The 57,671-nt window shown below is 61.0% G+C and carries 48 protein-coding genes (2 of these 48 running past the window's edge); 19 read left to right on the top strand and 29 right to left on the bottom strand.

All coding sequences use genetic code 11. The features are described from left to right. From ruvB to AB4O09_RS07575, 8 genes are all read right to left on the bottom strand, one after another. On the bottom strand, nucleotides 1-340 hold the beginning of the coding sequence (ruvB, locus tag AB4O09_RS07610) for a Holliday junction branch migration DNA helicase RuvB (RefSeq protein WP_003178599.1). It extends 722 nt beyond the left edge of the window; 340 of the gene's 1,062 nt are visible here — the first part of the coding sequence; its start codon is at nucleotides 338-340; the stop codon falls past the left edge of the window. Next, nucleotides 341-949, bottom strand: a complete 609-nt coding sequence (ruvA, locus tag AB4O09_RS07605; RefSeq protein ID WP_003205039.1) for a Holliday junction branch migration protein RuvA — start codon at nucleotides 947-949, stop codon at nucleotides 341-343. 115 nt (nucleotides 950-1,064) lie between these two features. Then, nucleotides 1,065-1,589 carry a crossover junction endodeoxyribonuclease RuvC gene (gene ruvC, locus AB4O09_RS07600; protein ID WP_003178595.1) on the bottom strand — a complete coding sequence of 175 codons (525 nt, stop codon included), beginning with the start codon at nucleotides 1,587-1,589 and terminating at the stop codon, nucleotides 1,065-1,067. 163 nt (nucleotides 1,590-1,752) lie between these two features. Next, nucleotides 1,753-2,499, bottom strand: a complete 747-nt coding sequence (locus tag AB4O09_RS07595) for a YebC/PmpR family DNA-binding transcriptional regulator (RefSeq protein WP_003205041.1) — start codon at nucleotides 2,497-2,499, stop codon at nucleotides 1,753-1,755. A gap of 120 nt (nucleotides 2,500-2,619) precedes the next feature. Next, nucleotides 2,620-4,395 (bottom strand): aspartate--tRNA ligase, encoded by a 1,776-nt coding sequence (gene aspS / locus AB4O09_RS07590; RefSeq protein WP_415239346.1) that lies wholly within the window; start codon nucleotides 4,393-4,395, stop codon nucleotides 2,620-2,622. A 75-nt stretch (nucleotides 4,396-4,470) separates the two neighbouring features. Beyond that, nucleotides 4,471-4,692: an FmdB family zinc ribbon protein gene (locus AB4O09_RS07585; protein ID WP_003178589.1), complete on the bottom strand. Its 222-nt coding sequence runs from the start codon at nucleotides 4,690-4,692 to the stop codon at nucleotides 4,471-4,473. A gap of 221 nt (nucleotides 4,693-4,913) precedes the next feature. Further along, nucleotides 4,914-5,255, bottom strand: a complete 342-nt coding sequence (locus tag AB4O09_RS07580) for a ribbon-helix-helix domain-containing protein (RefSeq protein ID WP_003205045.1) — start codon at nucleotides 5,253-5,255, stop codon at nucleotides 4,914-4,916. A 208-nt stretch (nucleotides 5,256-5,463) separates the two neighbouring features. After that, nucleotides 5,464-5,934, bottom strand: coding sequence for a Dps family protein (locus AB4O09_RS07575; protein WP_003205047.1), 471 nt, complete (start codon nucleotides 5,932-5,934; stop codon nucleotides 5,464-5,466). A gap of 394 nt (nucleotides 5,935-6,328) precedes the next feature. On the opposite strand from AB4O09_RS07575, the gene AB4O09_RS07570 reads away from it, so the two are divergent. Beyond that, nucleotides 6,329-6,934, top strand: a complete 606-nt coding sequence (locus AB4O09_RS07570; RefSeq protein ID WP_003205048.1) for a cold-shock protein — start codon at nucleotides 6,329-6,331, stop codon at nucleotides 6,932-6,934. Nucleotides 6,935-7,011: 77 nt separating this feature from the next. On the opposite strand, the gene AB4O09_RS07565 is transcribed toward AB4O09_RS07570, so the two are convergent. Together AB4O09_RS07565 and AB4O09_RS07560 are read right to left on the bottom strand one after the other, a co-directional pair. Next, nucleotides 7,012-7,218, bottom strand: a complete 207-nt coding sequence (locus AB4O09_RS07565; protein ID WP_003205050.1) for a SlyX family protein — start codon at nucleotides 7,216-7,218, stop codon at nucleotides 7,012-7,014. A 3-nt stretch (nucleotides 7,219-7,221) separates the two neighbouring features. Beyond that, nucleotides 7,222-7,647, bottom strand: a complete 426-nt coding sequence (locus tag AB4O09_RS07560) for an HIT family protein (RefSeq protein WP_415239345.1) — start codon at nucleotides 7,645-7,647, stop codon at nucleotides 7,222-7,224. A gap of 889 nt (nucleotides 7,648-8,536) precedes the next feature. Between AB4O09_RS07560 and AB4O09_RS07555 the strand changes: the two genes are divergently transcribed. Continuing rightward, nucleotides 8,537-9,862, top strand: coding sequence for an OprD family porin (locus AB4O09_RS07555; protein WP_053163185.1), 1,326 nt, complete (start codon nucleotides 8,537-8,539; stop codon nucleotides 9,860-9,862). A gap of 163 nt (nucleotides 9,863-10,025) precedes the next feature. On the opposite strand, the gene AB4O09_RS07550 is transcribed toward AB4O09_RS07555, so the two are convergent. Both AB4O09_RS07550 and AB4O09_RS07545 read right to left on the bottom strand, forming a co-directional pair. Continuing rightward, nucleotides 10,026-10,868 carry a mechanosensitive ion channel family protein gene (locus AB4O09_RS07550; protein ID WP_003205055.1) on the bottom strand — a complete coding sequence of 281 codons (843 nt, stop codon included), beginning with the start codon at nucleotides 10,866-10,868 and terminating at the stop codon, nucleotides 10,026-10,028. Nucleotides 10,869-10,951: 83 nt separating this feature from the next. Then, a complete protein-coding gene (locus AB4O09_RS07545; protein ID WP_003205057.1) occupies nucleotides 10,952-11,437 on the bottom strand; it encodes a YajQ family cyclic di-GMP-binding protein in 486 nt (161 codons plus the stop codon). Nucleotides 11,438-11,579: 142 nt separating this feature from the next. On the opposite strand from AB4O09_RS07545, the gene AB4O09_RS07540 reads away from it, so the two are divergent. The 3 genes from AB4O09_RS07540 to AB4O09_RS07530 are packed head-to-tail and all read left to right on the top strand — an operon-like array spanning nucleotide 11,580 to nucleotide 15,164. After that, the gene (locus tag AB4O09_RS07540) at nucleotides 11,580-12,497 is read left to right on the top strand and encodes a putative 2-dehydropantoate 2-reductase (protein ID WP_460094891.1); all 918 of its coding nucleotides are present in this window, start codon (nucleotides 11,580-11,582) and stop codon (nucleotides 12,495-12,497) included. Nucleotides 12,498-12,543: 46 nt separating this feature from the next. Continuing rightward, nucleotides 12,544-14,580 carry a sensor histidine kinase gene (locus tag AB4O09_RS07535; RefSeq protein WP_003205062.1) on the top strand — a complete coding sequence of 679 codons (2,037 nt, stop codon included), beginning with the start codon at nucleotides 12,544-12,546 and terminating at the stop codon, nucleotides 14,578-14,580. Between the two features lie 2 nt (nucleotides 14,581-14,582). Then, nucleotides 14,583-15,164 carry a cob(I)yrinic acid a,c-diamide adenosyltransferase gene (locus tag AB4O09_RS07530; RefSeq protein ID WP_013694113.1) on the top strand — a complete coding sequence of 194 codons (582 nt, stop codon included), beginning with the start codon at nucleotides 14,583-14,585 and terminating at the stop codon, nucleotides 15,162-15,164. 135 nt (nucleotides 15,165-15,299) lie between these two features. Here the strand turns inward: AB4O09_RS07530 and AB4O09_RS07525 are convergent, their stop codons facing one another. The 4 genes from AB4O09_RS07525 to secA form a co-directional block, all read right to left on the bottom strand. Next, on the bottom strand, nucleotides 15,300-16,244 hold the full coding sequence (locus tag AB4O09_RS07525) for a Nudix family hydrolase (protein ID WP_003205066.1): 945 nt from the start codon (nucleotides 16,242-16,244) through the stop codon (nucleotides 15,300-15,302). Further along, nucleotides 16,241-16,873, bottom strand: coding sequence for a glutathione S-transferase family protein (locus AB4O09_RS07520; RefSeq protein ID WP_003205067.1), 633 nt, complete (start codon nucleotides 16,871-16,873; stop codon nucleotides 16,241-16,243). The genes AB4O09_RS07525 and AB4O09_RS07520 overlap by 4 nt, the downstream gene beginning before the upstream one ends. Nucleotides 16,874-17,036: 163 nt before the next feature. Further along, nucleotides 17,037-18,254, bottom strand: coding sequence for a bifunctional glutamate N-acetyltransferase/amino-acid acetyltransferase ArgJ (gene argJ / locus AB4O09_RS07515; protein ID WP_003205069.1), 1,218 nt, complete (start codon nucleotides 18,252-18,254; stop codon nucleotides 17,037-17,039). Between the two features lie 123 nt (nucleotides 18,255-18,377). After that, on the bottom strand, nucleotides 18,378-21,113 hold the full coding sequence (secA, locus tag AB4O09_RS07510) for a preprotein translocase subunit SecA (RefSeq protein WP_003205071.1): 2,736 nt from the start codon (nucleotides 21,111-21,113) through the stop codon (nucleotides 18,378-18,380). A gap of 307 nt (nucleotides 21,114-21,420) precedes the next feature. On the opposite strand from secA, the gene AB4O09_RS07505 reads away from it, so the two are divergent. Continuing rightward, the gene (locus tag AB4O09_RS07505) at nucleotides 21,421-21,876 is read left to right on the top strand and encodes a DUF721 domain-containing protein (RefSeq protein WP_003205074.1); all 456 of its coding nucleotides are present in this window, start codon (nucleotides 21,421-21,423) and stop codon (nucleotides 21,874-21,876) included. 136 nt (nucleotides 21,877-22,012) lie between these two features. Here AB4O09_RS07505 and AB4O09_RS07500 read toward each other — a convergent pair whose 3' ends face one another. Continuing rightward, entirely contained in the window at nucleotides 22,013-23,500 is a 1,488-nt protein-coding gene (locus AB4O09_RS07500; RefSeq protein WP_003205079.1) for a helicase HerA-like domain-containing protein, read from the bottom strand. A 319-nt stretch (nucleotides 23,501-23,819) separates the two neighbouring features. Between AB4O09_RS07500 and AB4O09_RS07495 the strand changes: the two genes are divergently transcribed. The 3 genes from AB4O09_RS07495 to AB4O09_RS07485 all read left to right on the top strand — a co-directional run bounded on the left by AB4O09_RS07495 (nucleotide 23,820) and on the right by AB4O09_RS07485 (nucleotide 26,847). Next, entirely contained in the window at nucleotides 23,820-24,911 is a 1,092-nt protein-coding gene (locus tag AB4O09_RS07495) for a glycosyltransferase family 4 protein (protein WP_003205082.1), read from the top strand. 179 nt (nucleotides 24,912-25,090) lie between these two features. Further along, nucleotides 25,091-25,855, top strand: coding sequence for a DUF2334 domain-containing protein (locus AB4O09_RS07490; protein ID WP_460108410.1), 765 nt, complete (start codon nucleotides 25,091-25,093; stop codon nucleotides 25,853-25,855). Further along, on the top strand, nucleotides 25,852-26,847 hold the full coding sequence (locus AB4O09_RS07485) for a lysylphosphatidylglycerol synthase transmembrane domain-containing protein (RefSeq protein WP_003205085.1): 996 nt from the start codon (nucleotides 25,852-25,854) through the stop codon (nucleotides 26,845-26,847). Before AB4O09_RS07490 ends, AB4O09_RS07485 begins: the two co-directional genes overlap by 4 nt. A gap of 4 nt (nucleotides 26,848-26,851) precedes the next feature. Here the strand turns inward: AB4O09_RS07485 and AB4O09_RS07480 are convergent, their stop codons facing one another. Both AB4O09_RS07480 and purU read right to left on the bottom strand, forming a co-directional pair. Continuing rightward, the gene (locus AB4O09_RS07480; protein ID WP_003205087.1) at nucleotides 26,852-27,025 is read right to left on the bottom strand and encodes a hypothetical protein; all 174 of its coding nucleotides are present in this window, start codon (nucleotides 27,023-27,025) and stop codon (nucleotides 26,852-26,854) included. 58 nt (nucleotides 27,026-27,083) lie between these two features. After that, nucleotides 27,084-27,932: a formyltetrahydrofolate deformylase gene (purU, locus tag AB4O09_RS07475; RefSeq protein WP_003205089.1), complete on the bottom strand. Its 849-nt coding sequence runs from the start codon at nucleotides 27,930-27,932 to the stop codon at nucleotides 27,084-27,086. 305 nt (nucleotides 27,933-28,237) lie between these two features. On the opposite strand from purU, the gene mvaT reads away from it, so the two are divergent. Then, entirely contained in the window at nucleotides 28,238-28,615 is a 378-nt protein-coding gene (mvaT, locus tag AB4O09_RS07470; protein ID WP_003205091.1) for a histone-like nucleoid-structuring protein MvaT, read from the top strand. Nucleotides 28,616-28,699: 84 nt separating this feature from the next. On the opposite strand, the gene sbcB is transcribed toward mvaT, so the two are convergent. After that, complete coding sequence (sbcB, locus tag AB4O09_RS07465) at nucleotides 28,700-30,133, bottom strand: exodeoxyribonuclease I (protein ID WP_013694117.1); 1,434 nt, start codon at nucleotides 30,131-30,133, stop codon at nucleotides 28,700-28,702. Between the two features lie 331 nt (nucleotides 30,134-30,464). Between sbcB and AB4O09_RS07460 the strand changes: the two genes are divergently transcribed. The 6 genes from AB4O09_RS07460 to AB4O09_RS07435 all read left to right on the top strand — a co-directional run bounded on the left by AB4O09_RS07460 (nucleotide 30,465) and on the right by AB4O09_RS07435 (nucleotide 37,774). Then, nucleotides 30,465-31,190, top strand: coding sequence for an RDD family protein (locus AB4O09_RS07460; RefSeq protein ID WP_003205095.1), 726 nt, complete (start codon nucleotides 30,465-30,467; stop codon nucleotides 31,188-31,190). After that, a complete protein-coding gene (locus AB4O09_RS07455; protein WP_053163190.1) occupies nucleotides 31,187-32,161 on the top strand; it encodes a stage II sporulation protein M in 975 nt (324 codons plus the stop codon). Before AB4O09_RS07460 ends, AB4O09_RS07455 begins: the two co-directional genes overlap by 4 nt. Next, complete coding sequence (locus AB4O09_RS07450; protein ID WP_003205098.1) at nucleotides 32,148-33,692, top strand: DUF4129 domain-containing protein; 1,545 nt, start codon at nucleotides 32,148-32,150, stop codon at nucleotides 33,690-33,692. The genes AB4O09_RS07455 and AB4O09_RS07450 overlap by 14 nt, the downstream gene beginning before the upstream one ends. Beyond that, nucleotides 33,689-34,852, top strand: coding sequence for a DUF4350 domain-containing protein (locus AB4O09_RS07445; RefSeq protein ID WP_053163193.1), 1,164 nt, complete (start codon nucleotides 33,689-33,691; stop codon nucleotides 34,850-34,852). The genes AB4O09_RS07450 and AB4O09_RS07445 overlap by 4 nt, the downstream gene beginning before the upstream one ends. After that, on the top strand, nucleotides 34,849-35,853 hold the full coding sequence (locus tag AB4O09_RS07440) for an AAA family ATPase (protein ID WP_003205102.1): 1,005 nt from the start codon (nucleotides 34,849-34,851) through the stop codon (nucleotides 35,851-35,853). Before AB4O09_RS07445 ends, AB4O09_RS07440 begins: the two co-directional genes overlap by 4 nt. 589 nt (nucleotides 35,854-36,442) lie before the next feature. Further along, nucleotides 36,443-37,774 (top strand): DUF58 domain-containing protein, encoded by a 1,332-nt coding sequence (locus tag AB4O09_RS07435; protein WP_003205104.1) that lies wholly within the window; start codon nucleotides 36,443-36,445, stop codon nucleotides 37,772-37,774. Between the two features lie 9 nt (nucleotides 37,775-37,783). On the opposite strand, the gene AB4O09_RS07430 is transcribed toward AB4O09_RS07435, so the two are convergent. The 5 genes from AB4O09_RS07430 to AB4O09_RS07410 all read right to left on the bottom strand — a co-directional run bounded on the left by AB4O09_RS07430 (nucleotide 37,784) and on the right by AB4O09_RS07410 (nucleotide 52,131). Further along, nucleotides 37,784-42,250, bottom strand: a complete 4,467-nt coding sequence (locus tag AB4O09_RS07430; RefSeq protein WP_460108070.1) for an Ig-like domain-containing protein — start codon at nucleotides 42,248-42,250, stop codon at nucleotides 37,784-37,786. After that, nucleotides 42,243-46,364 (bottom strand): Tc toxin subunit A-related protein, encoded by a 4,122-nt coding sequence (locus tag AB4O09_RS07425; RefSeq protein WP_460108068.1) that lies wholly within the window; start codon nucleotides 46,362-46,364, stop codon nucleotides 42,243-42,245. The genes AB4O09_RS07430 and AB4O09_RS07425 overlap by 8 nt, the downstream gene beginning before the upstream one ends. After that, nucleotides 46,361-48,208, bottom strand: coding sequence for an Ig-like domain-containing protein (locus tag AB4O09_RS07420; protein WP_460108065.1), 1,848 nt, complete (start codon nucleotides 48,206-48,208; stop codon nucleotides 46,361-46,363). Before AB4O09_RS07420 ends, AB4O09_RS07425 begins: the two co-directional genes overlap by 4 nt. Beyond that, entirely contained in the window at nucleotides 48,199-49,971 is a 1,773-nt protein-coding gene (locus AB4O09_RS07415) for a Tc toxin subunit A (RefSeq protein WP_460108062.1), read from the bottom strand. The genes AB4O09_RS07420 and AB4O09_RS07415 overlap by 10 nt, the downstream gene beginning before the upstream one ends. A gap of 132 nt (nucleotides 49,972-50,103) precedes the next feature. Beyond that, entirely contained in the window at nucleotides 50,104-52,131 is a 2,028-nt protein-coding gene (locus AB4O09_RS07410) for a hypothetical protein (RefSeq protein WP_460108060.1), read from the bottom strand. A gap of 1,238 nt (nucleotides 52,132-53,369) precedes the next feature. Between AB4O09_RS07410 and AB4O09_RS07405 the strand changes: the two genes are divergently transcribed. After that, nucleotides 53,370-53,738, top strand: a complete 369-nt coding sequence (locus AB4O09_RS07405; RefSeq protein ID WP_013694123.1) for a DUF6124 family protein — start codon at nucleotides 53,370-53,372, stop codon at nucleotides 53,736-53,738. Nucleotides 53,739-53,876: 138 nt separating this feature from the next. On the opposite strand, the gene AB4O09_RS07400 is transcribed toward AB4O09_RS07405, so the two are convergent. Both AB4O09_RS07400 and AB4O09_RS07395 read right to left on the bottom strand, forming a co-directional pair. Beyond that, nucleotides 53,877-54,236: a PilZ domain-containing protein gene (locus tag AB4O09_RS07400; protein ID WP_003205114.1), complete on the bottom strand. Its 360-nt coding sequence runs from the start codon at nucleotides 54,234-54,236 to the stop codon at nucleotides 53,877-53,879. 290 nt (nucleotides 54,237-54,526) lie between these two features. Beyond that, a complete protein-coding gene (locus tag AB4O09_RS07395; RefSeq protein ID WP_003205116.1) occupies nucleotides 54,527-54,901 on the bottom strand; it encodes a tetratricopeptide repeat protein in 375 nt (124 codons plus the stop codon). Nucleotides 54,902-55,021: 120 nt separating this feature from the next. On the opposite strand from AB4O09_RS07395, the gene AB4O09_RS07390 reads away from it, so the two are divergent. Continuing rightward, nucleotides 55,022-55,156, top strand: a complete 135-nt coding sequence (locus AB4O09_RS07390) for a hypothetical protein (RefSeq protein ID WP_256212897.1) — start codon at nucleotides 55,022-55,024, stop codon at nucleotides 55,154-55,156. A 55-nt stretch (nucleotides 55,157-55,211) separates the two neighbouring features. Next, on the top strand, nucleotides 55,212-56,663 hold the full coding sequence (gene pyk / locus AB4O09_RS07385; protein WP_003205118.1) for a pyruvate kinase: 1,452 nt from the start codon (nucleotides 55,212-55,214) through the stop codon (nucleotides 56,661-56,663). A gap of 211 nt (nucleotides 56,664-56,874) precedes the next feature. Here pyk and AB4O09_RS07380 read toward each other — a convergent pair whose 3' ends face one another. Then, nucleotides 56,875-57,624, bottom strand: a complete 750-nt coding sequence (locus AB4O09_RS07380; RefSeq protein ID WP_003205119.1) for an enoyl-CoA hydratase — start codon at nucleotides 57,622-57,624, stop codon at nucleotides 56,875-56,877. A gap of 28 nt (nucleotides 57,625-57,652) precedes the next feature. Then, nucleotides 57,653-57,671, bottom strand: partial view of an iron-sulfur-binding ferredoxin reductase gene (locus AB4O09_RS07375; protein WP_003205121.1) — the 3' portion only. The gene runs 917 nt beyond the window's last position; 19 of the gene's 936 nt are visible here — the last part of the coding sequence; the start codon falls outside the window, past its right edge; its stop codon occupies nucleotides 57,653-57,655.

Below are 57,671 nucleotides of genomic sequence, written 5' to 3'. Positions count from 1 at the left end.
TGAACAGCACGTCATGGGGCTCAAGATTGGTCAGCAGCGCCGCCAGGTCACCCGGCCGCTCGAGGACCGGCCCGGACGTGCTCTTGATCGAGACGCCCATTTCCTGGGCAATGATGTTGGCCAGGGTAGTCTTGCCCAGGCCCGGCGGACCGAAGATCAAGGTGTGGTCCAGCGACTCGCTGCGCCCACGGGCGGCCTGGATGAACAACTCCATCTGCTCGCGCACGGTCGGTTGGCCGATGTAGTCGGCCAGGCTGACAGGACGAATCGCGCGGTCCTGGATTTCCTCGCGGTCACGGGGCGCGCCCGTGGCGGCGATCAGGCGGTCAGCTTCAATCACTTAAATCATTCCCTTCAGGGCACGGCGAATCATGTCTTCAGTGCTCAGGCCTTTTTCCTTGATGGCGGAAATCGCCTTGCTGGCTTCCTGCGGCTTGTAGCCCAGGGAGATCAGCGCGGTGACCGCATCGCTTTCGGCGCTGACCGCAGGCGCAGGCGCGTCCGGCTGGTTCGGCACCAGGGCGAACATAGCCGGCACCGCCTCCCAGGCCTTGAAGCGGTCCTTGAGTTCGACCAGCAGGCGCTCGGCGGTTTTCTTGCCCACACCCGGCACCTTGGTCAGGGCCGAGGTGTCCTGGGACTGCACGCAACGGACCAATTCATCGACTTCCAGGCTCGACATCAAGGCCAGGGCCAGTTTCGGGCCGACGCCATTGAGACGGATCAGCTCGCGGAAGAAGTCTCGCTCGCGCTTGCCGACGAAGCCATAGAGTAACTGCGCATCCTCGCGCACGACCAAATGGGTGTGCAGGGTCAGCGGCTCGCCGACCGACGGCAAGCGATACAGCGTGGTCATGGGCACTTCCAGCTCATAGCCCAGGCCATTTACATCCAGAATCAGGTGCGGCGGCTGTTTTTCAGCCAGGGTGCCGCGCAAGCGTCCAATCACGTTTCAGATCCTTGGGTGTTGGCCAGCCTGCTGGCTGGCGAGTAACAGCCCGGGCAGGAAGGCCGACGACACAGGCGCAAGATGCTCGGGCTCACGAAAGATTGCGCTGATGCTATCAGAGACGCAGGCGCCCGCCACGACTGCGTGCGGTTCCCAGGCCGTGAGGCAACAGGCTGGAACGGGTATGGGCATGGCAAATGGCAATGGCCAGGGCGTCGGAGGCATCGATCTGCGGCTTGCTGACCAGTTTCAACAGGTGCATCACCATCATTTGCACCTGCTCCTTGTTCGCCGCCCCGGTTCCGACGACCGCCTGCTTGACCTGGGTCGCGCTGTACTCGGCGATCTCCAGGTTTTCCTCGGCGCCAGCAACGATTGCCGCGCCCCGGGCCTGCCCCAGCTTCAGGGCCGAGTCGGCGTTGCGCGCCATGAAAACCTTTTCGATGCCCATGGTGACCGGGCCGTAGGTCTGGATGACCTCACGCACGCCGCGATAAACGATCTGCAAGCGCTCGTGCAGTTCACCCGCCCCGGTGCGGATGCAACCAGACGCGACGTACACGCAGCCGCGCCCGGTATCGCGAACCACACCGTAGCCGGTGATGCGCGAACCAGGGTCGATACCAAGGATTAAAGTCATAGCGCCTGCGGTTTGAAGGGGAGTTATCCAGACCTGTGGGAGCGAGCTTGCTCGCGATGGCGTCGGATCAGCAAGCACAGTGTTGACTGATGTATCACTATCGCGAGCAAGCTCGCTCCCACAGGTTGATCATTGGCAATCGTCAATATTTGAACTGGCTTTCTCAGCCCAGCTGTTCAGCCACCGACTCCGGAATGTCAGCGTTAGAGTAGACGTTCTGCACATCATCCAGGTCTTCAAGCATGTCGATCAGCTTGAGCACCTTCTCGGCGCCTTCGAGGTCCAGTTCGGCACTGGTGGTCGGCTGCATGACGATCTCTGCGTCGGCGGGCTTGAAACCGGCCGCCTCCAGGGCGTTGCGCACGGCATAGAAGCTGGCGAACGAAGTAAACACGTCGAACGAGCCGTCTTCGTGGCTGACCACGTCATCGGCGTCGGCCTCCAGGGCCGCTTCCGTCAGGGCATCTTCATCGAGGCCCGGCGCGAAGCTGATCTGCCCCTTGCGCTCGAACAGGTAAGCCACCGAACCATCGGTGCCCAGGTTGCCACCGCATTTGCTGAAGGCGTGACGCACGGCGGCGGCAGTACGGTTGCGGTTGTCGGTCATGCATTCGACCATCACCGCCACGCCGCCAGGGCCATAACCTTCGTAGGTCAGCTCTTCAACGTTGTCAGCCTCGGTCGCACCGGCGCCACGGGCGACGGCCCGATCGATGATATCGCGGCTCATGTTGGCACCCAGCGCCTTGTCCAGGGCCAGGCGCAAGCGCGGGTTGGAACCCGGGTCGCCGCCACCCTGGCGGGCCGCGACCGTCAGCTCACGGATCCACTTGGTGAAGATCTTGCCTCTCTTGGCATCCTGACGTTCTTTGCGGTGCTTGATGTTCGCCCACTTGGAATGACCTGCCATAACTCGCTCCGTTTCTCTTTGGAACATTGCCCGCCCTGCGCGTACACAGTGGCCGGCAATCAGAAATATCGACCCCAATGAAAAGGCGCATCCGAAGATGCGCCCTCTCAGGTGCCAGCCTTACTCAGCCTTTGGCTGTTCACGCAGACGAATGTGCAACTCGCGCAATGCCTTGGCATCCACCACACCCGGCGCCTGGGTCATGACATCGGCCGCGCTCTGGGTTTTCGGGAACGCGATCACTTCACGGATCGACTGGGCGCCGGTCATCAGCATCACCAGACGGTCCAGGCCGAAGGCCAGGCCACCGTGGGGCGGTGCACCGTACTTCAGGGCGTCGAGCAGGAAGCCGAACTTCTCTTCCTGCTCGGCTTCGTTGATGCCCAGCAGGCGGAACACTGCCTGTTGCATTTCCTTGCGGTGGATACGGATCGAACCGCCACCCAGTTCGGTGCCGTTCAGGACCATGTCGTAAGCGCGCGACAGAGCGGTGGCCGGGTTGGCCTCCAGCTCTTGCGGCGAGCACTTCGGCGCGGTGAACGGGTGGTGCAGCGCCGAGAAGCTGCCGTCGTCGTTTTCTTCGAACATCGGGAAGTCAACGACCCACATTGGCGCCCATTCGCAAGTCAGCAGCTTCAGGTCGTGACCCAGCTTGATACGCAGCGCGCCCAGGGCTTCGCTGACGATCTTGGCCTTGTCGGCACCGAAGAACACGATGTCGCCGTCAACCGCGCCCACGCGATCGAGGATCACATTGAGGTTGGCTTCAGGGATGTTTTTCACGATCGGCGATTGCAGGCCATCAACACCCGCGGCGCGCTCGTTGACCTTGATGTAGGCCAGGCCCTTGGCACCGTAGATGCCGACGAACTTGGTGTAGTCGTCGATCTGCTTGCGCGGCATGCTGGCGCCGCCAGGAACGCGCAAGGCCGCGATACGGCATTTCGGGTCGTTGGCCGGGCCGCTGAACACCTTGAACTCGACGTCCTTGAGCTGGTCAGCCACGTCCACCAGCTCCAGCGGGTTACGCAGGTCTGGCTTGTCGGAACCGTAGCGGCGCATGGCCTCTTCGAAGGTCATGTGCGGGAACTCGCCGAATTCCAGACCCAGCACTTCCTTGAACAGGTTGCGGATCATGCCTTCGGTCAGGCCCATGATGTCTTTTTCGTCGAGGAAGCTGGTCTCGATGTCGATCTGAGTGAACTCAGGCTGACGGTCGGCACGCAGGTCTTCGTCGCGGAAGCACTTGGCGATCTGATAGTAGCGATCGAACCCGGCCACCATCAGCAGTTGCTTGAACAACTGTGGCGATTGCGGCAAGGCGAAGAAGCTGCCGGGGTGGGTACGGCTCGGCACCAGGTAGTCGCGGGCGCCTTCCGGCGTGGCGCGGGTCAGGATCGGCGTCTCGACGTCGAGGAAGCCGTTCTCGTCCAGGTAACGACGGATGCTGGTGGTCATGCGCGAACGCAGGCGCAGCTTCTCGGCCATCTCCGGGCGACGCAGGTCGATGAAGCGGTAGCGCAGGCGGGTTTCTTCGCCCACGTCGGAGTATTCGTTGAGCGGGAACGGCGGGGTTTCCGATTCGTTGAGCACTTCCAGCTCGTAACCCAGCACTTCGATCATGCCGGACGCCATGTTGGCGTTGCCAGCACCGGCCGGACGCAGACGCACCTTGCCGGTGATCTTGACCACATATTCGCTGCGCACGCGGTCGGCGGCGGTGAAGGTGTCAGCGCGGTCCGGATCGAACACCACCTGGGCCAGGCCTTCACGATCACGGATATCGAGGAAAATCACCCCGCCATGGTCACGGCGACGATGGACCCATCCGCAAAGAGTAACTTCCTGACCTTCCAGGCTTTCGTTCAGTTGGCCGCAATAATGGCTGCGCATCATGGTAGTGGTTTCACTTCTCGTAATTCGAAATTCGGTTGGAGGACCTGCCCGTGCAAGCACTCGCGCGTGTTCAACTCAATCAGCTTTGTCGCCACCGGCCAAATTCTTCTTGGCGCCGGTCTTGAAGTCGGTTTCATACCAGCCTGTGCCGCCGAGGCGGAAACCAGGCATGGACAGCATCTTTTTCAGTTCTGGCGCCTGACAGGCAGGGCAGTCGACCAGCGGTGCCGCGCTGATCTTTTGAATGGCTTCCATCTGATGACCACAGGAAGCACATTGATAGTCGTACATCGGCATGGGGTTGTCTCGGCGATCAGGTTACTCGCGCAAAGGCTGGGCTTTGCGGCAAAGAGCGGGATTATATCCATTAAATGCGGCCTGTGCAGCCGTAAGACCGCACAGGCCATTTCCGGATGCTGTGTAGGAGCTGACGAGTGCAACGAGGCTGCGATCTTGCCCCAGACACTTGAGTCGCAAGCGCAAGATCAAGATCCAAAGATCGCAGCCTTCGGCAGCTCCTACGCCGCACCATGATCCATCCCGGTCTCCTTCAAACTGTGCACCACGCAGACCACACGCACCAGCGCGCTGAAATTGCGCACCCCGCCATGGCGCAGGTGCACCTCCCTGTCGACATGGGACAGCAACGTGCTGATGGAACAGCTGTTGAGCTGGGCCATGTCACCGAGGATATCCCAATAGACCTGTTCCAGCCGCAGACAGGTGGCGAACCCGTTCAGACGAATGGATCGGGCCAGGGGGCGCACCAGCTGCATATCGAACCCCCTGACGAACGGATCGACGCTGATGGACTGAAAGCGCCCACGCAAACCCTCCCCCGGTTCTTTTCCTTGAATCATACCGTTGACACTCCTTTGCCATACGAACCTCTCAGTTGGAACACTCCATCTGTGGCTCTATGGAAGCTCAACGGCATCGCCAGTTCCAGACGACTTTATGACCATGGACGTAGGACAAGCCAACAGCAGGCAGGCGATGAATTACGCCGTCCTACACGCCGCGCGCTGGGAATGCTGCCCGCGCCACGTCATCACCTGCCTGAGGTTACTAACCCTCCAGCAACGCCCGCAGCATCCACGCGGTCTTTTCGTGAACTTGCATGCGCTGGGTCAGCAGGTCGGCGGTGGGCTCATCACTGACCTTGTCCAATAAAGGAAAGATGCCCCGGGCCGTACGCGTCACCGCTTCCTGGCCCTCGACCAGTTGCCGGATCATGTCTTCGGCGCCAGGCACGCCTTCCTCTTCCTTAATAGAAGACAGGCGCGCGTACACCGAGTAGGCCCCCGGGGCCGGGAAACCCAGGGCGCGAATTCGCTCGGCAATCAGGTCCACCGCCAGGGCCAGCTCGTTGTATTGCTCCTCGAACATCAGGTGCAGGGTCCGAAACATCGGCCCCGTGACGTTCCAGTGGAAATTGTGGGTCTTGAGATACAGCACATAGGTGTCCGACAGCAGGCGCGAAAGCCCGTCGACGATGGACTTGCGGTCTTCTTCACTGATACCGATATCAATTGCCATGTTGGTTGATCTCCTGACGGTGATGAATTCGACAACGCCCCAAACTCTAGTGGTTTTGGCCGCCTATGGCCTGCGACAGATCGCCAGCCCTCCTGAACCGACAAGCCGGGACAGCGAGCGGTTCCGACGCCCCGAGGAATTCAACGCCGTTTGCCTGGCACCTTCAAGCACCGGCGGGTCTTTTCTGGCCGACGAACAGCGCGGTACGTGCCCGTAACGAGTTTGAGAAGGCCGGGGCTTTGCTGTTAAATAGGCAGTGTGTCGCTACGCTTATTTTCCCGGGTGTGGCGCATAGGCTGATTCGGGTACGTGTCCAACGCCTCTCATTGTTTCGAAGCGAACCGCCCCCGACCAGCTCTTCCTTGTGATCTGTCTTAACCGTGAGCCAATCAAAATGTTGAAAATCGTCCACTTGCTAATGGGCGCAGCTGCCCTGCTGCTGTCCTTCATCCCTAGCCTGGGTTCCGAAGCCACACCTTACCTGCAACACCCCGATGCACTGTACCTGGCCTTTTTCGGCCTGCTCAACCTGACCCTCGCACCTGTTATCCCTTACTGGAACAAAGGTCCACGTCACCAACTGCAAAACCTGGTCAGTGCCCTGCTGGTGCTGGCCGTTGCCCTGCAAACCCTGGCCCTGCTGGCGCCTATGCCGGAAATCGGCGGTCAACCGGCCATTCTGTTCAGCCTGGGTGCAGCACTGCTCGCCGTGGCACTGCACCTGGCCGTCAGCTTCTACAAGAAGTCGTCGCCGGCCGCCGCTGCGCAGAACTACGACATGTCCAACCGCGATACCGGCACGGTGAAGTGGTTCAATACGTCCAAAGGGTTCGGCTTCATCTCCCGCGACTCCGGCGATGACATTTTCGTGCATTTCCGGGCCATTCGTGGCGAAGGCCATCGCGTCCTGGTGGAAGGCCAGCGCGTGGAGTTCTCCGTGATGAACCGCGACAAGGGCCTGCAGGCCGAAGATGTGATCGCCGCGCTGCCGCGCCGCTGATCCCAGCATAAAAAAACCGCGATGCAGCCTGGCTGCTCGCGGTTTTTTATTGCCCGTCAAACGAGAGTCGGGCCTGGTCAGTAGTGAGGAGGCGGCGCCTCTTCTTCGAACGACTCGAACTGCCCGGCCATTTCTTCCTGGCGCTTGAGCAACGCCGCCATCTGCAGCTGCAGACGCTCGACGATCCGCTGCTGCTCCACAAGCACGTCGTTCAATGCCTGGATGGTGTCATCCTGAAACGCCAGACGGCTTTCCAGATCGGTTACGCGGTCTTCAAGGTTCATGGTTCAGCCCTCCAGAAACTTGAACTCATCGGTCAAGGCCACTCGCAACCGTTCACGAATGGCCGCGACCTGCCCTGCATTATAAGGCTGGGCTGGGTGTTTGCCCCAGACCGGCGCAGGCCAGGCGGCATCATCACGCTTGCGCACGATGACGTGCATGTGCAATTGACTGACGACGTTACCCAGGGTTGCAACGTTCATCTTGTCGGCATCGAACGAATCCTTGAGGGTTTCGGCCAGCGCCGTGGTTTCTTTCCACAGCTGTTGTTGATCAGCGTCATCCAATTGAAACAATTCGCTGATATCTTCCCGCCGCGGTACGAGGATGAACCACGGGTAGTTCGAATCGTTGGACAAGAGCAACCGGCACAACGGGAAATCACCGATGGGCAATGTGTCTTGTTGCAGTCGTGGATCTAAAGCGAACACCGCGTGTACTCCTCGCTCGTTATTGGTTCTGCCCGGTTTGGCGGCCCGCAGGCCTGCATAGGACTCAGATGCGCAGCATACCCGCGAACGCCGGATCGATCACTGCGTACCGTGCTGATGCCCGGCCTTCGAATGATTTTTTTCAACATACGGCATCAACCTGTGCAACCTGACGCACCAACACAGCGCAAGCGGCACGGTAAGGTCCTGACAGGACCATGCCAGAGCCCAGGCAAAGCCTCGACGCTGTAAGATTTTCGTACAACCTGAAATTTTTTTGCACCAAAACAGCACAGTGCGTCTACGCTCAGTGCACAAAGTATCCGTGATTTACTCACTGGGTAGGGTGAACCGGTAACGTTTTTGATTGTCTTGCCACGTTTGCTGGCGTCAAACACGAGAGCCGCACACGAGTCAACCCTATTTAAAACAAGGCCTTTGGAGCCCGGTTTCATGAGGTTTCACCGCGTCAATCGATAAAATGTGAAAAAAATGTAAACGAAAATCGGGTTTGAGCATGCTTGTTGCATTCATCCCCGCACTGTCCAAAGGTCCCGCCGGACGCGGGAACCTGCCGACATACAAAATTAAAGTGGCAAGGCTGCCCTCAGGAGCTTCAAGCGCAGTAATGACGGACTCTTTACACCGATGCCGGAAAAAGAAAACGACATTAAAGTTGTGAATACGGTTGCGTCGGGATAGCTGAAATACGACATGGATCGAGCCATTGGCGACATGGTCGTAAAGAAGCTGAAAGGTTGAATGGGCAAGTATCGCCAATAATGTCGTCGTGATATAAGTTTGCGCCGACACAAAAAGAAAGAGCCGCCCAGATAAAAAAACAGGTGGGACGGCAGTACTCTTCTAAAAACCAAAGGAGCAAATCACGATGCGCGTGATGAAGTGGAGCATGATCGCACTGGCTGTATCGGCCGGTACCTCGCAGTTCGCAATGGCGTCCTCCCAGGATGAATCCAAAGGTTTCCTTGAAGACCAGAGTCTGAAAGCCAAGACCCGTATGGAATACATGAACCGTGACTACAAGAATGGGGACAGCAACCCATCTTCTGGCACTAGCGGTTATCGTCAGGACACCGGTATCAGCGAGCTGATTACCTATGAATCCGGCTTTACCCAAGGCACCGTAGGCGTCGGCCTCGATGCAATGGTCATGGGTTCGGCCAAGCTGGACGGCGGTTCGGGTCGTCGTGGCAACGGTCTGTTTGCCAACGACAGCGACGGCAATCCGGAAAAAACCCAGTCCAAGGCAGGCGCAGCTATCAAGTTCCGTCTCTCCGACACCACTCTGAAATACGGCCAGCAATTCGTTGCCAGCCCTGTCTTTGCAACCGATGACAGCCGTCTGATCCCTGAAGTGGCTACCGGTACCCTGGTCACTTCCAAAGAGATCAAAGGCCTGGAGCTGAGCGCAGGTCGCTTCACGTCCCTGAGCAAACAAACCGGGATGGGCCGTGACAGCATCGGCGGTCTGCCTGATGAAAATGGTAACGGCGGTAAAGGCCTGACCAACATCAACATCTTCGGCGCCAGCTACGCCTTCACCGATAACTTTACCGGTGCTTTGGCTGCATCCGATGCTGACGACTACTTCAAGAAGTACTACGTCAACCTGAACTACACCCTGCCGATCAACGACGAACAGTCGCTGAACTTCGACTTCAACGGCTACAAAACCAAAGGCGAGAGCCGCGGCGATCTGGTTGATGCCATCGGCGACGGTACCCGAGGCGTTGATAACAACCTGTGGTCCCTGGCTGCTGCCTATAGCATCGGCGCTCACAAGTTCACCATCGCTCACCAGCGCTCCAGTGGCGACAACGCTTACTACTATGGCGTTGACGGCAACGGCACCATCTTCGTATCCAACTCCATTCAGATCTCCGACTTCGTGGGCCGCGACGAGCGTTCCTGGCAGGCTCGCTACGACCTGAACATGAAAACCTATGGTGTACCGGGCCTGAGCTTCATGACCCGTTACGTAATGGGTGACAACATCAGCACCAACGGTCTGGGCGAAGGCAAAGAAAACGAGTGGAACGTTGAATCCAAGTACGTTCTGCAAGAAGGCCCAGCCAAAGATCTGTCGTTCCGCGTGCGTTTCGCCAACTACCGTTCGAACGGCGCTTACAGCGGCTACTCGGGTGACGTGTATGACACTCGCGTAATCGTCGAATACCCACTGAGCATCTTGTAATTCAGTGCTAATTCGATAGCTGCACCCGCAACAAACAAAAACCGCTCACCTGATCCAGGTGAGCGGTTTTTTTATTTCGACTGCATTCAGTCTTTATACAACTTCTTAATTAGCAAGCTAACTAAACATAACCTGACCCCAGCGCCAGGTTATAGTCGAATCATTATTGCGCTGGCCCTTCCTGAACGACCCGAATCACTCGCTGTGGAAACGGAATATCAATACCCGCGTCCTTCAAGCGATCCCGCGCCTGTTCATTGAGCATGAACATCACGTTCCAATAATCCGCCGTCTTGACCCAAATGCGCAGCGACACCGTGATGGAACTGTCGCCCAAGGTGGAAATCACCGCTTCAGGCGCTGGATCAGCCAGCACGCGCTCATCCTTGGCCAACGCCAACAACACTTCCCGGGCTTTTTGCAGGTCAGCCTGATAATCCACGCCTACATCGAACACGACCTTGCGGGTCGGCTGGCGATTGGTATTGGTGATGATGCCGTTCGAAAGATTGCCGTTTGGCACGATGACAGTCTTGTTGTCACCGGTGCGAATCACGGTGTGGAAGATCTGGATGCTGTCGACCGTACCGGCCACACCCTGGGCTTCGATCCAGTCACCAATGCGGAACGGGCGGAACAGCAGGATCAGCACGCCACCGGCGAAGTTCGCCAGGCTGCCTTGCAAGGCCAGGCCAATCGCCAGGCCGGCGGCACCGATGGCGGCGACGAATGAGGTGGTTTCCACGCCGATCATCGAAGCGACGCTGACGATCAGCAATATCTTCAGGATGATGTTGGCCAGGGTACTGATAAACCCTTGCAGCGCCAGGTCGGCGTTACGCAAGGCCAGCAGCGCGCCGAGTTTCTGCGTCACTTTGTTGATCAACCACCAGCCGATGGCCAGGGTGATGACGGCCAGCAACACGCGGCTGCCGTATTCCATGATCATGGGGATCCAGGTCTGGGAAGCCTTGACCAGGTTGTCCACTTCAGCATTCAAATCCATCTTTCTCTCCTATTCCTGTTGCACGCAGCATTTTGTGGCGAGGGGATTTATCCCCTCGCCACAATGTTTAATACAACCCAGTATCAGTCGCGGAAGTTGTTGAATTGCAGCGGCATACCGAATTCCTTGCCGCGCAGTGCCGCAATGGCTTCTTGCAAGTCGTCACGTTTTTTGCCGGTGACCCGCACCTGCTCGCCCTGGATGGCGGCTTGCACCTTGAGCTTGGCGTCCTTGATATGAGCGACGATCTTCTTCGCCAGCTCCTTGTCGATGCCTTCCTTGAGCACGGCTTCCTGTTTCATCAGCTTGCCCGAGGCATAGGCGTCCTTGACCTCAAGGCACTGCACGTCGATCTTGCGCTTGACCAGCGCCAGCTTGAGGATCTCGATCATCGCCTCGAGCTGGAAATCGGCCTCGGCGGTCAGGTTCACGGTCAGGTCTTTTTCCTTGAACTCGAAACTGCCCTTGCCCTTGAGGTCATAACGACGGTCGAGTTCCTTGACGGCGTTTTCAACCGCGTTGGTGACTTCGTGTTTGTCCAGTTCGGATACCACGTCGAATGACGGCATGTAGTGTTCTCCAAATAAAAAGGCGCGCCAGTATCAACGGCGCGCGCTTGGCTTATGGTTAAAATCGGGCTCATTATAACGGCTCTTTTCCTGCCGACACGGCGAGCCCTCAGATGCTTGCGCCAATCCGAGTAAAAAACTGATGTCTACCACCTGGCATGTCCTAGGGGCCGGCAGTCTCGGCACATTGTGGGCCACGCGCCTGGCCCGGGCCGGGTTGCCGGTGCGGCTGGTGCAGCGCAACGAAGCCCGCCTGCAGGCCTACCGAAGCGCCGGCGGCCTGACGTTGGTGGAACAGGGACAGGCGCAGAGCTACCCGATACCTGGCGAAACGGCGGACAGCCCGGAACCGATCAGGCGCCTGCTATTGGCCTGCAAAGCCTACGACGCGGAAGCGGCCGTGGCCTCGGTGGCCCATCGCCTGGACGCCGAATCGGAACTGATCCTGTTGCAGAACGGCCTCGGCAGCCAGGACGCGGTGGCCAATTGCGTACCCCAAGCCCGTTGCATCAGCGCCTCCAGCACCGAAGGCGCGTTCCGCGACGGTGACTGGCGCGTGGTGTTCGCCGGCCACGGCTACACCTGGCTGGGCGATCCTGCTCACCCAGTGGCGCCGTTCTGGCTCGACGACCTGGCCGCCGCCGGCATTCCCCACGAATGGAGCGCCGACATCCTCACCCGGCTCTGGCGCAAGCTGGCGCTCAACTGCGCAATCAACCCGCTGACCGTGCTGCACCACTGCAAGAACGGCGGCTTGCAGGAACACCGCTGCGAAGTGGCGACCCTGTGCGCAGAGCTCACCGACCTGCTCGAACGTTGTGGCCAGCCCGCGGCGGCCGAAGATTTGCAACCGGAAGTTGAACGAGTGATCCAGGCCACGGCCGCCAATTACTCCTCGATGTACCAGGATGTCGCCAATCGGCGCCGCACCGAAATCAGCTACTTGCTCGGTTACGCCTGCAAGGTCGCCCAACGCCATGAACTGACCGTGCCGCACCTGGAACAACTGCGGCAGCGACTGATTGCCCACTTGCACAACCTCGGATTGCCCAGCGACTGAGCAGCGGCTACGCTGGCCCTCGTATTCCTTTTTAGCGACGAGTCTGATGCCATTGCGCCAGCGCCTTGAAAACCTCCCGGTCGGCCAGAAACTGCTGGCCGCCCTGTTGGTGTTGTTGACCACTGTCCTGCTGGTGGCCAACCTGACCTTTATCAGCGCCGCCTACTACATTTCCCAGGAAAGCATGGCACCCCAGGCCCTGCAGACCATTGGCCGGCTGGTGGCCAATCCAAGCCTGATCTCCGACGCCCTGCAGTCGCCACAAAGCGCCCAACGCTTGCTCGACGAGCTCAACAGCTACGCACCGCTGAGGGCGGCGGCACTGTACGACGGCCAGGGCGAACGCCTGGCGCAGCTGCAACATGCCGAAAAACTCAAGCTGCCGGACCATTACCGCAATATGCAGGCTTGGCAGGCCGGTGAATTCCGCAGCAACCAGGTCATTACCCTGCCCCGCCCCGGCACGCTGCCCGGTCATCTGTTGCTGGTAGCCAGCAGCGAATTGCCGACCGCGTTCTACACCGGCACCCTGACCGCCAGCCTCGGCATCCTGATTTTCAGCGTGTTGCTGTGGCTGATCATTGCCCAGCAGATCAAGCGCCTGATCACCCAGCCGATTCATCAACTCGAAGAACTGTCACGCCAGGTCACCCGCGAAGAGAACTACGCCCTGCGTGCCGCACGCGGCAACCACGATGAGATCGGCAGCCTGGCCGAGGCGTTCAACACCATGTTGTCGCGGATCGAAGCCCGGGAGCAGCAACTCAAGCGCGCGCGGGACGACTCCCAGGCCGCCTACGACCAGGCCCAGGGTTTGGCGGAAGAAACCCGTCATACCAATCGCAAGCTGGAGCTGGAAGTCCAGGTGCGCAGCAAGATCGAGAAAAAGCTCACCGGTTTCCAGAATTACCTCAACAGCATCATCGACTCGATGCCGTCGGCGCTGATCGCCCTCGACGAGCAACTCTACGTCACCCAATGGAACCAGGAAGCCAGCGCCCTCTCCGGCACACGGCTGGACGAGGCGCTGAACCAGCCGATTTTCCTCGCCTTCGAACCGCTCAAACCCTACCTGCCGCAGCTCAAGCAGACCGTCGAGCAACACACGGTGGCCAAGATCGAACGCGTCACCTGGACCAAGGACGACGAAGCCCGGCACTACGCCCTCACCTTCTACCCACTGATGGGTGGAGCCGGGCGTGGCGTGGTCATCCGGATCGATGACATCACCCAGCGCCTGTCGCTGGAAGAAATGATGGTGCAATCGGAGAAAATGCTCTCGGTCGGCGGCCTCGCGGCGGGCATGGCCCATGAAATCAACAACCCGTTGGGGGCGATCCTGCACAACGTGCAGAACATCCGCCGCCGCCTGTCGCCGGAGCTGCCCAAGAACCTCGAACAGGCCGAGCTGCTGGGTATCCCGTTAGAGGAGGTCAATCGTTATCTCCAGGGTCGGGAGATCCCGCAGTTGCTCGACGGTATCCAGCAAGCCGGCGCCCGGGCGGCAAAAATCGTCACCCACATGCTCAGTTTCAGTCGTCGCAGTACCCGGCAAATGGCGCCTTGCGACCTGCCCGCGCTGATCGACCAGGCAGTGGAAATCGCCGGCAACGACTTCGACCTGGCAATCGGTTTCGACTTCAAGGGCCAGGCGATCACCCGTCAGTTCGATCCGAACCTGGGCCCAGTGCCCGGCACGGCCAACGAGCTGGAACAGGTGCTGCTCAACCTGCTGAAAAACGCCGCCCAGGCGATCCATCAACGTCAGGACGACAGCGAACCGGGGCGCATCATCCTGCGCACGCGGTTGAATCCACCGTGGGCGGAAATCCAGGTCGAGGACAATGGCATCGGCATGAGCGAGAACGTGCGCAAACGTACCTTCGAACCTTTCTTCACCACCAAGGAGATCGGCCAGGGCACGGGCCTCGGGCTGTCGGTCTCGTATTTCATCATCACCAACAACCACAAGGGCCAGATGGAAGTGCAGTCGGCGCCGGGTCAAGGCACCTGCTTCACCTTGCGCCTGCCCCTGGCGGGCACTTCGATGGTGCCGCAGGAAAACAGACAACTGGAGCGCTGAGCATGGGTTTTCGCCTGTCGAAGATTTACACCCGCACCGGCGACAAAGGTGAAACCGGGTTGGGCGATGGTCGCCGCGTGGCAAAGGACCACCCACGGGTCGAGGCCATCGGCGAAGTGGATACACTGAATAGCCAGCTGGGGTTGTTGCTGGCCGGGCTCGCCACTGAAACGACCCGACATCCGGGGCTGAAGGAGGTCAGTGACGTGCTGGCGCCTTGTCAGCACCGTCTGTTCGACCTCGGCGGGGAACTGGCGATGCCGGCTTATCAGGCCTTGAACGTGGCGGAAATCGAGCGACTGGAAGCGGCGATCGATGGGTGGAACGAGGAATTGGGCCCCCTGGAAAACTTCATCCTGCCCGGTGGCTCGGCGCTGGTGGCTCAGGCCCACGTCTGCCGCAGCCTGGCCCGCAGCGCCGAGCGCCGTTGTCAGCAACTGAACGCGGTGGAACCGCTGGCCGGGCCGGGGCTGGCCTATATCAATCGGTTATCGGATCTGCTGTTCGTGGCCGCGCGGGTCATTGCCCGGCGGCAAGGGGTAGCGGAGGTGCTTTGGGTGGCGGCGGCCAAGCCTGAGGGCTGATCACCTGCATGATCGTTCCCCACGCTCTGCGTGGGAACGCAGCCCGGGACGCTCCGCGTCCCTCCAGAGCCGAACGCGGAGCGTCCGTTGAGGCATTCCCACGCGGAGCGTGGGAACGATCAGTTCACTGCAGCTTCAAGCCTCAGGCCAAAACGCCCGAATCCCCGCCACACCTTGCGCCCCGGCCTCCCAGGCTTTTTGCCGCTCGCCAGGCCCGACCCCACCCAACAGATAAACCGGCCTGTTGAAGCCCTCGATCAAGCGTGCGGCCTCGGCCCACCCCAACGGCTGTGCGTCAGGGTGGGTCTGGGTCGGCTGCACCGGCGAGAGCGTCACGAAGTCCACGTCCATCTGCTGCGCCAGGGACAATTCCTCGGCGCTATGGCAGGAGGCCGCCAGCCAGCGGTCCTTGCCAAACGGTCGACCGGCCGCTGCATGCTTGCGCAACTGCGCGGCGGTAATGTGCCAGCCGGCGGAAGGAAAATCTCCCAGCCATTCGAACGGCCCCTTGAGCATCAGCTGGGCCTTGCCGGCACACAGCCCCGCCGCATCCACCGCCAGATCGCGGTATTTCGGGTCGTAACCACCGGGGGCACGTAGCTGGACCAACTTGATCCCGCCGGCAATCGCCTTCTGCATGCCGCGCAGCAAGGCCGGCGTCTCAAGGCCGTCAGGCGTGATCAGGTACTGACCCGGCAAACGGGCCGCCGCGACGATCGGCTGATTGGCCGCCGGGAACTCATAGTTCGTCAGGTCGCGGGCCGTCACCCAGGCCAACGGCTGCCCTTCGGCGCCGTGGGGCTCGCCGGTGAACGCCGAGACTTCCCAGACATCCAGCAACACCTGTTTGTCCGGGTAGTCGTGACGCACCTTGATCAACGGCCGGGCGGCATCGACGACAATACCCAGCTCTTCATGAAGTTCGCGGGCCAGGGCGGTTTCGACGGATTCATCGGCCTCGACCTTGCCACCGGGGAACTCCCACAGGCCACCCTGGTGCTGGGTGTCGGCCCGTCGGGCGATCAGGATTTTACCGGCGGCATCGCGAATGACCGCTGCCGCCACATGGACTCGTTTCACCGCGCAGTGTCCTCCAGGCCAGCTTGTTGCCACGCCTTGAACGCCGGCCATTGATAAAGGGTTTCGACGTAGGCCTCATCGACCTCCGACAGTTTCACCTGATAAGTGCGCAAGCGCACGGCAACAGGGGCAAAAAACGCATCGACCAGGCTCACGCGGCCAAACAGGTAGGGACCGGTTTCGGTCGCCGCGGCACGGCATTCGGCCCACAGCGCCAGCACCCGCTCGATTTCCGCCTGGACGTCAGCCGGCATGGGCGACAGCGGTGCATCGTGCAGCAGGTCAAAGGGCATGTTGCTGCGGATGGCGAAGAAACCGCTGTGCATTTGTGCACAGGCCGACCGCGCCTGGGCCCGGGCGGCCACATCCTTTGGCCAGAGGCCGGCATCCGGGAACTGTTCAGCCAGGTATTCGGCAATCGCCAGGGAATCGGCGATCACGCCGAACTCGGTCTTGAGCAACGGGACCTTGGCCGTGGCCGAATACTTGAGCAGCTTCTCGCGGGTGTCGGGTTGGTCGAGCCTGACCAGCTCTTCGGTGTACTTTGCGCCGGTCAGCGCCAGGGCCAACGCGCCGCGCAGGGACCAGGAAGATAGATCTTTGTCGCCGATGATCAGGTGCAGGCTCATGTCTGGATTCCTTTCTTGTGGTTCTGAGGGTGTCTGTTCTGACGCCATCGCGAGCAAGCTCGCTCCCACAGTGGATTTGTGTTGAGACCACTATCGATGCCACTCAACAAATCCCTGTGGGAGCGAGCTTGCTCGCGATTGGAGCAGCTCGGTCCCGGGCCTGTTAAGTCCGGTACTCAGCGTTGATCTTGACGTACTCGTGGGACAGGTCGGTGGTCCAGATCGTTTCGCTGCAATCCCCACGTCCCAGCTCGATACGGATGGTGATTTCTTCCTGCTGCATCACAGCCGCGCCCTGGGCTTCGGTGTAGGTCGCAGCGCGAGCGCCTTGGCTGGCGATGCAGACTTCACCGAGGAACACGTCGATCTTGCTCACGTCCAGCTCAGGCACGCCGGCACGGCCAACGGCAGCGAGGATCCGGCCCCAGTTCGGGTCGGAGGCGAACAGCGCGGTCTTGATCAGCGGCGAGTGGGCCACGGTGTAGCCGACATCCAGGCATTCCTGATGATTGCCACCGCCATTGACCTGCACGGTCACGAACTTGGTCGCGCCTTCGCCGTCACGGACGATGGCCTGGGCCACTTCCATGCACACTTCGAACACCGCCTGCTTCAGGGCCGCGAACAGCGGGCCGCTGGCTTCGGTGATTTCCGGCAGGCTGGCCTTGCCGGTGGCGATCAGCATGCAGCAGTCGTTGGTGGAGGTATCACCGTCGATGGTGATGCGGTTGAACGATTTGTTGGCACCGTCAAGCATCAGGTCTTGCAGCACCTGGCGCGAGACTTTGGCGTCGGTGGCGATGTAGCCGAGCATGGTCGCCATGTTCGGGCGGATCATGCCGGCGCCTTTGCTGATACCGGTGACGGTGATGATCACGCCATCATGCTCGAACTGGCGGCTCGCGCCCTTGGGCAAGGTGTCGGTGGTCATGATGCCGGTGGCGGCTGCTGCCCAGTTGTTTTCCGACAGATCATCGAGAGCGGCTTGCAACGCGCCTTCGATCTTCTCGACCGGCAACGGCTCGCCGATCACGCCGGTGGAATACGGCAGCACCTGGCTGGCATCGACACCGGTCAGTTGCGCCAACTTGGCGCAGGTGCGCTCGGCAGCGGCCAGGCCTGGCGCGCCGGTGCCGGCGTTGGCGTTACCGGTGTTGGTCAGCAGGTAACGCACCGGCCCCTGCACGCGCTGCTTGGCCAGGATGACCGGCGCGGCGCAAAAGGCATTGAGGGTGAACACGCCAGCGACCGTCGAGCCTTCGGCGCAACGCATGACCACGACGTCCTTGCGCCCGGGGCGCTTGATGCCCGCCGAGGCAATACCGAGTTCAAAACCGGCAACCGGGTGCAACGTTGGCAACGGACCAAGACCAACAGCCATGAATGCGCTCCTTAAATGAGATGTATATCGGCACCGTCTCCATCGGGACGGTAGATCAAATGGCAAAACGCCGCGACGGCTGGAAGCCGGTCGCGGCGCGGGTCGTTCAGCGTTGAAACGGGATTATTGGATCTGCCCGTGGCAATGCTTGTATTTCTTGCCCGAACCGCAATAGCACAGTTCGTTACGACCCAGCTTCTGCTCGTTGCGCACCGGTGCGGTCGCCAAGGCGACATCCACATCGACGCCCTCTTCGGCGACCACTTCCAGGCCCGGGGCTTCGGCGTGTTCGAACTGCATGCGCGCAGCCAGGGCTTCGGCTTCCTGACGCAGGCGGGCTTCTTCTTCGGCCGGGTCTTCGCGGCGAACCTGAACGTGGGACAGCACACGGATCGAGTCGCGCTTGATCGAATCGAGCAACTCGGAGAACAGCGTGTAGGACTCGCGCTTGTACTCCTGCTTCGGGTTCTTCTGGGCGTAACCGCGCAAATGGATACCGTGACGCAGGTGGTCCATGGTCGACAGGTGGTCTTTCCACAAGTCGTCCAGTACCCGCAGCACAATCTGCTTCTCGAAGGAACGCAGCGCCTCGGCGCCCGCTTGGTCTTCCTTCTCGTTGTAGGCAGCGATCAGTTCGGCCAGCAGTTTCTCGCGCAGGGTTTCTTCATACAGGTGATCGTCTTCGTCGAGCCATTGCTGGATCGGCAATGCCACGCCGAAGTCGCTCTGCAGGGCGGCTTCCAGGCCGGCGACGTCCCACTGCTCCGGCAGCGACTGCGGCGGGATGTGGGCGCTGACGGTTGCGTTGAGCACGTCCTGGCGGAAATCGGCGATGGTTTCGCCAATGTTGTCGGCGGCCAACAAACTGTTACGCATGTGATAGATCACTTTACGCTGTTCGTTGTTGACGTCATCGAACTCGAGCAATTGCTTGCGGATATCGAAGTTGCGACCTTCGACCTTGCGCTGGGCCTTCTCGATGGCGTTGGTCACCATGCGGTGCTCGATCGCCTCGCCCGGTTGCATGCCCAGGGCCTTCATGAAGTTCTTCACCCGGTCAGAGGCGAAGATGCGCATCAGGCTGTCTTCCAGGGACAGGTAGAAACGGCTGGAACCGGCGTCACCCTGGCGACCGGCACGGCCACGCAGCTGGTTGTCGATACGACGCGACTCGTGACGCTCGGAAGCGATCACCTGCAAACCGCCGGACTCCAGCACCTGCTGGTGACGTTTCTGCCAGTCGGCCTTGATCTGCGCGATCTGCTCTGGGGTCGGGCTTTCCAGGCTGGCGACTTCCACTTCCCAGTTGCCGCCCAAGAGAATGTCGGTACCACGGCCAGCCATGTTGGTGGCGATGGTCAGCGCACCCGGGCGACCGGCCTGGGCGATGATCTCGGCTTCCTTCTCGTGGAACTTGGCGTTGAGGACCTTGTGCTCGATGCCTTCCTTGTTGAGCAGGGCGGACATGTGCTCGGAAGTCTCGATGGTGGCAGTACCCACCAGGATCGGACGGCCCTGGGCCATGCCGTCCTTGATGTCGTTGATGATCGCCGCATACTTCTCCTCGGCGGTCAGGAACACCAGGTCGTTGTAGTCTTTACGGGCCAGCGGCTTGTTCGGCGGAATCACCACCACTTGCAGGCCGTAGATCTGGTGGAACTCGAACGCTTCGGTATCAGCGGTACCGGTCATGCCGGACAGCTTGTTGTACAGGCGGAAGTAGTTCTGGAAGGTGGTCGAGGCCAGGGTCTGGCTCTCGGCCTGGATATTCAGGCCTTCCTTCGCTTCGATGGCCTGGTGCAGGCCTTCGGACAGGCGACGACCCGGCATGGTACGGCCGGTGTGTTCGTCCACCAGTACGACCTGGCCGTCCTGCACGATGTATTCGACGTTGCGATGGAACAGCTTGTGCGCACGCAGGCCAGCATAAACGTGGGTCAGCAGGCCCAGGTTGTGGGCCGAGTACAGGCTCTCGCCTTCGGCCAGCAAACCAACACGGGTGAGCATTTCCTCGACGAACTGGTGACCCGCTTCGTTGAGCTCGACCTGACGGGTCTTCTCGTCAACGGTGTAGTGCCCGGCCTGGGTCACTTCGCCTTCGACTTCCTCGACGTGCAACTTGAGCTGCGGGATCAGCTTGTTGATCTCGATGTACAGCTTGGAGCTGTCCTCGGCCTGACCGGAAATGATCAGCGGGGTACGGGCTTCGTCGATGAGGATGGAGTCGACTTCGTCGATCACGGCAAAGTTGAGTTCACGCTGGAATTTTTCTTCCATGCTGAACGCCATGTTGTCGCGCAGGTAGTCGAACCCGAATTCGTTGTTGGTGCCGTAGGTGATGTCGGCGGCGTAGGCGGCGCGCTTCTCTTCCGGCGGCTGGAACGGCGTGACGACGCCGACAGTCAGGCCGAGGAACTCGTAGAGCGGGCGCATCCAGTTGGCGTCGCGGCGGGCCAGGTAGTCGTTGACCGTCACTACGTGCACGCCCTTGCCGGACAGCGCGTTGAGGTACACACCCAAGGTCGCCACGAGGGTCTTGCCCTCACCGGTACGCATTTCGGCGATCTTGCCTTCGTGCAAGGTCATGCCGCCGATCAACTGAACGTCGAAGTGGCGCATGCCCATGATCCGCTTGCCGGCTTCACGGGCGACCGCAAAGGCTTCAGGCAGGAGCTGGTCGAGGGTTTCCCCCTTGGCGATGCGGTCCTTGAATTCGGCAGTCTTGGCGCGTAACTGATCGTCCGAAAGGGCCACCATTTGCTCTTCGAAGGCATTGACAGTCTGTACCGTCTTGAGCATGCGCTTGACTTCACGCTCGTTCTTGCTTCCAAAAAGTTTCTTTAACAAAGGCGCAAACATATCGGCAGGATCTTCCACACTAAAGGGATGGAGGGCGGCCCCGTGAGTCGCCCGTGCAGCCCTCATGGCCGCATGCGAACGAGCATTCTACCCGGAAACGATGGAGAGGAAAGTGGCGTTATTCCACGATGCTGGCACAGCGCTGTGACGGGGCTTGCATAAAATAAGGGCTTTTGCGCGAACTTCAACCCACCCAGCGCAGAAGTTAATCATTGATTGTGCAGCCAAAAGCCGCTGGGCGAGAGGGTCGAGGCGCATCCGGCGCTTTCTGCTACCATGGCGCCTCTGTCACTTGCGGTATTCATTCATGGCCTTTCGCCCTCTTCCAGCCAAGGCACCCGCCGTTCTGCTGCGCGAAGCCAAGCCGCTGAAAGCCATCTTTGGCCACGCCAAACGCCTGGGCCACTTGCAACGCCTGCTCGACAGCCAGTTGCAACCGGCCGCGCGCGAGCATTGCCACGTGGCCTCCTGGCGCGAAGGCAGCTTGCTGCTGATCGTCACCGACGGCCACTGGGCCACGCGCCTGCGCTACCAGCAAAAACGCCTGCTGCGCCAACTCCAGGCGTTCGAAGAATTCGCCAACCTGACGCGAATCCTGTTCAAGGTGCAACCGCCCACCGTCCAGGTCGGCGCCAAGGGGCACACGCTGGATTTGTCCACCGACGCCGCCGCGACCATTCAGGCCACGGCGGATGGCATCACCGATCCCAACCTGCGGGCGGCGCTGGAGCGGTTGGCGGCGCATGCGCGGCCAAAGGATTGAGACTTTCGGCGCCGGTTGGATAGCTATCGCGAGCAAGCTCGCTCCCACAGGGGATCTGCGGCGGACACCTATTTCGTGTACGACGCCAATCCTTGTGGGAGCGAGCCTGCTCGCGAAGGCGGCGACTCGGTCCTAACTACCGGCGCTTGCTGCCACCGAGCAACGACCCCATCAACCCACGCACCAATTGCCGGCCCAACTGATTGGCCGCCTGGCGCATGGCCGATTTCAATGCCTGGCCGGCCGCGGTGCCGAGAAACTCGCCGGCCTTTTCGGTGAAGCTCGGTTCTTCCGCCGTCGGCTTGCCCGGCGCCTCTTCGGCCTGCGGTTCCAGCCCTTTGCGGCCCATCAGCACTTCATAGGCCGATTCGCGATCTATGGGTTTGTCATAGCGCCCTTGCAACGGCGAACTGGCGATCAACCCGGCGCGCTCGGCTTCGCTCAGCGGCCCGATGCGCGATTGCGGTGGCGCCACCAACACCCGCTGGACCACTTCCGGCGTACCTTTTTCCTGCAAGGTGCCCACCAGGGCTTCACCGATGCCCAGTTCGGTCAGCACCGCCAGGGCATCGAACTGCGGGTTGGGCCGGAAGCCGTCGGCCACCGCCCGCAGGGATTTCTGCTCCTTGGCAGTGAAGGCCCGCAACCCGTGCTGGATGCGCAAGCCCAACTGCGCCAGCACGTCGTCCGGCAAGTCGCCCGGCGACTGGGTCACGAAATACACCCCCACACCCTTGGAACGGATCAGCCGCACCACTTGCTCCAGGCGTTCCTGCAAGGCCTTGGGAGTGCCGGCAAAAAGCAAATGCGCCTCGTCGAAGAACAGCGCCAACAGCGGTTTGTCCGCATCGCCGCGCTCGGGTAACTGCTCGAACAGCTCGGCCAGCAGCCACAACAGGAACGTCGCGTAGACCTTCGGCGCCTCATGGACCAGACGGCTGGCGTCGAGCAAGTGAATGCGACCACGGCCATCACTGGCCGGTTGCAGGATGTCTTCGAGCTGCAACGCCGGCTCGCCGAACAACGCGTCCGCGCCCTGCTGTTCCAGGGTGGACAAACGTCGCAACAACGCCTGGCTGGAGCCGGTGGTCATCAGGGCCGCGTCGTCCCCCAGCAACTCGGGGTTGTCCTTGAGATGGTTGAGCAGCGCCTTCAGGTCCTTGAGGTCCAGTAGCAACAGCCCTTCGCGGTCGGCCACCTTGAACGCGGCGTAGAGCGCCGACTGCTGGCTGTCCGTCAGTTCCAGCAGACTGCCGATCAACAACGGGCCCATTTCACTCAAGGTGGTGCGCAGCGGATGACCGGACTGGCCGTGGATATCCCACAAGGTCACCGGATAAGCCTGGGGCTTGTGATTGAGCCAAGGCATGCCGGCGATGCGCTCGGCGATCTTGCCCTGGGGGTTGCCCGCCGCGCCGAGGCCGCACAGGTCACCCTTGATGTCCGCCGCGAACACCGCCACGCCGGCGTCGCTGAACATTTCGGCCAGGCGCTGCAAGGTGACGGTCTTGCCGGTACCGGTGGCACCCGCCACCAGACCATGACGGTTCGCCAGGCGCATGGCCTGGGCGATGGGCTGGCCGCTAAGGTCGGCCCCGATAACGAGTTGCGATGAGTCAGGCATGTGGTCACCCGTGGTGTTTGCGATGTGACGCCATTTTGCACGCTTATATAAAAGCATGCCTGGCGCATTAAGCTCCTGGCGTCAGGAATAATAGCCTGCGAACCCGGACTGGCCCTATCGCGAGCAAGCTCGCTCCCACATGGGATCTGTGCCTCTCCTGTGGGAGCGAGCTTGCTCGCGATGAGGCCCTCTCAAACCCGGCAATACTCCACTGACACCCCAACCCCACAACCTCAACCGAACATCTATTCTTACTAAAGGTCAACACAGGAGAACACTGACCGGAGGGACGTTCATCGTGCATATAGCGGACATAACCATGTTCTACGCCCCCGCCAGCGGAGGCGTGCGCACTTATCTGGATGCCAAGCACCGGCGCCTGGGCGATCGGCCCGGTATTCGCCACAGTCTGTTGATCCCCGGCGCGCATTTGAGCGAGCACGATGGGATCTACAAGGTTCCGGCCCCTGCACTGCCGTTCGGCAAGGGCTATCGCTTCCCCCTTCGCCTGGCCCCCTGGCGCAATGTCCTGCGCGATCTACAGCCCGATCTGATTGAAGTCGGCGATCCCTACCTCACGGCCTGGGCCGCGCTGGATGCCCGTCGCCAGCTCGACGTGCCCGTCATCGGTTTCTATCACTCCGACCTGCCACTGCTGGTCAGCAACCGCATGGGCAACTGGTTCACCCCCAACATCGAAGCTTATGTCAGCAAGTTGTACGGCAATTTCGACCGGGTCCTGGCGCCGAGCCAGGTCATGGCCGACAAACTGACCGGGTTGGGGGTCAAGAACGTCTACGTGCAACCGTTGGGCGTCGACCTGCAAACCTTCAACCCGGCCGCCCGTGACCCGGAGTTGCGCGCAGAGCTGGGCATCGCCGAAGACGCGCGCCTGCTGATTTTCGCTGGTCGCGGCTCCAAGGAAAAAAACCTGCCGGTGCTGCTCAAGTGCATGAAACGCCTGGGCGAGCGCTACCACCTGCTGTTGGTGGGCTCGTCGATGCCCGCCTTGGTGCCGGACAACGTCACGGTGATCGATGAATTCTGCCCGGCGCCGCAAGTCGCCCGGCTCATGGCCAGCGCCGATGCCCTGCTGCACGCCGGTGACCAGGAAACCTTCGGCCTGGTGATCCTCGAAGCCATGGCCAGTGGCATTCCCGTGGTGGCGGTGGCGGCCGGGGCCTTCACCGAAATCGTCGACGAAGACTGCGGCCTGCTGTGCATGCCCAACAACCCACAGGCCATGGCCAACGCCGTGCGCCAACTGTTTTCCGAAGGCTGTCAGCGCCGGGGGGTATTGGCACGCCGGCACGTGGAGCGTCATTACGCCTGGGATACCGTGGTCAACAGCTTGCTGGGGCACTACTACGCCGTGCTCGGCGAGCAGATGCCACTGCTGGCCAATGGTTGAGGCGAGGTCCGTGTCGATGAATCAATCGTCCAGTGTCCTGTTTCGCAAATACGTTTCTTTCTTGGCGAGTGGCTGTTGTCGTCAGGCAAGGCGCCGCGACGAGTCATAGCCCGCTATGGCGAGGAGCGGCAACGCAGCATGACGACAACAGACACCGTCAAAAAGGAACAGTATTTGTGATACAGGACACTAGCGTCCTCCTGGTGCTACACGACGTGGCACCGCAAACCTGGCCCGACTACCAGCCCTTCGTCGAAGCCGTTGATGCCCTCGGCCAGGTACCGATGACCTGGTTGGTGGTGCCGGACTTTCATCGCCACAATGCCTTGGAGGCTCATCCTGGCTTTCGGCGCCTGCTCGACAGCCGGGTCGAGCGCGGCGACGAACTGGTGTTGCATGGCTACTACCATTGCGACGACGGTCCTGTTGCCCGTCACCCCAAGGACTGGTTCATGCGCCGGGTCTATACCCACGAAGGTGAGTTCTACAACCTGTCCGAGGCCGCCGCCCTCGCCCGCCTGCGCGCCGGGATCGACACCTTTGAACGCTACCACTGGCCGCTGGAGGGTTTCGTCGCCCCCGCCTGGTTGATGAGCGAAGGCACGCGCCAGGCCTTGCGCCAGTTGCCGCTAAGCTACACCAGTGACACCCAACACCTTTATCGCCTGCCCGACTTCACTGCCATCGACGCGCCGGGGCTGGTCTGGAGTGCCCGCAGCGCCTGGCGCCGTGGCCTGTCGAAAGTCATCAGCGACCAACGCGAACAGCGCTGGCACCAGGCCCCGGTGATTCGCCTGGGCCTGCACCCAGTGGACATGCGCCATACCTTTTCCCGGAACTATTGGCTGCGCACCCTCGAACGCCTGCTCAACGACGGTCGTGTCCCCATGACCAAAGTCGGCTGGCTGGCGACCCAGGGGCTGCGGGTCAGCAGCGCCGCATGAAACGGCTGATCTGGCTGGGCGCCGCCCTGCTCACGGCGCTACTGGTGCCGCTGCTGGTCGGCGGCGGGGAAATGTGGTCACGGGTGCAGCGCTTTCCGTTGTCGCTACTGCTGGCCATGCTCGGCATGATCGTGCTGTGCTGGGGCTTGAACTCCGTGCGCTTGCGCCTGCTGCTGGGGGAACACCGTGGGCGCATCGGCGGGCTGAAAAGCATCGGCGTGGTGATGTCCACCGAGTTCGCCATGTGCGCGACGCCCGGTGGCAGTGGCGGCCCACTGACGCTGATGGCCCTGCTGGCGCGCAACGGCGTGCGCCCGGCCCATGGCAGCGCGGTGTTTGCCATGGATCAATTGAGCGACTTGCTGTTCTTCCTCTGCGCCTTGGTCGGCATTCTGTTTTACGCGCTGTTCCAGAACCTCAGCCAGCGCATGGAATGGATGTTGGCGTTAAGTGCGATTTCATTGTTTGGCGGGCTGTTTGGCTGCGTGTTGGTGGCCCGCTATCACCGCAGATTGATTCTGCTGGGCGCTCGACTGCTTCGCCACCTGCGCGTAAAAGCCGTTACCCGTCGACGCTGGGCGCGCAAGATCCTGAGCTTCCTGGCGGCGTTCACCGACACCTTGAAACTGCCAAAACAGACACTGTTCCAGGTCTTCGGCCTGACCTGCCTGCATTGGGCGCTGCGCTACAGCGTGTTGTACCTGGCGTTGAAGGGGCTGGGAGCGGATCTGCAGTGGGCCTGGAGTTTCCTGATCCAGATGCTGTCCTTGAGTGCGGGACAGTTCAGCCTGCTGCCGGGCGGTGCCGGGGCGGCCGAATTGACTTCGGCGGCGCTGCTGGCCCCCATGGTGGGCAAATCCACCGCAGCGGCGGCGATTCTGATCTGGCGGGCGGTGACCTATTACTTTTATCTGGTGGCCGGCGGGCCGGTGTTCTTCCTGATGGTCGGGCGACCGTTGCTCAAGAAACTGGTCAGGCTCAGACAGGCCTGACGCATCACGGCTTCTGTTCGGGCTCGTCCTGGGGATGCAGTTGCTCCCACAATTGCGCGGCATCGGGAAACTCAGTGCCGTCCTCCGGGCCCAACGCATCTGGGTCATAGCGGCTGAGGCAGCCCTCGCCCAGGGTCGCCGGCGCCTTGGAGGTGGCTTTGTCCAATGGATCGGTCATGGCGAACCTCATGAAAAAAGGGCCTGGCGATCGCTCCTCCAGGCCCTTTGCAGTGTAGTCAGAACACCACGGTCTTGTTGCCGTGCACCAGCACCCGGTCTTCCAGGTGATAACGCAGGCCCCGGGCCAACACCATCTTCTCTACGTCACGGCCGAAACGCACCATGTCTTCGATGCTGTCGCTGTGGCTGACGCGCACCACGTCCTGCTCGATGATCGGGCCGGCATCCAGCTCTTCGGTCACGTAGTGACAGGTGGCGCCAATCAGCTTCACACCGCGCATCGACGCCTGGTGGTACGGCTTGGCACCGACGAACGATGGCAGGAAGCTGTGGTGGATGTTGATGACCTTATGGGCGTATTCGCGGCACAACGCCGGCGGCAGGATCTGCATGTAGCGGGCCAGCACCACCACCTCGGCATCATGCTGCTTGACCAGCCGCGAGACTTCGGCGAACGCCGGCTGCTTGTCCTGCGGGTTGACCGGCACATGGTAGTAAGGGATGCCGTGCCATTCCACCATGCTGCGCAAGTCGTCATGGTTGGAAATCACACAGGCGATGTCGCAATCGAGCTCATCGCTGTGCCAGCGGTGCAGCAGGTCAGCCAGGCAATGAGACTCGCGGCTGGCCATCAGCACCACGCGTTTTTTCTGCGCGGTGTCGGTGATACGCCAGTCCATCGAGAACTCTTCGGCAATGGGAGCGAATGCTTCACGAAAGGCTTCGATACCAAAGGGCAGCGAGTCGGCACGAATCTCGTGACGCATGAAAAACCAACCGCTTTGATTGTCCGAGTGATGGCTCGCTTCGGTGATCCAGCCGTTATGGGACGCCAGAAAGTTACTGACTTTAGCAACGATGCCGACGCGGTCCGGACAAGCAATCACCAGACGAAAAGTGCGCATTAGGGAAACTCCAGAACTTCGCAAAGGCGGCCATTCTAGCCATTGCGCGGCAAAACTGCAGTATCGATGACGCGCCGAATCATGGGCGACAGCCCAGGTCACAGCCTGCGAGGGTCGGGAAGGCGGATTATATGTGTGAACAGATGTGAAGACTCTGCCGCAGTATTTAACTGCAACAGGCGTTTTTGTGGCACAGCACTAATTAATTAAATAAAACACCGGTTAAATGTTTACTTGATGAAACTGTCTGATTACTATTGCCACACTGTCTCCTTGTCACCCGCGTCCTACATAAGGTAGTCCACATGTCCTTGATCAATGAATACCGTGCCACAGAAGAAGCCATCAAAGAACTGCAAGCTCGCCTGAAAAACCTGTCCCAAGACGACAAACTGCAAACCGAGCTTGAATTCGAAGGCAAACTGCGCACGCTGATGGGCGAATACTCCAAGTCGCTGCGCGACATCATTGCCCTGCTGGATCCAGAAGCCAAGTCGAGCAAAGCCCCACGTGGCGCCGTCAAAACTACCGGCACCAAACGCGCTCGCAAAGTTAAGCAATACAAGAACCCGCACAACGGCGAAGTCATCGAAACCAAAGGTGGCAACCACAAGACTCTGAAAGAGTGGAAAGCCAAGTGGGGCGGTGACGTGGTTGAAGGCTGGGCAACCCTGCTGGGTTAAGCCTCACCGGTTCGCACCGTTCTTAGCGAACAAAAAACGCCAGCGATTGCTGGCGTTTTTTTTGCCTGTCATCTTTTCACTTCATCACGGCTCAAGGCTTAAACGTTTGCGCAATTGCTGACTGTAACCCTGCCACTCCCTGAGTACTTCTTGCTGTACTGGTGTAGACAGGGCCATCCACTCCCTCATCGCCGCATCAAAACTTTCCAAGGTATTAGGCGCTCCCCATTCCGGGGATGACAGCCGTTGTTGACAGAAAAGTCTCCAACGCCCGTGCTCTTCGGGATTCAACGTGTCTGGAAAGTTGCGCGCGCGATATCGGAACAATAGTTCCGGCAAACGCTCATCATCAAAAGGCCAGCGTTCTTGGGTCAATTGCAGCGGATCCGCCATACGGACTTGTTCACATAAACGTCGATCGCGATCCCCCAGGAAGCCCGCGTATAACTGTTGCTCGGGATCCTCGCTGGCGGTGAAATCCTCCCGACCATAAATAGCCTGAAGTTTATCCTGCCAAACTTTCTGTGCGTCAGTTAGCCGCAATGCCCGTTGCTGATAGCCCTCCATGTCCAGTTCCAGTCGCTGCTGGTCCTCGGCACGCAGCACCGACAACGGCGCGATCACCGGGCATTTGTTGATATGGATAAGCTTGAGCGGCACCGGCAACTCACCTTCGAGCAGTTCTTCACGGCGGGTATACAAACGCTGGCGCAGGCTTTCGGCATCGTGGTCCAGCAGGCCCTGGGGGTCCAGGTGCAGGTCGCAGACGATCAGGGCGTTGCGGTTCTTCGGGTGCCAGGCCAGCGGCAAGACCACGCCGATGTAGTTGCGCGCCGCCGAGAAGCGACCGGAAATATGCACCATGGGCTGCAACAGGCGGATCTGGTCCATTACCTTCTGTTTGCTGCGCAACTGGAACAGCCAGTCGTAGAGCCGGGGTTGCTGCTGACGGATCAGCCGAGCCAGGGCAATGGTCGCGCGCACGTCCGACAACGCATCGTGGGCCTGGCCATGGTCGATGCCATTGGCGGCGGTCAGGCGCTCGAGCTTGAGGGTCACGCGACCGTCCTCTTGCGGCCAGACAATGCCTTGCGGGCGCAACGCATAGGCCGCGCGCACAAGGTCGATCAAATCCCAGCGACTATTGCCGCCCTGCCATTCCCGCGCGTACGGGTCGAAGAAATTTCGATAGAGGCTGTAGCGGGTCATTTCATCGTCGAAGCGCAGGGTGTTGTAGCCGGCGCCACAGGTACCGGGCGCGGCCAGTTGCCCGTGGACACGGGTCATGAAATCGGCTTCGCTCAAGCCTTTTTCGGCCAGGCATGTCGGGGTGATACCGGTAATCGCACAGGCCGCCGGATGAGGCAGGATGTCATCGCTGGGCCGGCAATACAGGTTCACCGGTTCGTCGATTTCATTGAGCTCGAAATCGGTACGGATACCCGCCACCTGCAAGGGTCGGTCGCAACGCGGGTTGATGCCGGTGGTTTCGTAGTCGTACCAGAAAATGGAAGTCACGGGCTGTTCCTGAACTGAAGACTGGCGAAGTCTAGGCGCTCGAACCCGCCTGCGACCAGCAGTCCTGTAACTTTTGAAGACTAATGCGCCGCTCCACCACCCACCCCATGTGGGAGCGAGCTCGCTCGCGATAGCGGTGGTTCAGCTTGCATCAATGTTGAATAGACTGATGTCATCGCGAGCAAGCTCGCTCCCACAGTTGATCTGCGGTACCCACGAATCTTGTTGCAAACCATGAAATGACCTGCACAGTTCTATCGTTTGCCCGCACGAAGACTGCTAGCATCTGGGCCGAGATTGAACATTCGGTCTGGCCCATCACAGGTTGCCCATGCTCGAGACACCAGCACTGCAAAGGAACGCGACGCTGCCCGCGCCCCTGGACACGCGCTATCAGGTTGAAACGCCCGAAGGCATCGACCTGCCGCTGCGCCCGGCGGGATTGATGTCGCGAGCCATCGCCTTCGCCATCGACCTGGGCATACGCGGGCTGGTCCTGGGGCTTTTCTTCCTGGTCCTGGCGTTTTTCGGCGAACTGGGGATCGGCCTGGGCTCCATCCTGCTGTTTGTCGTCAGTTGGTGGTACATGGTGCTGTTCGAGGTGCTCAACCAGGGGCGCTCTCCCGGCAAGCAGATCATGGGGCTGCGCGTGGTGCAGGACGATGGCCGGCCCATCGGCTGGTCGGCGTCGTTGATCCGCAACCTGCTGCGTTTCGTCGACATGCTGCCCTTCGGCTACACCTTCGGGGCCATCAGTTGCCTGCAACATCCGGCGTTCAAGCGCCTGGGCGACCTCGCGGCCGGCACGCTGGTGGTGTATCGCGAACAACCGGTCAAACGCCCCGCCTTGCCAATGGCAGCGCCGATACGAACACCTTTCACCCTCAGCCTGCATGAGCAACGCGCCGTGCTGGGCTTCGCCGAACGCCAGGCAGAACTTTCCCAAGCGCGGGTCAACGAACTGGCTGCCATCCTGGCCGCGCCACTGAACGTCCAGGTACCAAATGCCGCGGCCGAACTCAATGGCGTCGCCCGCGGCCTGCTGGGGCCAACATGAAGCAAAGCCTGTTCGAAAGCCGTCACCAAGGGGAATGGGAGCACCTGACCCGGCAACTGGACCAACTGGAGCGCAGCCGCAGCGCGCCCCAGAGCAGCGACTTCCCCGCTACCTACCGACGGCTTTGCCATCACCTGGCACTGGCCCAGGCCCGAGGCTACAGCAGCTTACTGGTCGATACGCTGCAACAACTGGCGCTGCGCGGTCACCAGCAACTCTACCGGGACCGCAGCCGACCCTCGGCCAGTCTCTCGGCGTTTATCCTCGCCGGCTTTCCCCGACTGGTGCGTGAACAATGGCGATTCGTGCTGGCCGCCAGCCTGATGTTCCTGGGCAGCCTGGTGGGCATCGGGCTGCTGGTCTATCTGTTCCCGGAGCTGGTCTACAGCGTGCTCGGCGCCGACGAAATCAGCCAGATCCGCAGCATGTATGACCCGGCGTCCGGGCACCTGGGGCGCTCGGTCGAACGGGCCGCCAGCGAGGACTGGGTCATGTTCGGTTACTACATCATGCACAACATCGGCATTGCCTTTCAGACCTTTGCCAGTGGCTTGATGTTTGGCCTGGGGAGCGCGTTTTTCCTGTTTTTCAATGGCCTGACCATTGGCGCGGTGGCCGGGCACCTGACCCAGATCGGCTCTGGCGGGACGTTCTGGTCGTTCGTGATCGGCCACGGCGCCTTCGAACTCACCGCCATCGCCCTGGCCGGGGCCGCAGGCCTGCAACTGGGCTGGGCGTTGATCGCGCCGGGGCGCCTGACCCGGGGCGAGGCCTTGCGGCTCGCGGCGGGCAAAAGCGTGCTGATGATCGGCGGTGTGATGCTGTTTTTGCTCATGGCCGCGTTCATCGAGGCCTACTGGTCTTCCAGCGCCGTGACACCGGCCACCAAATACATGGTGGGCGCCTTGTTGTGGTTGTTGGTGATCAGCTATCTGTCGTTTGCCGGACGGGTCCGCCATGCGCCTGAGTGACGCCACCGTCGTCATCCGCCCACGCACCACCTGGGAAGCCATGGACCTTGGGGTGTTGATGAGCCAGCAGCATCGACGCCTGCTGATGACCAGTTGGGCGATCATCACGCTGCCGGTATACCTGTTGCTGACCCTGCTGCTGTGGGACTCACCGTCACTGGTGGTGATGCTGTTCTGGTGGTTGAAGCCGGCCTTCGACCGGCTGCCGCTGTACATTCTGTCCAAGGCACTGTTTGGCGAAACCCCCACCTTGCGGCAGGCGTTGCGCCAGTGGCCTGCGCTGCTCAAGCCGCAGTTGCTGGCCAGCCTGACCTGGCGCCGGCTGAGCCTGAGCCGCAGCTTCGTGATGCCGGTTGTGCAACTCGAGGGCCTCGCCGGTGAGGCGCGAGCGCAGCGCTTGCGGATATTGCAACAACGCAACCGCGGCGCGGCGCAATGGTTGACCATCATCGGCATGCACCTGGAAACCGCCTTGTGGTTCGGCCTGACGGCCCTGTTCTATCTGTTCGTGCCGCAACAAGTCGAACTGCAATGGGATTGGGAAACGCTGGTGTCAGCGGCCGAGCACGACTGGTTGTGGTTCGAACACCTGGTCAACTTCCTCTATCCACTGCTACTGATCCTGTGGGAGCCGGTGTATGTCGCCTGCGGCTTCAGCCTCTACCTGAACCGGCGCACGATCCTCGAGGCGTGGGACATCGAACTGGTATTCCGGCGCCTGCGCCAGCGCCTGAGCGGCGTGGCCCCAGTGCTGATGCTGCTGGTGTTCATGCTGCTGCCGCTGGCGCCCCCGACGTTTGCCGCCGAAGACAGCGACGCCCCCGACAGCCCGCGGCTACTCAACCAGCCCCTCACCAGCGAGGCCTCCCGGGACGGTATCAAGGCAATCCTCGACGCCCCGCCGTTCAAGAACCCCGAGACCGTCATCCGTTATCGTTTCGGCGAAGAAACGGCCGAGTCCCCCGAGACCGAGACCGAGGCGAAATCGAACTGGCTCAAGACCCTGTTCAAATGGCTCGGCAGCCAACGTTTCGACATCGCCGCCGCACTGATCCAGGTGGTGCTGTGGGCCTGCCTGGTGGCGGCGATCGTCTGGCTGGCCTGGCGCTACCGTGAAAGACTCAAGGCCCTGGTCAATCGCCGACCGACGCAGCGCCTGCCGGTGGAACGCGCCGTACCTGCGCGCATGTTTGGCCTGGATATTCGCGAAGAGAGCCTGCCCGCCGACGTGGCCGCCAGCGTCGAACAACTGTGGGCCACGCAACCCCGTGAAGCCCTGGGCCTGCTGTACCGGGCGTTGCTCAGCCGATTGCATCATGACTTCAAGATCCCCTTGAAACCGGCCGACACCGAAGGCCAGGTGCTGGAACGTGTCGAACAGCTCAAGCAGGGCAACCTGCTGAGCTTCAGCAAAAACCTGACCCTGCATTGGCAGAACATTGCCTATGGGCATCGTCCACCGCCGCCACACCTGCAACAGGAACTGTGTGACGGCTGGCGCGAGCTGTTCGGTCCGGGAGCGTCTCGATGAGCCGGCACGCAGGGTGGCTGATCGGCGCCGTGCTGGCCGCGCTGGTGTGCGCATTCGGCTTCTACCTCTACACCAAGGCCGAGCCCTATGAAGAGGTCGTCGAGCACGGCCCCTCCCCTGAAGCCCAGGCCAATCCTTACCTGGCCGCCGAACTTTTCCTGCGCCAGCGGGGTATCAACGTCGAGCACGCCAACAGCCTGGACGTGCTGCCCACCCTGGAACCTCGCCAACACAGCCTGCTGTTGCTGGGCGAGCGAACCCACATGACGCCACGGGAAGTCGAACAACTGATGAACTGGACCCGGGCCGGCGGGCGCTTGCTCTTCGTTGCCGAAGCCTTGTGGGACGACAGCACCGGCAGCAGCGGCGATCTGCTGCTCGACCGCGTACGCCTGCGGCAACTTTTGAGCAAGGACCTCAAGGAGCCGGCCCCTGAATTGATCAAGGACCGTTACCCGGAACTGACCAAGCTCTACCTGGAAGACGAAGAGGCGCCGGCGTATATCGGCTTCGACACCGACTTCCACCTCGAAGACCCGCATAACCTGGCCCAGGCCTGGGCCAACAGCGCGCTGTCGACCCACATGATGCAGTTGAACCTCGGTCTGGGCTCGATCACCGTGATCACCGACGCCGAGCTGTGGAAGAACGACTCCATCGAGCAGTACGACAATGCCTGGCTGCTCTGGTACTTGAGCGCCGACACGGACGTCACGCTGTTGTTCAACAGCGACCACGACAACTTGCTGACCCTGCTGCTGCGTTATTTCCCTCAGGCACTGGTGGCGCTGCTGGCCTTGATTGCCCTGTGGTTCTGGCGTTCAGCGGTGCGCCATGGCCCACTGCAACAACCGGCCTCCAAGGCGCGGCGTCAGTTGGAAGAGCATGTGCAGGCCAGCGCCGGTTTCCACCTGCGGCACAACGGCCAGGAGTACCTGTTGCATGCCTTGCAACAAGACGTGCTGCGCCGGGCCCGTCATCTTCACCCAGGCTTCGAACAACTGGCCGTCGCCGAACAATGGCAGGTACTCGCCCGCCTGACCCGACAACCGACGCGAGCCATCAGCCAGGCTTTGAGCCCCCGGCCGAAACAGCGCCTCTCCCGCGCTGACTTCTGCCGCCAGGTCGCCCATTTGCAAACCCTCAGGAATGCCTTATGACTGAACAGAACGAACCTGTCGACGGCCAGGCCCACGCCGCCCAACAGCGCCAGCGCGCCAGTCAGTTGGCCCAAGCCATCCGCACGGAACTGCGTAAAGCGGTGGTCGGCCAGAGCGCGGTGATCGACGATGTGCTCACGGCACTGATCGCCGGCGGGCACGTGCTGCTCGAGGGTGTTCCCGGGCTGGGCAAGACTTTGCTGGTGCGAGCCCTGGCTCGCTGTTTCAACGGCGAGTTCGCGCGTATCCAGTTCACCCCCGACCTGATGCCCAGCGACGTCACCGGGCACGCGGTGTACGACTTGCAGACCGAGCAGTTCAAGCTGCGCAAGGGCCCGGTGTTCACCAACCTGCTGCTGGCCGACGAGATCAACCGCGCACCGGCCAAGACCCAGGCCGCGCTGCTCGAAGCCATGCAGGAACGCCAGGTCACCCTCGAAGGCCGTGCCCTGCCCATCAGCCAGCCGTTCATGGTCCTCGCCACCCAGAACCCCATCGAACAGGAAGGCACCTACCCGCTGCCGGAAGCCGAGCTCGACCGCTTCATGCTCAAGGTGCGCATGGACTACCCGGACGCCGACCAGGAGCTGGACATGGTGCGCCAGGTCAGCCGCTCGACCCGCGCCGACATGCTCGACGTGCAGCCGCTGCGCATAGTGTTGCAGGCCAAGGACGTGCAAGCGCTGCAACGCATTGCCAGTGACCTGCCGATGGACGACCAGGTACTCGACTACGCCGTGCGCCTGGCCCGTACTACCCGCAGTTGGCCGGGCTTGACCCTCGGCGCCGGCCCGCGCGCCTCGATTGCGCTGGTACGTTGCGCCCGGGCCCGGGCGTTGTTGCGCGGGGGCGAGTTCGTGGTGCCGGATGACATCAAGGGCTGCGCCCTGGCCGTGCTGCGCCATCGCGTACGCCTGGCGCCGGAACTGGACATCGAAGGGCTGTCGGTAGACCAGGTGCTGGGGCAACTGCTCGATCAAGTGCCGGCGCCGCGGTTGTGAGTAACACCAACATGGCGAGGGGATTTATGTGGGAGCAAGGCTTGCCCGCGATGAAAGCGACGCGGTCTCGCAGAAATCGAGATGCCCGTTTCGCGAGCAAGCTTTGCTCCCACAAGCACCATCCCGCTTGTCTGTGGGAGCAAGGCTTGCCCGCGATGAAAGCGACGCGGTCTCGCAGAAATCGAAGCGCCTGTTTCGCGAGCAAGCTTTGCTCCCAACAGCACCATCCCGCTTGTCTGTGGGAGCAAGGCTTGCCCGCGATGAAAGCGACTCGGTCTCGCAGAAATCGAGACGCCTGTTTCGCGAGCAAGCTTTGCTCCCACCAGCACCATCCCGCTTGTCTGTGGGAGCAAGGCTTGCCCGCGATGGAAGCGACGCGGTCTCGCAGAAATCGAGATGCCCGTTTCGCGAGCAAGCTTTGCTCCCACCAGCACCATCCCGCTTGTCTGTGGGAGCAAGGCTTGCCCGCGATGAAAGCGACGCGGTCTCGCAGAAATCGAGATGCCCGTTTCGCGAGCAAGCTTTGCTCCCACATGAGCCCCCTCTCCACAAAAGCTCGCTCTGCATTTCTCCCAAAGGGTATGTGTCAATGAAACCCTCGCGCCTGCTATTGACCTGGCTTGCGCTTCTGCTGGCCCTCGGCATCGTGTTGGGCACACTGCGGGCGCTGGGCATCGCACTGCCATCGACACTGCTGTCGATCAACTGGGGGCTGCTGTTGGCCTTGCTGGCCCTGGCGCTGCTCGACGCGGTGCGCGTCAGGCGCCTGCCTTCGCCCCGGGTGCAACGGCAAATGCCTGGAAGCCTGGCCCTCGGTCGCTGGGGTGAAGTCCGCCTGGAGATCAGCCATGACTTTGCCCAAGCGCTGCACGTGCAGGTCTTCGATCACGTACCCGACGGCCTGGACTTCGAAAACCTGCCACTGTCCGTCGAGCTGCAACCCGACCAACGCAGCCAGGTCGGCTACCGCCTGCGCCCGCTCAAGCGCGGGCACTTCGCCTTCGAACATTGCGAAATCAACCTGCCGAGCCCGTTGGGCCTGTGGACCGACAAGCGTCTGCTGGATGCGCTCGATGAGACTCGGGTCTACCCGGATTTCGCCAGGCTCTACGACGGTCAACTGCTGGCGGTGGACAACTGGCTGAGCCAGCTCGGCATCCGCCAGCGGCAACGGCGCGGCCAGGGCCAGGAATTCCATCAACTGCGCGAATTCCGCGAGGGCGACAGCCTGCGCCAGATCGACTGGAAGGCCACGGCCCGCCATCGCACGCCGATTGCCCGGGAATACGAAGACGAACGCGACCAACAGATCATCTTCATGCTCGACTGCGGCCGGCGCATGCGCAGCCAGGACGGCGAGCTGTCGCACTTCGACCACGCCCTCAACGCCTGCCTGCTGCTCAGTTACACCGCGCTGCGCCAGGGCGATGCCGTGGGCCTGAGTACTTTCGCCAGCGAACAGTCGCGCTACCTCGCGCCGGTCAAAGGCACGGGGCAGCTCAATGTGTTGCTCAACACCGTCTACGACCTCGACAGCAGCCAGCACCCCGCCGACTACCAGGCCGCTGTCACCCAACTGCTGGCCCGGCAGAAACGCCGGGCCTTGGTGGTGTTGGTGACCAACCTGCGGGACGAAGACGATGAAGAACTGCTGACCGCCGTCAAACGGCTGGGCCAACGGCATCGGGTATTGGTGGCGAGCCTGCGGGAAGAGGCGCTGGACCGGCTGCGCCAGGCGCCGGTGCAAACTCTGCCCGAGGCGCTGGCGTATTGCGGGGCGGTGGAATATCTGAATGCCCGGGCGACGCTGCATGAACGGCTGAGCGCCCATGGGATCGCTGTGCTGCAAGCCCGGCCCGGGGAATTGGGGGCCGAGCTGGTGACGTTGTATTTGGGGTGGAAGAAAGCGGGGGATTTGTAGGCGATGTTGTCAGGTCCCATGAACATTCACCTCGGCGTCGATTGACCGCGTGGGCAGGTGCGGACTTCTTAACTCCAACGTGAAAGAACCCCAATGTGATGCTTTGGTCAGAATCGACCAACTCAAGGGGGCTGTGGTCACGGGCTGTGGTTGAAACAACGGCGGATCGAAAACCAACTGAAGCGCGTCTCCTCCCGACATCCACAAAGCGACACTCGTGGCGTTTATCAGGGCGCTATCTTCCTTGGCTCGCAACTCCCAGGTGTTATTGGTTCCATCTTTCAGGCTGAGCTTTCTATGGGCCAGATCGAATTCCTGACTGTTCAGGTAGAAGGTGAACTCCTCCAGCCAGCTATCTTCATCGCGAGTAATCCCTGGCAAAGGAGGCGACGGTGGCATTTCGGTTATCAAGGGAATATCGAATTCCAGAACAAAAGGCCTGTTTTGCGCCTGGTCGGTAAAAATAGTCCAACTCAAGGAAGTACTGCCCTGCTCCATCGCAACCAATTGCCCCAAAGGCGGATCGAACACCAGACCCTGCACCTCTTCGCCCGGCTTGAATTGCAGACAAATCTGGGCATCCGGCTCGCCAATCAGCCAACTGCCCCCATAATCCAACTTCAGCGTGCAAACCTGTCCTGCGAATACATTCAACTTGACTTCAGACCACTCTACGGGCCTGCCATCAACGTAAGGTCTGAAGTCCTGCAACCATGTCATGTCATTGGGCAGCAGCTCAAAGCTGAGAGCTGCCATCTCCCATCCCGCATACCCCCCCGTGACAATGGCGTATAGAACCCCCTTCCTGACTCCGGGCAGCCTGAATTGCACCTCGGCTTGCCCATCGACATTTGTTCTGGTCGCTGCAATCGTGATCTGGGGATACTCCCATCGCACCTCGACGTCCTCCAGAGGTTCGCCAGTCATGGCCGACACCACGGTCACGACCGCTGAAACCAGCTCCCCTAGGTGACCGTTGGGTTTGTCGCTGGTGAGCGACTGGATTTCCCGGGGCTCGTGTAAAAAGTACGACAGCGCCACCGATGACGCGTACTGCCCTTGCCCCACCGTCGCAGTCAACTGCGCGGCGCCGGGCGTGGTGGGAACATAGCGCACGCGCGCCACCCCGTAATAATCGGTCACGGTGGTCACTTCCCCCAGGTCATCACCACGCCAGATCACGGTCACCCCGGCAATCGGCTTGCCGCTGATGGAAGAGACCACGGTGACCTGTTCGACCAGTTCCTGCTCCCAGTCCAGTGTCTGGTGAACACCGCTGTCCCAGCGGATCTCCAGCACTTGCTCGCCCTCGCCCAACGACATCGCGTTCGCCGGGGAGAGGCTGGCCAGCCGCTGGGACGCCAGGCGCAAAGCAAAGCCCCCGTCCTTCAGATCGCCGGCCTTTAGCGTGAAACGCAGGCCATCGCTGGGAAACTCGCGAGGCATTCCCAGGGGGTCAGGCAAAAAGCTGATGCCCAGTTCGCTCGGCCCGGTTCCGGTCATGCCAAGCGTCAGCTCGCGCTCAAACAGAGGACTGTTCTCGGGAGCCATCAGCTCAAAAACATGTTCGCCCTTGCGGCGTGGGAAGTAGGTTTTTTCGCCCCAGGGCTGTGCCGCGGCGCCATCAAAGCTGACCGTCAGCCCGGCCCAGGGATCACTTGCCAGCGCCGTGACTTCAAAGGGGCGCTCCTCTTCGTAGCCGTCGTAACGACTGCTCACGGAGGCCTTCACTGCCTGGGTTCCGGCGGCGGCCGGGGCCACGGGAAAACCGGACCAGCCTTCGGCGTCGGTGGGTTGCGCGCTTGACCTGCCCGCTGTCCAGGTCACCGGAACCTGATTCACGGCAAGCCCTGTGAAATGAGAAACCACTTGGACCCACAGCCACGCAGGATCCTGCCCGACCACCGGGTCGACCGGCGATTCGCGCCAGCCCTGGATCCTGACTTTGTTATGCGCCAGCGTCATCGGCTTGGCGGTGGCGACGAAGTCCAGCGCAGGCACTGCCCACGCCAGGGCAAACTCGCCCGGTTGCTCACTGGCGGTAAAATCCAGCATCCAGATCGCGCCGCCGTCGTTGATCGGTTGCGCAAGATTCAACACCGGACGAACCGTTGCCCCCAACTCCTCGGCGGATGTCCCGGACCATGCCAGCGTTGATTCCAACCCCACCAGCGGGCTCAGCGCATTGGGCAAAACGCTAAACCGATGAAGCGCCCCCAGGCACGGATAAAGCGCCTGGGCGTCCAGTGCTGCGGCAATCTGGTCGAGTCTCAGGCTGACTTCTTCCGCCAGGTCCTCGGACACCAATCGCCCCGTCAGCTCGCGAACGACTGAAACGCTCTCAAGACGCAACTCCAGCTCAAACAGGCTGCTGGTACTGCTATTGACCTGTGAGGCGAGCGTCCATTGGGCGCCAGCCGCCTCCAACCGCTTGGGCGTTCCAAGGTCACTGGGCAACAGCCCAATATCCGGCGCGGCCCCTCGCCAATGCAAACTGATGTTTTTATCGATCCACAGGCTGCCGGCGTTGGGCACGACTTTCAGTGTGTGGGTCTGCCCGCGTCGACAGAGCACACCGAGCGTATTGCGCTGGACCACCTCGCCATCGAGCAGAATACTGACTTCGCTTTTCCAGGGGCTGGTCGCAATCGCCGTCACATCGAAAGGCTGCTCCACCGCAACGGCTTGCTCGTGGGCCTTGATGCTGGCGATGACCACCTTGTCCCCCGCGCTCTGCGGCGTGTACAACACACTGGCCCAACCACCGGCGCCCGTGGTGACGGTGGAAATCGACTCGGCGCCAGCCTTCCATTCGACCTGGGCATTGATGACCGGATCGCCGTCGCCGCTGGCCACGAAGTGCACCACCTGCACCCGCAACAGCACGCTTTCGTTTTCGTCCACCACGGGAAATTTGTTGGCCTCTCGGACGTCTCCCACCCGGACCAGATTGCGCGCCAGCGACATGGTTTTTTTCGGTGAAGGCAGTAACAGTTTCGAGCAGGCCAGTTGCAGCTCGAAGCGACCGTCATAACGATCTTCGCTGGTCAGGGTCCAGGCCAGCTCGGCACCGGTGACCGGCACCGCCGCTTCAAGGGCCGGATTGACGACAACCCCCAGTTGCTCGTGGGAATCACCGCTCCAGTGCAACGACAGCTGCGTCCCCTGCAAGGGACTGGCGGCGGGCAGTTTCACGTCGAGGGGATAATCCGAGCCGCGGTTGGGGTAACCGGTTTTTTCCTCCCAAGGCGACTCAACCCCCTCGACCACCGTTCGCACATCCTTCCACGGATCCGTCGCCAACACCCGCACCATCAAGGTTTGAGTCAACACGCCAGAGGCGTAGTAAAGGCTCTCGACCGACGCCTGGATCTCGACATCACCGGCCTGCGCCGGCTGAAAATCAAAGTAGGCCCAGCCGTCAGTTCGGGTGATGGCAACGCTGGCGACCTGCCCGGTCGTGGAAGTCCAGTTCACGGTGCGGTCGCTCAAGGGTTGCCCGGTGTAATAAGAAGTGACCTGCACCCCCAAGCGCACACTTTGGTCGTATTCCAGCACCGGGTAATACGCCGCCTCGAGCACTTCACGAAAAGCCAATCGATGATGACCCAGGGACACCTGCACCGGATAGACCTCAGCGGCGTACTGGTTGACCAGGTCCATGGAGAACGAATACGGCCCGTCTTCACCGATTGCCGGGCAGTCCAGGGCCCAGGCCGAATCCAATGGGTGATCCACGCCCCAGGCCGGGGTCGCCATCAGCGCCTCCTGGGGATTGTCGTCGCTGGTCAACGCCGCTTGGGTGCCGACCCAGGCATTGCCCGGGTCGGGAACGAACTCTAGCTGGTGGGCCAAGTCACCCGAGGCCCCCAGGCACACGTACAAGCGCCCGGCTGCCGGCCGTGTTTGCTCATCAAGCTTGAGTGCTTGCATCAGCGCTGGCTCAAGGTGCAACTGGAGGTTGATACGCGTGATGCGGACATCCGAGAAAACGTCACCGGGAACGTTTCGCGGGCTATGAATACTCACCGTGAGGATGTCTTGAGCGTTGAACGGCAGGTCCAACGGGACGTTGTAGGGAATGGGTCTGTACTCCCGCGGCTGACCGTTCCTGCGTCGCGCCTGATCCTCCTGCGCATCCCGGGCCGGACCCGGCGGCAACAGGATTTCCTGCTCCTGCGGCTGTTTATCGCTGCTAATGAGCAGCCTGCCCGGTTCGGTGTGCCTCGTCTCGCACAGGAACGTGAGGACGTAGCGAGCTTGAGCGCCTGGATCCTTGGGAGCCGTCAGCGCCTGATTGACCGAAGCCCCATTGCCGGCGGTCAGAAAACGAACGTGCTGGCCCTCCTCTTCATACCAATCGCTCGCAGTCCCCAAGTAACCCGAAGCCGGTTCCTGTATCCAGTGATCGATCCACTGTTCGAAGTCGCCATTGAGCACCAGATTTTCATTGGCCAGGATAATCGGTTTATTCATGGCGACCTGCTCCTTCGACGGTTGAGAAGGGGGACAGTTTGCTTTCGGTCTTGGTGATCTGATCTTCGACGGCTCGCACGAACGGCGGCTCGCCGGCCCTGGCCATGTAACGGATACGCACGATGATGTCCGTCAAGGACAGCAGCATGCTCTTCTGCGGTTCCTTTTCCGGCCTTGGGAAGCTCAACAGCCAGCGTGAAACCACCCCGGTGTTTTCGAAGGGATTGAGCAGGCTGTCATCGAATTTCATCGCCACCATGCCGTGGTCGCCAAGCCCCATCGACAAGGCGATCTGCTGACCGCTGCGCAGGTTGATCTGCACATCGGAAGGCGCCACGCGACCCGCGGGATCATGCAAGTACTCCACCGCCGGAATGGTGGCCTTGGTAGCCGTCATGCTGCTGATCTGCAGCAAGGTGGCACGTACATGTTCATAAGGCCCGATCAGCACAGGCAGGTCGACCTCGACCGAGCTGATTTGCCGACAGTAATGCCCCGGATGGTCGCGGTCGAACAGCAATTGCGAGAGTTTGAACTCCAGCGTTCCTTTGGTACGCAACTGATCCAGTGCGTTGGCCCAACTGCTGTTGGTGCCCGCCTGCGGGTCGCTCGCGTCATCGAACAACTGGCGCAAGGAAAGGGTCTTGACCAGCTCCAGCCGCCGTTCATAGCGTTGCAGGTACTCGCGCTCCATGCGCAGCAAATGCCCGCGCAGGTGTTCGCCTGCCGTCAGGCCGTGGCGATTGTCCAGCCAGACCTGGGGCAAGGGGATCTGCGAATCATAATCACCGGTTTCGGCACTCAGCGAGGCCTGGGCGCTGAGGCACAGACTGACGACGGCATCGTAGGCCTGGTAGTGCAACGCCTTGAACTGGCCCAGCAGCCAGCCGTACAGCTCGGCGTTGGTTGCGCGCTTTTTGATGAAGTTGTACACCGTCAAGGCCTGGTTGTTGACCAGTAGGGTTTGATCCAGTGTGGTTTGAGCGGCGCTCACCGCATGGGTCTGGGCGGTGATTTGTGCATCGAGCGCACGCACCTCCGCCAGTGCCTGATTACGCTGCAGTAGCCACTCTTCGCGGCGGCGACGGTAACTTTCGGTGGTGGCCTGTTTGTCCGCGTCTATCTGCATCGTCGACGACGCTATATCCAGGCCGAAACAAACCGCGTCGACCATTTTGTCGATACGATGCCCACCGTTGGCCAAACCAAAAATAGTGGGGAGCGAGGCAATCACGGCGCCCGCAGGTTTGATGCTTGCCGAGGTCAGCGCCAGGATTTTGGAGATCTGCAAGCTCTCCATGACCTCGTACTCAACCTTCGACACATTCTCGTCATAGAGAAGCGCATAAGCGATTGCCCGCTCCTCTGCCACGGCCCGGCTTTGCTCCAGCGCGCTCTTGCTCGCCTGTAGCTGAGTGATGTTCTGTTCCTGCACAGTCCGGGCGTAGATACCCAGTTCCACCAAATGGTTCTGCTGCAGTTCCTGCTGTTCGATCAGGTCCCGTTGTTCGAGTAATCGCAGCACCTGGGTGCCGTGTTCCTGGAGCGCCTGCACGGCGCGCAATGCCACCTCGAACGTCGTGCGCCAGCGGAAAGCCCCCACCACCAACCGCCCGCCCATGGGTCTTGGCGCACCGGAACCACCGGCCGCCAGGTCGCTCAGCAACGCGTTGGGATCGGTGGGCGGGCTGAACAGCGCGAGCTCCAGTGGCTTGCCGTCCAGGGTGAGGTTGTTGCGCAGGTTATGCAGGCGCTGGCCAGGCAAATCGTACAGCGCGAGCAACTGTTCATTGATCGGTGCCTTGAAGGGCTCGTTGGCCAACAGCCCCAGCAGCGGCGGCGCCTCGGCGGCGGCAGGAAAGTCCGCCAGGCTGAACGCAAGGTTTTGTTCAAATTGTTCAAGGGCCGGTCGCGACATGCTTTTGTTCATCAAGCTGTCCACCGTGTCGGTTTCCCAACGGTTGACCGTTCGCACCGCCGGCGCCTTGCCCATCAGGAATTCGGCCTGCACGTAACACAGCTTGGCCGCTACCAGGCTGTCACGGGTGAGTTGGCGGTAATACCAGTCGCCCCAGGCCATCAGGTTCTTGACGTACTCCGAGAACACCAGAATCTGGAAGTGCCGGGGCGCCGAATAGCCGATGGCGTCGGGGTCGGTGGGCGCCCGGGTTTCACAGCCCAGGTTGCCGGCGCTACTCAAGGGGCGGCAGCGCCAATACGCCGGTTTTGGATTGAGGTACTGGCCGTTGTCGGGGTCGGCCGGCGCTTGCGGGTCGAACAGGTAATGCAACCAGTTCTGCGCTTCCAGGAAGCGGTCCTCGGTGCGCAAACGTGTGGCCACCAGGTGTGGCAGGTGGAAAAACAGCTCCCAGAAGAACAGACCGTTAGCACCGTCGAAGGCCCCGTTGGGCTCACTGATCGTTTTCGATTCCGGGGGCGGCTCCGGCAGAAACTGCGTGTCCCAATCCAGCACCGCATCGACGGAGATATTGGAACGCTGTACCAACTCTGGGCCGAACAGCGAATTCAGCCGGGCGTATTCAAGGGTGAGCTCGGCCTGGTTGAGGGAGAGGAACTGCGCCGCATCGAAGCTGTTCTTGAGCAGTGAGACGGGGGGGAAATCCGTCACATTGATAATGGTCAGTTGAAACTGATTTTGGCCCTGGGGGCCCACACCCAAGGAGCCACCCAACGTAAACGTGGTCGGCTGCGGCCACGAACCGCTCGCCCGTCTATAAACCTTCCATGGGGTACTCCAGCCACCGACAATGGGAAAAGAAGCCCCCAAGAGATCCTCTGGGTCTCCGTCGGCGCGACCGACCAACCTCAAGTCCATGAGGACAGGGAGTCCGGTCAAACCCGTTGGCCGGCAGTAGCCGCAGACCACCAGTTCATCGAAGCCATCGACGCGAAACACCGCAGCCTGCAGACCCAGGTAGGGTGTCATCGTGCCCGGCCTGTCCACGACAGTGACCATGGCCGGCTGATTCATCAGCGGGTGTTGAACCGTCTCAGCCGTGACAAAACGCTTGAGCGCCGCCTGCTCCAACCAGCCACCATCGTCCCAGGCCAGGGGGCGGAACAGCACATCGCGCACCGCAAACACCTTGAGGGAAGCCTCGTCGTTGGTTAAAAAAACGCCCAGCTTACCCTTGGGGTTGTAAGGGTCGGCCCACACAGTCGCAATCAACCGGGCGCCTTGGGAAAGGTCGCTGTCATGCACGCTGCTGTGCAGGCTCAGCGGCGCCGACCACCGGCCGTTCTGGGCCTTGAACGCCACTTTGACGTCCAGCCGGTGCGGCAGGCTTACGTTGGCCTCCTCGTCCTCTTCCTCGTCCTCGTCTTCGCTTCCGACCTTATACTGCCACTCGGCCCACACCAGGCACAGTCGCCCACTCCAGAACACCGGCCGGATGTCCATCACCGTCACGCCCGTGGGCGTATCCACCGGCAGCCATTCACTCCAGGCCGCCGGGTTAATGGCGGTGCTACTGGGGGAAAGCTCGACCTCGGCCTTGCGCCAGAAATACTGGTAAGGCGGCACCCGCTGGCGTCCGACAAAGTAGTAGTCGGCCCGGGCCGGCGAGACGCTGTCCATGTAGCTGCTGAGCACGTCCAGGTTGCAGGTTTGCTCGAACGTTTGCAGGTACTCCTGCAAGGCAACCTGAACCGAATCGCTGTTCAAGTGTGCCTGGTTGAGGTTGTTTTCAAGGGTCTTGAACAGGCTGGTCTTGCGCTGCCGCACGAAGGGGTTGATGAAGTTTTCCGGGTAAAGGCCGATCATTTGCAGCGCCGACCAATCCGGGTAGTTGTTGTAGAGTTCCCAGGTGGCCAGGTCCCGCTTGTCGAACTCGGTGTCGGCATAGCCGGGTTCCAGTTTGCGGTAGGCGGCGTGGATGAACTGCTGGGCGCAGCTGGTCGCTTCAGCGACCCAGGAGCTCTGCACCGGGTAACTGTCCAGAGGATCCAGACGCAGCAGTTCAAACAGATCCGCTGGGGTACGCAGGAATTTGTAGGGTGGATTCTCGCCACTTTTACCAACGTGCCCGAGACTGTATTCGATCAGGGCGGTCCGGCGTTTTTCGAGCAAGTCACCCATCGTGTTCCCTGTCATGATGCTTGCTCCTCGCTTTCAAAGCTGATGGGCGGGAAATCAGCGAACGCGTCACCGTCGGGAGTGATGGTGATCTTGAGCCTTCCGCCGGTAGGGCTGGAAGCAAATGTCCGGGCCAGACCCTCCTGGTTGGTGTAGGACTGGTCCGGTCGATAAACCACCCGGCCTTCCCCCCCTCCCATATCCGTGGTTAGCCAGCGTGTCGGATGGTTTGTCGCAAGGTTTCCATGACGGTCCATAATGGTGGCGTAGAGTTCGACTTCCTGACCGAAGGGCACCGTTCCCAGAGGTACTGGCGACATGTACGCTCTTGGGACGTCCAGGTTGAGCTTATCGAAAATGACCTCGACGGTAGGGGCATACTCGCGCTCAAACAGATCGAGCCAGAATTGCGGCGTGTCCCGCCCCAACACCTTGCCCGGTATGTACTCGGCCTCAACTACCCCGTCTGTATTCGTCGCCTGGGTTTCAATGGTTCCCAGCTCGGCGCTCCAGTAAACGTTGACTCCGCTCAACGGTTCCCCATTGCTGTCCATAAGGGTGACGGTGAAGGTGATTTTTTTCCCAGGCGCCGCCACCACCACGGTATTGTCCGGGACGCATGTCACGGTAACGAGCTGTTTCAGATCCCCGGTGAAGGTCGCCGGCGGCCTATCGGATTCGGACAGGCTCAGCAAGGCATGCTCGGCGGCTTCCTTGTAGGCGGCTTTGTCGATCTCTTCCGGCAACCCGCCCAGCAGGAAAATCGTCAAGGCATCCATGCCGGTGTGCGCCGCCAGCACCCGAACCCGCATCAACAGATCCAGTTGGGGCAGGTTTTTCAGGATCTTGTGCTCGGATTCGATGCGGCTGACGCACTCGCGCACCTCTTGCACGCTCCAGTCAAAAAAACCGGCCAGCCGAATGGACGCCGCTTGTTCGGCCAAATGCACTGCGTGCCCCCCTATAGGAGAAGGCAGCGCATTGACCTCGCGCAGGTAGTCGAGCAACGTCTGCGCCGGCTGGTCGCTCAGCTCAAACGCACGGGTGAGGGTGCTCAGGTAGTAAAGCGTGCGCACCGTGAACGCGTGCTTGTCGTCCTGGTCCAGCCAGGCTTTATGGCCGTAATCCAGATAGTCGCGCAACACCTCGGCGCCCAGCTCCAGTTTCGCCACCACCGCACTGCGACGGCGCACATCGGCCAACAGCGCAATCAATGGGTCAGTCAATGCGTTGCGGCCCTTCACCAGGCCTTCAAGACTCGAAAGGTCGCGTTCGAGCACCTGGCGCAGCAGCCGGCTCACCGTTGAATTGGCCCACGCCAGCACCTCGAGCGCTTGCTCGGTACCGATACCCGTGTAAACCGCCAGGCATTCCTTGACCACCGACACCTGGGCGTCCCTGGCTTCCAACACCACGGTGAGCATTCTCTCGACAATGGCGGGGCGCTCCAGCTCATATTGTTCCCCGAGGCCGATTTCCACGGCGTGCTCAAGCTGTTCTCGCGCAAAGGCCAGGTATTGAGCCTCGGTTCCCGTGCGCGACATCACCAGCCCATCGAACTCGACCAGTGTCGTTTGCATCCCCAGCAGCTCCAGCCAACTGGCCCCCGCCATCGCTGGCACACCCGCCATCAGGATCGCCGAGTGGGTGAGCAGTGCGCCGGGCAACAGGTTGAGCACCTGTTCAAAAAACCGCCCTTCGGCGTCCAGGGAGGTGTCCAACACCGAGGGCTGGGAGACCTGCTGCACCATCCAGAGCACCGGCAGGTCGCGATCGGCGCACCAGTCCACACACAATTGCATGGCCTGGATGAGGTTCAGCGCATCCGGGCTATCGCTTGCGGTGGAATTGATCAGGGGCACACCCGCCAGGCCGTCGAGCCAAAGCTCCCCCCCAGCATCGTCAGCATCAACACGCCTTCGACCGGGGTGATGCCCAACAGCCGGGGCAGCTTCACCATGCGGTAGAAACTGGACATGATCGCCAGGTTACGCGGCAGGCTGTCGCCGGTGATTTCATGGGCATTGGCAATCGCCAGGGCCAGGTAGTTGTAGGTCTGCAGGTCGATGCCCAACGCGCTGCACAGTTGGCTGACGGTCAGATCGGGCACCTCAGGTGCCGGTACGATCGGAAACGGTCCGTTGTCGAGCTTCAAGGGCTCACGATAATCGCCCTGGTTATTGAAGACCTGATCGAATTGGGAGAGTGCTTCACCGCGACCGTAAATCGACAACTCGTCGATAAACACGGCAAAGTCGTTCACGGGACATTCATAGCGCTCGCGCAACGACTGAAACAGCCCCAGTGCATGCACGACCTGTTCGGTGATCCACCAGGCACTGGTGGCTGCATCACCGCGCACTTCAGCCTTGATGGCTGCCACCAGCAGCGCATCCACCTGTTCACTCGGCAGTGCCAGCCATTGATCCAGGCGCAACTTGCGATTCATTCGGTCGTAACGCGCAAGTCCTGCGGCGTCGCCAGGGCTTACTGACAGCCTGTGGAGGAACGCAGGGCCATCTGCGCTACCCACAATACTGACACCCGGGTGGTCGTTGGCGTTGAGATAAACCGACCCCGAGCGCCCGCTTTCCGGCACGTCGGACTCCGTTTGCGACGAGTAGGTCACATTGGCCGAACGCACTGGCGCAAAGCCGCGTACCGACAGCAAGACCTCGAGCCCCCGGGTGTCGAGTTTGGTCCGTTCGCCGAAGAATGGCATCTCTTCGAGGTCCTGCCATGTCAAGTCATCGGTGCCAAAGTTGTGCGCATAAAATACGTCGCGGTCGGCGAGCTTGGCAGCCTCCTCCGTGAGCAACCGCCGCTGATAAGGTCCCAATCTCGACGCATGGGCCAGGGCCGGTCCCGCATCGTTGTACCAGGCCTGAGCCTGAAAAAAATACGGAAAGGACGGGCTCACGCTTTGGACAAAACTGCCCACCGACAGGCCATGGTGACGGGCGACCGTATCCACCGTGACCCAATGCTGGAAGTAAGGCAGCCCATTGGGATAGCGCGCCTCGATCATGGCTTGCTCAAGGGCCTCTGGCGCCATATCGATAAACCTTTCCAGCACCGGGACGATGATGTCCACCGATGACACGGATCGATGCACCGCGTTGAAATCGACGCTCAGCGGCTTCAGGTCTTTGCGCCGATCATGCAATGGCAGCTTGAACATATCGTTGGAAGCCGCTTCGATGCGTTGCTCGATCCACCTCATCAACTCAATCAAATACGCCACGGGTGACGCAACAGATTCCAGGGCCTGGGGTGGACACAAACTGTCGAACCGGGGATTAAACAGCAGCTCAAAACTGGGGCCTCGAACCATCGACAGCAAGCCACTGCTTGCTCGCCGCTGCTCTTTTGCAGAATCGTACAGGCTGTGCTCGATGAACTGACGCCGCAGGTAAATGGCCATGCTGTTGAGGCGCCGTGACAGCTGACGGGCGTCATCGGGGCTCACGCCAAAGTCTCTCACCAATCCCTGTACGCCCTTTTCCACCAGCGTAAAGATCGAACCGCCCTCTTCAAGGTACGTTTGCAGCGTCGCGTAGGCTGTGAGTTGCTGGTCACTGAACACCTGAGTCAGCAGCTGTAAAGCAGGGCGGGAGTCAGCCATGGACGAGACCTCGAGTTCGATAACGGCCCGCAGCGGTCCGACGAAGCCGTCAGGCCGAGCGTCTGGTAAACGTGATTTGGCGCTTAAGGGCCCAAGCCGTCTACTGTCAGAACCGACAGGTTTTATGACCGTCTATCGGGAGTTGGGCACCTGGGTCGGGCGGATGGGCAGCAGGACTTCGAAGCGCCGGCTCTCAACCCAATCGGAAGCCGTCGCGCCGTCCACCGTGTCAGTGATGGTCTGCCTGAACCGGCACCAGTTACCGCCAGCCGAGAGCGCCTGCGACGCCCCGCCTTCCCAACCACTGGCAGCGACGGGGAGACCCGTCGCCCACACCTGATCAGGGTTGAACCAGCTCACCACCTGGCCGACGCCCGGCCGGCCCTGACCTTCGAAGTTGACCGGGTTGTCGACCCAGCCTCCGGCCACGGGCACGTCGATGGAAGGTCGATAGGTGCCCAGCACCACCGGCCGCGGCGGTGAATCGGCAGAATGAAAACCTTCGCTCGACGCCACGGCCATCAGGTCGTAGAGGCCGCCGGGGTGATCGAACGCCACCGTCACCGACCAGGTACGATCCTCCAGCACCGGGCTATCGCCCAACACCGTCAGCGCAGCGTCACCCAGCTTCACCGTCACCGTATCCCCCGGTACGCCGAAACCCGACACCACCACCCGCCGGCCGATGTGCTCGTCGGTGGCCGGGGTTTCAATGAACGGGGCAGCCGGGACGACGTTGAAGGTCAACGGCGCAGTGTCCTTGGAGGTCCGTCCTTCGAAGCGTTGCCGGGCCAGAATCGTGGTCTCGCCCACCGGCAGCGTCACTTCAGCTTTCCAGCCTTCGGCGCCCACAAAAACATCCTCGATCAACGGCTCACTGGCGCCCAGCAGCCAGACATCGACCCGCCCGCCCGGCATGCCTGTGCCAGACAACACCATGGTGCGCGGCAGGTCGCTGCCTGGCTGCGGCACGTCAAACACCGGTGGCAATACCACCACCTCGAATGTCACCGTCTCACTGCGCTCGGAAGGCACCCCACGCAGGGTCTGTTGCGCGTCGATGGTGTAGCGACGAAAGGCCAGCACGGGCAGCTCGACAGACCATTCGCCATCGGCAGTCAGCACCTTGGGCTCGCCCAGATCCGTTTGAAATTGGGCGTCGCGCACTTGCATCGATGCCTCTGCCATGCCCTCACGCCCGCGGACGATCAGCTCGCGACCGACCTCAGCATTGGGGATGGGGTCAGTGATCACTGGCTGGCGCATGGGCAGAACGACCGTGAAGGTTCTGGATGCTGCAGGTGAGGGTTGCTGGGCGGCGGTCTGGATCAGCGTCGCGGTGTGGATGACCTCGGGTGCAAACGGCTCGGTGCGGCGGAAATTCCAGGTGCCGTTGTTATTCTCGACGGGGTGTTCGGTGGTGCTGTCACTGAATGTGAGTGTCAGCACCGCGTCCGGCCAGCAGGTGCCATTGAGGTTGGGCGAGAGGCCATTTTCCACGGGCACGTTCATGACCGGTGCCAGCGGTGGGATGGTGACCTCGATTTCCTGCCAGGTCGGCGACGGTGCTCCATTCAGGTATTGCCTGATATGGACTTTCCGTTTGAATGTCGGCCCCCAAACCTCTGATGCCCTGCTCTGCCACTGACCGGACGACACGCCAGCATCCGGCGCCACCTTCGACGCACCACCGGGATTGAACAGCATCACCGTCGCACCGTTGAACCCTTTACCCGAGAATACGGGCTGGTAGACCGGTGTGTAGGTGATATCGGTCGGGTCTGGAAGTATCAGGTTGACGGGGAAGGTGTATGGCTGCGAGTCAATCCAGCCATTGGCACCGTCGGGAAACCGCTGGATCGCCCGCAGGCTGTACGAGCCAAATGGCCAGTTTGTCGCGGTTGTGTTCCAGCGGCCTCCGTTTACCGGCGCAGGGGCCGGCGCTGTGGCGTTGGGGCCGCTGACGACCGTGATCTCGACGGTTGAGCCGGTATAGCCGTCGCCTTCGAATTTCACTGAGGTGTCGGTCGGGGTGGTGACGGTGACGGCGGTCAATGCCGGTGGGCGGATTTTGAACGCTTGAGGAGCACTAAGCCCCGACGGGAAGGTTTGATAGGTTTGTTCCGCCACCAACGAAACCGTCCCTGGCGGCACTTGCACGTCGGCATTCCAGGAACCGCTCGACCCTACCCCAACTGGAGGACCGACCGGTCTGCCGATGACATCGAGCCTCACTTCGACACTGGCGCCCGACCTCCCGTGTGTTCCGAATACAGTGAAATTCATCTCCTGATGGGTGGTGGGCGCGGTGATGGTCGGTGGGCTTAGGCTTAACACCTCGAAAGATAAATCATTTGTGTAACTTGGAACTGGACTGCTCTCAACTTTGTATTCAGCCCGCACGGTATAGATTTTTCCAGACAGTGCCGCAGTTGATGTGGCTTCCCATGTTGTTCCTGGCCCTACGGCAATCACCGAAGCCAATTCAGTGGTGCCGTCAAGTACTCGGATACGCATGCCTGGATCAGTTGAAGTTTCACCTGGAAAGCACTCCCCACCGAAAACAACCTGACCGGGAGCGACTAAACCATTCGAGGGGGGCGTGGTGAGCGTGGTTGGACGCCTTACGACCGTCCTCGGCCGCGTTGGTCCATGTCCACTTTGGACGGCAACGTACCTTAGGTCTGACTCGTTTCGCATAGTGGCGTCCACCGTCCAGCTACCGTCACTATTGACATCGTAACTCGCGCCCAGGCTCTGGGCAGTGCTGGCATCCAGAATCATTACGGCAATGCCAGGTCTGGCGCCGACACCTGAAACAAGAAATGTTGATTCTGGGATATAACCCGAGGGAGATAAGATTTGAAACTCAGGATCACGAATCTCCATGTCCTTTATGTTTTCACCAGACTCGTTTTTTTCAATATCGTCGTCAGTGTCCATGACGCACTCCGTAGTCTCTGGCTAACAGGCTGGCGATATGACCGGATAGTTCGTGGACTCATTGAATATCCATCTGGCGACTCTAAACACCTGTTAGTTCTGACAGTGCCGACGAGTGGCGGGGCCTGGTGCAAGGAAATATCCGGGTGACTACAGCGTCTTGCGCAACGGACTACAGATCCGCCAGAATCCGCCGGCTTGTGCGCCTTGGCCTTGCCCCGTAACTTGATTCGCGTCGCTGATAACCAGTGATCGGGTTTAGTCGCCCGGAGGCAAAAGTGATGTGTACAAGCGTCATCCAGTCGGGCTCCCTGCCCGCACTTGATGGTGGCTGTTCGCAGGGCGCCCTCGGGCGCGCCGGGCTTCACTTTTCCACCGGTCGACTAACCTGCGTCCAGCCGCCTCCCTTCGTTTAGTCGCGAACCGGGTGGCAGCCCCATCATGGAAAAGTGAATATGATCAAACCAACTCCAAATCCGCCCCACACCGACCCGCTATCCCCCCACGAAACCCTCGACCCCGAAAAACTCGACCAGGCCGCCCAAAAAGCCCTGGACTACTACCTCAAACCCAACCACGGCCAACCCGACAAGAAGACTGTCAAACCACCGGATTACTTCATCGTCGCGCCCGACGCCGACCCCGAAGGCATGCTCGCCCACACCTATGAAACCTTCTGCTCGGTGAGCACGCTGATTCTGGATTTATCGGAAGACCTGGAAGGCGCCCCGCGCAACCTGGCCCTGGCGATTCACCAGATGGGCGAGATGGGGGTGTTGTTGCTGGAGAAGATGCTGGATAACGAGGCGAAGGTTCGGCGCTGAAGAGGCGTATGAAAAACCTGTGGGAGCGAGCTTGCTCGCGATAGCGGTGGGTCAGCTTGCATCAATGCTGAATGTGCTGCCGCCTTCGCGAGCAAGCTCGCTCCCACAAAGTGTTGCGCCAACAAAAGTGACCGGGGCTCAGGCCGACTCCGGCAACGGATAAAAACTGAAATATTGCTGCAACGCGCTGATCAGTTGCCCGTACTCCGGCGGCGCCCATTTCAGGCTGAAACCGGCGTCGAAATGCTGCGGCGTCACGTCTTCGCGGCACCACAGGCAATTGGCTCTGAGCACAATGTTCTGCTGCGGTCCCTCATCGGAAGGGATCTTCAGGTGCAGGTCAAAGTCCGCGCCGACCATCAACGGTAAATGGCTGATCAGCATCAAGCCATCTGCAGAAACGTTGCCCAAGAAACCGATGGGCTTGCCGTTGACGCCATTGAACACTCTCAGGAAACACGGCAACTGCTGCCGTTCGATTCGCCGCTTTTTGTACATGTCCTGTATCGCTTTTTGAACGACCCCGAATCGGGGCAACCTAATACTTCGGAACGAGCACACGCCAGCTCGCTCTCCCCGATCCCGGTGCCAGACGCTCGCAAGCGTCCAGGCCCTACTGCCGCCGGTCACAGGTGCCGCTTGAAGTTAGAGATTTAGCTCTAATGACGATTTGTACAAATATAGCTCATGGTCGTGTGGCAGCCAGTCCGTCCGTACACCTTTCATAAACAAAAACACGCCAGGCGCTTGTGGCCAGGGATCGCCCCGGCCATGGCTTGATGAGCCTGTCAGGACGCCGTCGGGCGCATCGCCGACGCGCTGCGGGTCGGATAATGGCCTAGGCTCTGCAGGGTCTCGAGCCGGGCGCGGGCGCGGAAGGCGTATTCGCTGTCAGGGTATTGGGTGATGATGAACTGGTAGGTCTGCGCCGCATCGATAAACAGCTTCTGCCGTTCCAGGCACTGGCCGCGCAGCATCGAGACTTCCGGCTGCATGTAGCGGCGGGCACGGCTGGCGCGGTCGACCTGGGACAGTTCGAGCATGACCTGCTCGCAATTGCCGCGGTCATAGGCCTTGTAGGCCAGGTTCATGTGGTGGTTCATCGACCAACGGGTGCAGCCCGTGACGCTCAGGGCCAGGGCAACGAAAAGCACGAATCGCATGGGAGGTTCTCCTGTCTTGAGCTCTGTATCGACCTGGGTGGGAAAATCTTCAGCCTGAAAAATGGAACTGGGCTTTGTCCTTCTGATAAGGAGGATGATCAGTGATGGAGGCACAGTGACATGAATGAAGCCTTGCTCCCACAGATCATTCCAGCTCACCACCAAGCTGTACTTGAAAGCTCATCCAAGGCGCAAAAATTTTCAGGAATGTTCATTTCGAAAAACAAACGAAAAAGTAGTGCATATGAACAATGACTACACCCAAAGAGCATAGTAGCCTTCGCTGGCGCTTGAACTTGAGGAGTCTTGCATGTCCGTCCGTCGCACCAAAATCGTCGCTACCCTTGGCCCGGCCAGTAATTCGCCGGAAGTTCTCGAACAGCTGATTCTGGCTGGCCTGGACGTTGCCCGCCTGAATTTCTCCCACGGTACCCCCGACGAGCACAAGGCTCGTGCCAAGCTGGTGCGCGACCTCGCCGCCAAGCACGGTCGCTTCGTTGCCCTGCTGGGTGACCTGCAAGGCCCGAAGATCCGTATCGCCAAATTCGCCAACAAGCGCATCGAGCTGAAGATCGGTGACGCCTTCACCTTCTCCACCAGCCATCCGCTGACCGAAGGCAACCAGCAAGTGGTCGGCATCGACTACCCGGACCTGGTCAAGGACTGCGGCGTGGGCGACGAGCTGCTGCTCGACGACGGTCGCGTGGTGATGCGCGTCGAAACCGCCACCGCCACCGAACTGAACTGCATCGTGACCATCGGCGGCCCGCTGTCGGACCACAAAGGCATCAACCGTCGCGGTGGTGGCCTGACTGCACCGGCCCTGACCGAAAAAGATAAGGCCGACATCAAGCTGGCCGCGGAAATGGAAGTCGACTACCTGGCCGTGTCCTTCCCGCGTGACGCCGCCGATATGGAATACGCCCGTCAACTGCGCGACGAAGCCGGCGGCACTGCCTGGCTGGTGGCCAAGATCGAACGCGCCGAAGCCGTGGCCGACGACGAAACCCTCGATGGCCTGATCAAGGCGTCCGACGCCGTGATGGTGGCCCGTGGTGACCTGGGCGTGGAAATCGGCGACGCCGAGCTGGTGGGCATCCAGAAGAAGATCATTCTGCACGCACGCCGCCATAACAAAGCGGTGATCGTCGCGACCCAGATGATGGAGTCGATGATCCAGAACCCGATGCCGACCCGCGCCGAAGTGTCCGACGTAGCCAACGCCGTGCTCGACTACACCGACGCCGTGATGCTCTCGGCCGAAAGCGCCGCCGGCCTCTACCCGCTTGAAGCGGTGCAGGCCATGGCGCGTATCTGCATCGGCGCTGAAAAGCATCCGACCAGCAAGACTTCCAGCCACCGCATCGGCAAGACCTTCGAGCGCTGTGACGAAAGCATCGCCCTGGCGACGATGTACACCGCCAACCACTTCCCGGGCGTGAAGGCGATCATCGCCCTGACCGAAAGTGGCTACACACCGCTGATCATGTCGCGCATTCGCTCCTCGGTGCCGATCTACGCGTTCTCCCCGCACCGCGAAACCCAGGCTCGCGCGTCCATGTTCCGTGGCGTCTACACCGTGCCGTTCGACCCGGCCGCCCTGCAACCGGGCGAAGTCAGCCAGGCGGCGGTGGATGAACTGGTCAAGCGTGGCGTGGTGCAGACTGGCGACTGGGTCATCCTGACCAAGGGCGACAGCTACCACACCATCGGCGGCACCAACGGGATGAAAATCCTGCACGTTGGCGACCCGATGGTCTGAGTGACCGAGCGCTGAAAAACAAAAGCCCTGCCATGTGAATGGCGGGGCTTTTTGGTTTTTGCTCTCGGAGAATGCAGTGCCTGAACTGCCGTCATCGCGAGCAAGCTCGCTCCCACAATGGTTCTGTGGTGTTCCGAGACTTTCCGCTCGCCCCCAACCCCCTGTGGGAGCGAGCTTGCTCGCGATAGGGCCAGTCCAGGCGCTGCAAAACTCAATGCCTGTTGATAAACCCCGACAACGCCGCTACCGCCTCGGGCGAGCGCAGGCGTTGGGTGAACAGCCTGCCCTCTTCTTCGATCACCCTGAGCAGTTGCTCCCGGTCGGGCGCTTTCATCAGTTGCTTGCTGATGTTCACCGCTTCAGCCGGCAGCGATTCGAAGCGCAACGCCACTTCCCGAGCCTTGGCCAAGGCCGCCTCGCCACTGTCCAGCGCCTCGGTGGCAATGCCCCAGGCGACCGCCTGTTCACCACTGAAGCCCTCGCCCAACAGCAACAATTGCGCAGCCCGGGCCTGGCCCAGCAGCCGCGGCAGGATCAGGCTGGAGCCGAACTCCGGACACAGTCCCAGGTTGACGAACGGCATACGCAGCCGCGCGTCCCGGCTGACGTAGACCAGGTCGCAGTGCAGCAGCAATGTGGTGCCGATGCCCACCGCCGGCCCGGCCACGGCGGCGATCACCGGTTTGCGGCAATCGAGCAGACTGAGCATGAACTGGAACACCGGGTTATCGAGGTCGTTCGGTGGTTGTTCGAGGAAGTCGATGATGTCGTTGCCGGCGGTGAAGCAGTCACTGGAGCCGGTGAGCAGCACTGCGCGAATCTGCGGGTCGGTATCGGCCATCGCCAGGGCTTGGGCCAGTTGACTGTACATGGCCCGGGTCAGGGCGTTTTTCTTTTCCGCACGGTTCAAGCGCACCGTCAGCAGGCCGCGTTCTCGGTCGAGCAACAGGGTTTCGGTCATGGTCGGTCTCGCGTCTGAAGATCAGCGCTCAACCACGGGGCAGGAAG

It is taken from the genome of Pseudomonas sp. H1_F01, assembly GCF_054681425.1.
This window is presented reverse-complemented; position numbering and strand designations above follow the sequence as displayed.

Excerpts from the sequence above, each read along its gene's own strand:
- AB4O09_RS07480 (WP_003205087.1), bottom strand. The coding sequence starts at position 27,025 with ATGACCGATCCATTGGACAAAGCCACCTCCAAGGCGCCGGCGACCCTG.
- purU (WP_003205089.1), bottom strand. The coding sequence starts at position 27,932 with ATGCGCACTTTTCGTCTGGTGATTGCTTGTCCGGACCGCGTCGGCATC.
- AB4O09_RS07570 (WP_003205048.1), top strand. The coding sequence starts at position 6,329 with ATGTTGAAAATCGTCCACTTGCTAATGGGCGCAGCTGCCCTGCTGCTG.
- pyk (WP_003205118.1), top strand. The coding sequence starts at position 55,212 with ATGTCCGTCCGTCGCACCAAAATCGTCGCTACCCTTGGCCCGGCCAGT.
- AB4O09_RS07520 (WP_003205067.1), bottom strand. The coding sequence starts at position 16,873 with ATGAGCCTGCACCTGATCATCGGCGACAAAGATCTATCTTCCTGGTCC.
- argJ (WP_003205069.1), bottom strand. The coding sequence starts at position 18,254 with ATGGCTGTTGGTCTTGGTCCGTTGCCAACGTTGCACCCGGTTGCCGGT.
- AB4O09_RS07495 (WP_003205082.1), top strand. The coding sequence starts at position 23,820 with ATGTTCTACGCCCCCGCCAGCGGAGGCGTGCGCACTTATCTGGATGCC.
- AB4O09_RS07545 (WP_003205057.1), bottom strand. The coding sequence starts at position 11,437 with ATGCCGTCATTCGACGTGGTATCCGAACTGGACAAACACGAAGTCACC.
- AB4O09_RS07380 (WP_003205119.1), bottom strand. The coding sequence starts at position 57,624 with ATGACCGAAACCCTGTTGCTCGACCGAGAACGCGGCCTGCTGACGGTG.
- aspS (WP_415239346.1), bottom strand. The coding sequence starts at position 4,395 with ATGATGCGCAGCCATTATTGCGGCCAACTGAACGAAAGCCTGGAAGGT.
- AB4O09_RS07505 (WP_003205074.1), top strand. The coding sequence starts at position 21,421 with ATGGCCTTTCGCCCTCTTCCAGCCAAGGCACCCGCCGTTCTGCTGCGC.
- AB4O09_RS07400 (WP_003205114.1), bottom strand. The coding sequence starts at position 54,236 with ATGTACAAAAAGCGGCGAATCGAACGGCAGCAGTTGCCGTGTTTCCTG.
- ruvC (WP_003178595.1), bottom strand. The coding sequence starts at position 1,589 with ATGACTTTAATCCTTGGTATCGACCCTGGTTCGCGCATCACCGGCTAC.
- AB4O09_RS07485 (WP_003205085.1), top strand. The coding sequence starts at position 25,852 with ATGAAACGGCTGATCTGGCTGGGCGCCGCCCTGCTCACGGCGCTACTG.
- secA (WP_003205071.1), bottom strand. The coding sequence starts at position 21,113 with ATGTTTGCGCCTTTGTTAAAGAAACTTTTTGGAAGCAAGAACGAGCGT.
- AB4O09_RS07500 (WP_003205079.1), bottom strand. The coding sequence starts at position 23,500 with ATGCCTGACTCATCGCAACTCGTTATCGGGGCCGACCTTAGCGGCCAG.
- AB4O09_RS07460 (WP_003205095.1), top strand. The coding sequence starts at position 30,465 with ATGCTCGAGACACCAGCACTGCAAAGGAACGCGACGCTGCCCGCGCCC.
- AB4O09_RS07425 (WP_460108068.1), bottom strand. The coding sequence starts at position 46,364 with ATGACAGGGAACACGATGGGTGACTTGCTCGAAAAACGCCGGACCGCC.
- AB4O09_RS07555 (WP_053163185.1), top strand. The coding sequence starts at position 8,537 with ATGCGCGTGATGAAGTGGAGCATGATCGCACTGGCTGTATCGGCCGGT.
- AB4O09_RS07575 (WP_003205047.1), bottom strand. The coding sequence starts at position 5,934 with ATGGCAATTGATATCGGTATCAGTGAAGAAGACCGCAAGTCCATCGTC.
- AB4O09_RS07415 (WP_460108062.1), bottom strand. The coding sequence starts at position 49,971 with ATGGCTGACTCCCGCCCTGCTTTACAGCTGCTGACTCAGGTGTTCAGT.
- AB4O09_RS07455 (WP_053163190.1), top strand. The coding sequence starts at position 31,187 with ATGAAGCAAAGCCTGTTCGAAAGCCGTCACCAAGGGGAATGGGAGCAC.
- AB4O09_RS07550 (WP_003205055.1), bottom strand. The coding sequence starts at position 10,868 with ATGGATTTGAATGCTGAAGTGGACAACCTGGTCAAGGCTTCCCAGACC.
- AB4O09_RS07405 (WP_013694123.1), top strand. The coding sequence starts at position 53,370 with ATGATCAAACCAACTCCAAATCCGCCCCACACCGACCCGCTATCCCCC.
- AB4O09_RS07530 (WP_013694113.1), top strand. The coding sequence starts at position 14,583 with ATGGGTTTTCGCCTGTCGAAGATTTACACCCGCACCGGCGACAAAGGT.
- AB4O09_RS07585 (WP_003178589.1), bottom strand. The coding sequence starts at position 4,692 with ATGCCGATGTACGACTATCAATGTGCTTCCTGTGGTCATCAGATGGAA.
- AB4O09_RS07540 (WP_460094891.1), top strand. The coding sequence starts at position 11,580 with ATGTCTACCACCTGGCATGTCCTAGGGGCCGGCAGTCTCGGCACATTG.
- AB4O09_RS07595 (WP_003205041.1), bottom strand. The coding sequence starts at position 2,499 with ATGGCAGGTCATTCCAAGTGGGCGAACATCAAGCACCGCAAAGAACGT.
- AB4O09_RS07395 (WP_003205116.1), bottom strand. The coding sequence starts at position 54,901 with ATGCGATTCGTGCTTTTCGTTGCCCTGGCCCTGAGCGTCACGGGCTGC.
- AB4O09_RS07450 (WP_003205098.1), top strand. The coding sequence starts at position 32,148 with ATGCGCCTGAGTGACGCCACCGTCGTCATCCGCCCACGCACCACCTGG.
- AB4O09_RS07565 (WP_003205050.1), bottom strand. The coding sequence starts at position 7,218 with ATGAACCTTGAAGACCGCGTAACCGATCTGGAAAGCCGTCTGGCGTTT.
- AB4O09_RS07390 (WP_256212897.1), top strand. The coding sequence starts at position 55,022 with ATGAATGAAGCCTTGCTCCCACAGATCATTCCAGCTCACCACCAAGCT.
- mvaT (WP_003205091.1), top strand. The coding sequence starts at position 28,238 with ATGTCCTTGATCAATGAATACCGTGCCACAGAAGAAGCCATCAAAGAA.
- AB4O09_RS07580 (WP_003205045.1), bottom strand. The coding sequence starts at position 5,255 with ATGATTCAAGGAAAAGAACCGGGGGAGGGTTTGCGTGGGCGCTTTCAG.
- AB4O09_RS07430 (WP_460108070.1), bottom strand. The coding sequence starts at position 42,250 with ATGAATAAACCGATTATCCTGGCCAATGAAAATCTGGTGCTCAATGGC.
- AB4O09_RS07440 (WP_003205102.1), top strand. The coding sequence starts at position 34,849 with ATGACTGAACAGAACGAACCTGTCGACGGCCAGGCCCACGCCGCCCAA.
- AB4O09_RS07535 (WP_003205062.1), top strand. The coding sequence starts at position 12,544 with ATGCCATTGCGCCAGCGCCTTGAAAACCTCCCGGTCGGCCAGAAACTG.
- AB4O09_RS07435 (WP_003205104.1), top strand. The coding sequence starts at position 36,443 with ATGAAACCCTCGCGCCTGCTATTGACCTGGCTTGCGCTTCTGCTGGCC.
- AB4O09_RS07445 (WP_053163193.1), top strand. The coding sequence starts at position 33,689 with ATGAGCCGGCACGCAGGGTGGCTGATCGGCGCCGTGCTGGCCGCGCTG.